We start from the raw sequence: 46,548 nt of genomic DNA on the forward strand, positions 1-46,548 counted from the left end.
TACCAGATACGGGCTGCGCCCGCAAGGGGAGATTTACCACGAAACGGAGATGTGGGTAAAGTCCTGTTTAGCTTACTTGACGATAAAAAGGCGCCTTGTTAAACTCAGGCTTGGCACTTGGAGAGGTGCCCGAGTGGCTGAAGGGACACGACTGGAAATCGTGTAGGCGGGCTTAAACCTGCCTCGCGGGTTCGAATCCCGCCCTCTCCGCCAACCACCCCGGCCTCACGGCCGGGGGCTTTCTACCTCCACCACCCTCCCCTCCCGCCTGGCCTCCTCCGCCAAGAAGGTGAGGCGGTGGGCCAGCACCGCCTCGGCAAAGGGCTCCAGAAGGCCCTCGTCCCCCCTGGCCACCGCCTCCAAAAAAGCCCGGGTCAGCCCCAGGTCCCCGCCCCCATGCCCCGTGCGGATGGAACCCTCCCGCTCCGTCTCCAGGTCCATCACCCGCTCCCCTCGCACAAAGTGGTAGACCCGCAGGTACCGCCCGTCCCCAAAAAGTTCTCCCTCCGTGCCAAAAATGCGCGTCTCCCGAAACCGCATCTGGCTTAGACCCTCCACGTGCAGGCTCGCCGTCTTCCCGTCCTCGTACTCCAGCGCCACCACCTGGTGGTCCGCCACGTCGTTTTGCCCCAGGTACACGCACTCCCCGTAGGGACCCTCCGCCAAAGCCCTATTTAGGTTCTCCCAGGTCACCGGGTAGGCCACCACGTCCAGGGGCCAGCCCCGTTCCCCCCTTTGGTAGGCCTCCAGGTAGATGCGCCGGGCGGAAAAGGGGCAGGCCCGCTCCACCACCTCCGGGCAGAGGAAGCAGCGGTCGGCCGCCCCCTTGGGCTTCCCCTCGGGGCGGAAGTGGTAGAGCCCCCCGAAGGAGGCCACCCGCCGCACCGACCCGGGCAGGACGAAAAGCAGCCAGTCCAGGTCGTGGACGCTCTTGGCCAAGAGGAAGGGACTGGACTCCGCCTCCTTCCGCCAGTTCCCCCGCACGAAGCTGTGGGCGTAGTGCCAGTGGCCCACGGGCTCCAGGTGCTGCACGGAAACGGGCTCCCCGATGGCCCCCTCCCGCAGCAGGCGCTTCAGGGCCTGGGCGTAGGGGGTGTAGCGCAGCACGTGGGCCACGGCCACCATCCTCCCGGTGCGGGCCTTGGCCTCTGCCACCTCCCACACCTCCTGCCAGGTGGGGGCGATGGGCTTTTCCAGGAGGAGGTGGTAGCCCTTTTCCATCAGGGCCACCGCCGCCTCCTTGTGCAGGCGGTCGGGCAGGGCCACCACCGCGGCCTGGGCCAGCTGGGGCTTCTCCAGCGCCTCCCGCCAGTCCCGGAAGGCGTGCTCCACGTGGAAGGCCTGCCGGAAGGCCTCAAGCCGCTCGGGGCGGGGGTCCGCCACCCCCAGGATGCGGGCGCCCAGGGCGTGGGCGTGGCGAGCGTAGGCCAAACCGCGGTTGCCCGCCCCCAGCACCAGGAGGGAAACCGGCATGCTTCCAGTTTAAGCCCCTCCTTCCTGCGAACAGGGGGCATGGGGGTCAAAAGCTTTCCCCCCTCGGTAGCGAGGGGGGAAGCTTTGCAGCCTGGAGCTGGTGGAGCGGAGGGGATTCGAACCCCTGACCTCCCGCTTGCAAGGAAGAGCAAGTAGGGCACCCTGCATGACCCCGCATGAACCGAAAACCCCTTTCCTAAGGGACTTTCTCGGGGGTGCCATAACCCTGGATAACTTCCTATTAGGGGTCAGTTTTGGGGGTCAATGGGGGTCAGCTATGGGGGTCAGAATATTCCAGGAAAGGAATACACTCCAGGGTTGAAGGTTATAGGAGGGTATGCTAAGATAAAGGTGATGCGGTGGATGCCCATCCCCTCCCGCGAGCTCTTTCCAGGGAGCTCAGGGATGGGCTTATTCCCCTCCCCTCTCGCCCAAGCCGTGCGTAGGGGGGTTTACATAGGTACAGACCGGGACTTCCAGCGTTTGGTGAACTTGAGCGGGCTCCTTGTGCCCGCATGCGATATTCCCATTCCTCCTTCATCCCCCTCCCACATCATTAGGGCCCTAGAAGGGCTCTGGGCCACCGCAAGAGTCAAATACACCCCCCACACAATCCTCTATCACCTTGCCGTGGTCCTATACCGGCTCCTCGGCTTGTTGCGTTTGGTGCGGGTAGACTCCCTCCCAACCCCAACCCCTACGCTGGGGATTTTGCCCGAAACGGAGGAAGAGCGCCCTCCTCCCAAACCGCCAGAACCTTTTCTAACAAAGAATGTAATGCCTACCGCCCCTAACGCCATCTGAAACCGGAGGGTCTTCGGCCCAAGGTTTCAGACCCGGCCACGGCCCGCCCCGGCATGGTCGGACGCGTTAGGGGCAAAAAAATGCCAGAGTTGGGTAAGAAACTCGGCTTGAGCGTAAAGGAAGCCGCAAACCTCCTCGGCGTCCATCCGAACACGATTTATCGGCTGGCTTGGCGGAAGGAAATCCGGAGCGTCAAGGTCGGTTCCCGGCTCCTCATCCCCCGCGTGGAGGTGGAGCGGCTGGTGGGAGTGAAGCTGGAGGACACCGACCCCCACCCCGGGGGGCGAGAGTAGGGGAGCACCATGCGCTGGCTACACCTGATTCTAGCCCTCGCGGGGGCCCTCTTGGAGCTCCTGGGGCCGCTATTCGCTATCCCCGTGATGAGGGGTGAGGAGGGCCGCCATGCGTGAGCCCCCTGCCCTCAACGCCATCCTCGAGGCCACCCGGGCCCGGCCCGCGGGGCGGGGGCGCTGGACGGGGCATTGCCCGGCCCACAAGGACCGGACCCCCTCCCTTTCCATCGCCCTGGGCCAGGATGGCCGCGTCCTCCTGCATTGCTTCAGCGGGTGCCCGCCGGAAGCCGTCCTGGACGCCCTGGGGCTGGAATGGAAGGACCTCTTCCCCGACGGGGAGTTTGACCCCTCCCGGGTGCGCCCCGTGCGCTGGGAAGCCCCTCCCCCTACCCCGGACGAGGGAAGGAGGAGGGCCCTGGAGCGGCTTTGGGCGGAAGCGGTGCCCCTTGACTCCCCAAGGGGGGAAGTGGGCCGCCGCTACCTGGAAGCCCGGGGCTTAGACCTCGGGAAGGTCCTCCCCGAGTTGCAAAACCTCCGGCTACACCCTGCCCTGAAGTACCGGGACGGGGAGGAGGTGCTGGGCCCCTTCCCCGCCCTCCTGGCCCGGGTGGAGCACCCCCGCTTTGGCCTGGTAGCCCTGCACCGCACCTACCTGGCCCCGGACGGGAGGGGCAAAGCCCCGGTGCCCTCGCCCAAGAAGCTCACCCGGCCCGTCTTCGAGGGGGCCACCCGGGGGGCCGCCGTCCGGCTCTACCCCCTCGGGGAAAGAAAGGAGCTTGCCCTGGCCGAGGGGATAGAAACCGCCCTGGCCGTGCGTGAAGCCACGGGGCTCCCCACCTGGGCTTGCGTGAGCGCTGTTGGTATGGAGCGGGTGGAACTCCCGAAGGAGGTGAAGCGTGTCCTGATTGCCGCCGACGGGGACACGCCCGGTCTTCGGGCCGCCCGCACCCTGGCAAAACGGCTTCTTGGGAAGGGTCGGGTGCGGGTGTCCCTGGCCGAGTCCCCAGGGGGGCGGGACTGGCTAGACATGCTCTTGAGCGGGAAGGGGGTGGGGGTCCATGTCTGAGCGGGAGAACCCCCTGGCCGGGCTCCTGGAGCCCCAAGAGGTTGACCCCGAAACCCTGGCCCACCTGGAGGGGAAACCCCACCCCCTGGAGGAGCTGGAGTCCCCTGAGCGGGTGGAAGGGCGCCCCCGCTACCGGGTGCACGGGGGGCGGCTGGAAGCCCTGAGGGTGGAGGGCCGCGGGGAAAACCGCACCTTCACCTACTACCCCCTGGGGAACTTCGCCGCCCGCATCGCGCGTGAAGTGGTCCTCGATGATGGGGTGGAACGGGAAACCCTCTTTGAAGTAGTGGGCTACCTGGAAGACGGGGCCCGGCTTCCTCTGGCCCGGGTGCGGGCTACGGAGTTTGCCACGATGGGCTGGCCCATCCGCGAATGGGGGGCCCGGGTCATCCTCCCCCCGGGCCAGGGGGTGAAAGACATCCTCCGGGCCGCCATTCAATCCATCTCGCAGGGGGGGCTCAAGCGGGGCGTGATCTACCGCCATCTGGGATGGACCACGATGGACGGGGTGCCCGTCTACCTGCACGCCGGGGGCGGCATCGGGCCCGAGGGGGCGGTGGGGGGGCTGGAGGTGGAGCCCGGGCGCATCCTGGAGCTCTTCGCCCTCCCCGAGCCCCCCGAGGGGATGGAGGAGGTGCGGGTGTGGAAAGCCCTCCTGGAGGTGTGGCCCCGGCTGGCACCCCCTGAAGTGGTCTGGCCCCTGCTCCTCTACGCCCTGGGGGCTCCCCTGGGCCACGCCCCCTTCGCCCTCTACCTGGCGGGGCCCACGGGGGCCCGAAAGACCTCCCTTGCCCTGGTGGCCCAAAACCTCTTCGCCCCCGGGCTGGACGCCCCGCCCCTGGGTTGGGAAGCCACCGCCAACGCCCTGGAAGGGGCGGCCTTTGCCGCCAAGGATAGCGTCCTTCTGGTCGACGACTATGCCCCCTCCGGGGATGAGCACAAACGCCGGGAGCTGGCCGCCAAAGCGGCCCGGCTCATCCGCAACCAGGGGAACCAAACGGGCCGGGCCCGCATGCGGGCCGATGGTACCCTGGCCCCGGACCGCCCCCCGCGGGGGAGTCTTCTCATCACCGGGGAGGACCTACCCCCCGGGCACTCCATCCGGGCCCGGTCCTTCGTGCTGGAGCTCCCCCGGGGGGCGGTGGACCTGGGAGCCCTCTCGGAAGCCCAAGCCCTGGCCCGGGAGGGCGTGCTGGCCCGGGCCCTGGCCGCCTGGGTGCGCTACCTGGCCGAAGGTCTGGAGGGCTACCGCAAGCGGCTGAGGAGCCAGGTGGAGGAGCTTCGCCCCCACTACCCCTTCCCCCACGGGAGGACCACGGACGCCGCCGCCCGGCTCCATGCCACCCTGGAGCTCCTGGAGGGGTACTGGGCCACCCTGGACCTCGAGGTGGGGCGGGAAGCCGTGCTGGCCGCCCTCAAGGGGGCCGCCGCCCGTCAGGAGGAGTACCAGAAGGACGCTGACCCCGTGGAGCGCTTCCCCTCCCTCCTCCTCTCAGCCCTCGCCGCCGGGCGGGCCCACCTGGAAGACCTCCAGGGGCAAGAGGAAGGGGAGCCCCCGAAAGACCCGCACCTTTGGGGCTGGGAGTGGCAAGCCAACCTGAGCGGCCACCCCGAAGCCGCATCGGGGCGCTGGGTACCCCGTGGGCCCGCCATCGGCTGGGTGCCCGAGAACCCGGAGGTGCGTGGGCTTTACCTGAACCCGGAAGCCACCTACGCCGTCCTCTCGCGGCTGGCCACGGAAAACGGGGAAGGGCTCCCCTCGCCCCGCACCCTATGGAAGCGGCTAGGGGAGCGGGGGGTACTCCACACCGCCCAGGAGGGAGGGGAAACCCGCTACCTGGTCCGGGTGCGGGTAGGGGGGCGGCTCACCCGGGTTGCGCACCTTAGGGGGTCCTATCTCGCAGAAACCGGGAACACCGGGAACAGGGGTCATTTTGCCGATAACGAAGGGAGAAATCTTGTTCCCGGAAACTTTGGTGTTCCCGGAAGACCGGGAACAGACCTCCAGCACGGGGACGCTGTTCCCGGAGAACCGGGAACAGCAAACTTACCGGGAACAGCACAAACGCCCTCCAGGACGGCACAAACCCCTTCTGTTCCCGGTGTTCCCGGAAATCCTGAGCTATACCCCCCTAGGACTCTGCACGGGGCTGAGGGGTGGGGGGAGGTCCCGGACGAGGAGGTGGGGGCATGACCCTGAGCACCCTTGCCCTCTTGCGGGGCCGCACCCTGGCCCGGGAAGGGGAAAAGCTCCTGGTACGCCCCGCCCCCTCCCCCGAGGAGGCCAGGGCCCTGGCCTCCCTCAAGCGCCCCCTCCTCGCCCTCCTTGAGGAGGGGGACCCCCTCCAAGGGGACGACCTCCTCGCCAACCTCCACCTTCTGGCCGCCATCCTGGCCGCCAAGGAGGGCATCCCGCCCCTGACCTGGGCCACCTTCTACTACGAGCCCCGGCCTGAGCCTGAGCGCGTACTGGCCCCTCAGGAAAGCCTCCTCCCTCATTTGCGCTGGAGGGGCCGGAACCTGCCTGAGCCCAGGAGGGTCCACTTGGCCGCCACGGATGGCCGCCTCATCCTGGACCTCAAGGCCCCCTTGGAGGCGTTCTTGCGAACGGAAGGAGAAGCCCTGGAGCTCTTCGCCTGGCCCGAATGGCGCATGCGGGAATACCTATGGGCCGCCGCTAGAGGCCGGGCACCCCAGCAAGCCGCCCTGGAATGGCGCGGCCAGACCTACCGGGGAACCTGGGAGGAGCTCGCCCAGGTAGTGGGGCCCATCCGTAAGGTGAAGCTGGTCATATGAGCCTTGTAATGCCTGTGCTTTTCCAGGAAACCTCCCCCGGGGCAACCCCCCGGGGGGGTCATGACCACAGGGAGGTGAAGAATGCCCTTCCCCGCGAAGAAGGTGAATGACCTAGGCCGCGCGGCAAGCGCCCTGCGTAGGGCGCTGAAGACCGCCGTAGGGCTCCTTGATGACCCTGACCCTCAAACCCGGCTTAGGGCGGTGCACGCCGTAGCCCAGGCCGCTACCGCCTTGGCGCGGGTCCATGAGGCCAGGGAGCTTGAGCAGAGGGTGGCCGAACTTGAGGCCGCCGTGGAAGGCCTCGCTAAGCCGCAAAGGAGGACCGCATGAAGCGCAAGCTGGAGAAACTACGCCAAAGCATCGAGGCCCGCTTCCGCGAGGAATGGGCCCGCCTGTTCGCCCTCGCGGCTGAGGAGGGCGGTGATGACGCCGCCCACGCCCTTCAGGCTTTGAGGGAGAAGCACCCCAAGGCCCTGAGGGCGGATGAGTACGCGGTAGCCCGCCGCCTGGAGCTTGGCCGGGAGTACCTGGCCCTGAGCTTCTGGGCCATGACCTACTGGCCTGGGGAAACCGCCCTCACTTCCCCCTCCCGCATCCCGCTTCCCCCCATGAGCAGGGAGGAGCTTGGCCGCTTGCGTGCGTATCTGGCCGCCGTACCCGCCCAGGCCCCTGAGGAGCAGGCCGTGGTCCTGGCCCTCCAGGGAGTGGTAGCCCTGGCCTTGGCGGCCCACCGCTACCGCGCCGGGGAAAGCCCACGCCCCCGCATCCGGGTCATCTACGAAACCCCGGACGCCCCGCCTGAGGGTGATGCACCATAGGTAGAAAGCGCCGGGGCAAAAACTCGGATTTGGCACGCTATGGTGCGTTATCCACCCCCCAGCGCGGGGCGGATTTCGTCACGCTATGTCCCGCTTCCCCCGGGGGGTCTGTCGTGCGCGAAACCAGTCTTTCGCGAATAAACCATGATTGCCCTCCGTGTTCAGTTCTGGTAAAGTAGGGTTATGCCAAGAGGAGAAAACCTTGCGCGGGTACGCCCCAGGCGGGAGGAACTGGCCGCCCGCTGGGGGCTCGAGCCCTTCCGCCCTGGAGAAGAGGGACGGAGGGTCTACATCCGGGCTCGGGAGGAAGACCTGGCGGCCCTCGAGTCCCTCCCCCCGCGGGTACGGGGGGAAGTGGTGCGGCTGGGGCTATTGGCCCTGCAGGAGGTGCACCATGCCCAAGAAGGGGAGTAAGCCCCGCTATCGGGAGGATGGGCGCTGGGAATATCGGGTTTACCTTCGCGAGGAAGACGGGGGCTATCGCCGGGTTTCGGTTTATGGCAGAACCGCCGAACAAGCCATCCGCAAGGGGCGTGAACTCCAGATTCAGCACGAGCGGGGGCTGGTGCCCAAAAAAGACCCCCGCACCTTCGGGGCGTTTGCTGAGTCGTGGCTAGCCCGCAAGGAAAAGACCCTGGCCCCCAAGACCCTAAACAACTACCGCCGGGAAGTGGGGTATCTTCTCCCGTACCTGGGCCCCAAAAAACTCCAGTCCATCCGGCCCGTGGACATCCGCCAAACCCTCGACGCCCTCGCCGCCCGGGGGATAGGGCCCCGGGGGCTAAGGAAGTCCCTTGCCCACCTTCGGGCCATCTTCCAGGATGCCCTGGCCCTGGAGCTCGTGCACCGGGACCCCACCGCCGCCATCCGGGTAGAAGCACCTACCCGGTCCAAGGTAGGCCGGGCCCTAGAACCCGAGGAGGTGGAAATCCTCCTCCGAGCGTTTGACGGGTGGCCCACCTGGGAAGTGGGCATGGCCCTCCGGCTGTGCTTGGCGCTGGGCTTGCGGGAAGGGGAAGTCCTCGGGCTCAAGTGGGGGGACATCGACTTGGAGCGTGGGGAACTCACTATCCGCCGGGCATGGACGCGTCTTGAGGGCAAGGGCATTCTTACGGAACCCAAGACCCCCGCCGCCCGGAGGACCCTCCCCATCCCCCAGGCTACCCTGGAGCGTTTGCGGGCCCGGTACGCCCAACATTTGGCGGAAGGGGTACGCCCCCAAGAACTCCGGGAGTCCTTTATCTTCACGGGCAAGGACCCCTCCCGGCCCCTGAACCCCCATACCCTCAATCACGCCCTTCGCAAAATCACCGCCCGGCTGGGCATTCCCCACCTACGGGTACACGACTTGCGCCATAGCTACGGCTCCCTCCTCCTCGCGAACGGGGCCCCCCTCGAACTGGTGTCTGAGCGCATGGGGCACGCAAACCCCAGCATCACGCTGAATGTGTACCGCCATCTTCTCGGGCACGAACGCCGGTCATGGGTACTGGACCCTGAAGACCTCTCCCGCCCCCGACCCAAGGCATAGCCCCCTCAGGAGGAGCCCCCACCCTTCCCAGGGTGGGGGTCAGACTTTGGGGGTCAGCCCGGCCCTTTGGGGGTCAGGGGAGTTTCGGGGAGGACCTTCACTTTCCTTTGGGGGTCAAGTTTGGGGGTCAAAAGCTTTCCCCCCTCGCTACCGAGGGGGGAAGCTTTGTGTCCTGGACTTGGTGGAGCGGAGGGGATTCGAACCCCTGACCTCCCGCTTGCAAGGCGGGTGCTCTCCCTCTGAGCTACCGCCCCAAGCCTAGGGGAGTATAGCCCAAAACGGGGGGCTTACGCAAAGGGCCTTCCCCCCCTATAATCGGGAAGGCGTGCCGAGCCAGCCCGCGGGCAGGGGAAGGTCCCGCGGGAAGAAGGCCGGTGCGCCAGCGGAACGCCAAGCCCAACCTTCCCCGAACGGGAGGAATATGCCTGTGAACATCAGCGTCAAGGAGCTTCTGGAGGCAGGGGTCCACTTCGGCCACGAGCGCAAGCGCTGGAACCCCAAGTTTGGCCGCTTCATCTATGCGGAGCGCAACGGCATCCACATCATCGACCTGCAGAAGACCATGGTGGAGCTGGAGCGCACCTTCCGCTTCCTCGAGGATCTGGCCATGCGCGGGGGCACGGTGCTCTTCGTGGGCACCAAGAAGCAGGCCCAGGACATTGTGCGCATGGAGGCCGACCGGGCGGGGATGCCCTACGTGAACCAGCGCTGGCTGGGCGGGATGCTCACCAACTTCAAGACCATCGCCCAGCGGGTGAACCGCTTGGAGGAGCTGGAGAACCTCTTCGCCTCCGAGGCCATCCAGGAGCGCCCCAAGAAGGAGCAGGTGCGGCTCAAGCACGAGCTTGAGCGCTTGCAGAAGTACCTCTCCGGCTTCCGCCGCCTGAAGCGCCTCCCCGACGCCGTCTTCGTGGTGGACCCCACCAAGGAGGCCATCGCCGTGCGGGAGGCCAGGAAGCTCTTCATCCCGGTGGTGGCCCTGGCGGACACCGACTCCGATCCCGAGCTGGTGGATTACATCATCCCTGGCAACGACGACGCCATCCGCTCCATCCAGCTCATCCTCTCCCGGGCCGCCGACCTCATCATCCAGGCCCGGGGCGGTGTGGTGGAGCCCTCCCCCTCCTACGCCCTGGTGGAGGAGGCAGAGCGGCAGGCCCAGGAAACCCCCGCGGACTTGGACGAGGGCGAGGTGGAAGCATGAGCCAGATGGAACTCATCAAGAAGCTGCGCGAGGCCACCGGGGCCGGGATGATGGACGTGAAGAAGGCCCTGGAAGACGCCGGCTGGAACGAGGAGAAGGCCGTCCAGCTCCTAAGGGAGCGGGGAGCCATGAAGGCGGCCAAGAAGGCGGAGCGGGAGGCCCGGGAAGGCATCATCGGCCACTACATCCACCACAACCAGCGGGTAGGGGTGCTGGTGGAGCTTAACTGCGAGACCGACTTCGTGGCCCGCAACGAGGTCTTCCAAAACCTGGCCAAGGACCTGGCCATGCACATCGCCATGATGAACCCCCGCTACGTCTCTGCCGAGGAGATCCCCGCGGAGGAGCTGGAACGGGAGCGGCAGATCTACATCCAGGCCGCCCTGAACGAAGGCAAGCCCCAGCAGATCGCCGAGAAGATCGCCGAAGGCCGCCTGAAGAAGTACCTGGAAGAGGTGGCCCTTTTGGAGCAACCCTTCGTCAAGGACGACAAGGTGAAGGTGAAGGAACTCCTCCAGCAGGCCATCGCCAAGACGGGGGAGAACATCGTGGTGCGGCGCTTCTGCCGCTTTGAGCTGGGGGCGTAAGCCATGTCCGGACCCGGGGCCCTTTCCCAAGGGGGCCCCGGTTTTGCTAAAGCCATGAAGTACAAACGGGTGCTCCTCAAACTCTCCGGTGAGTTCCTCACCTCTAACGGCTTCGGCATAGAGCCCGAGGCCACCAAGGCCCTGGCCCGCGAGATCAAGGCCGCCTACGATACCGGGGTGCAACTGGCCATCGTCATCGGCGCGGGTAACCTCTGGCGGGGGGCGCGGCAGGGGGTGGGCATGGACCGGGCCACCGCCGACTACATCGGCATGCTGGCCACCATCATGAACGCCCTGGCCCTGCAGGATGCCCTGGAAGCCCTGGGCATTCCCACCCGGGTCCAGACCGCCCTCACCATCACCCAGGTGGCCGAGCCCTATATCCGCAGGCGCGCCCTGCGCCACCTGGAGAAGGAGCGCATCGTCATCTTCGGCGGAGGCACCGGGAACCCCTTCTTCTCCACGGACACCGCCGCTGCCCTAAGGGCCTTAGAGGTGGGGGCCGAGGTGGTCCTCATGGCCAAGAACAAGGTTGACGGGGTCTACTCCGACGACCCCCGCAAGAACCCCAATGCGGTGCGCTTTGACGAGCTCACCTACCTGGAGGTCTTGAACCGGGGCCTAGGGGTCATGGACACCACCGCCATCACCCTGTGCATGGAGGCGGGGCTTCCCATCGTGGTCTTTGACATCTTCAAGCCGGGCGCCTTGGTGGGTATTATCCAGGGGGAAAAGGTGGGCACCCTGATCCACGCTTGAAGGAGGTGCGTATGACCTTGAAAGACCTCTACGCGGAAACCCGGGCACACATGCAGAAGAGCCTCGAGGCCCTGGAGCACAACCTCTCGGGCCTGCGCACCGGGCGGGCCAACCCCGCCTTGCTCCTCCACCTCAAGGTGGAGTACTACGGCACCCACGTGCCCCTCTCCCAAATCGCCACCGTCACCGCCCCCGACGCCAGAACCCTGGTAGTGCAGTCCTGGGACCAGAACGCCCTGAAGGCCATTGAAAAGGCCATCCGCGACTCAGACCTGGGCCTGAACCCCAGCAACAAGGGGGACGCCCTCTACATCAACATCCCCCCGCTGACCGAGGAGAGGCGCAAGGAGCTGGTCAAAGCCGCCCGGCACTACGCAGAAGAGGGGCGCATCGCCATCCGCAACGTGCGCCGGGAGGCCCTGGAAAAGCTCAAGAAACTCTCCAAAGACCTCCACCTCTCCGAGGACGACACCAAGCGGGCCGAGGCGGAGATCCAGAAGATCACCGACGAGTTCATCGCCAAGGCGGATAGCCTGGCGGAGAAAAAGGAGCAGGAAATCCTCGGCTAGGGGAGCAGAAAGCGGGTTTGGTCCAGCGTGAGCTTCTCTCCTGAGCCCACTCTGCCGCCCCCTTCCGGCGCCGGAGGTGCGGGGTGAAGGGGGACACCCCTGGGGATCTCCCCGCCCGCGTCGTCTCCGCCGTGGTGGGAGCGGCCCTCCTGCTCTTGGTCCTCTGGGCCGGCCTGCCCCTGGTCCTCCCCACCCTAGCCTTCGTCCTGTGGCTGGGGAGCTTGGAGCTCAAGGACATGCTGGCCCGGCGGGGCATCGGGCTCAACCTGCCCTTCCTCATGGGCGGGGGGCTCCTCCTCTTCCTCTTCTCCCTGCCCCAGCTCTACTGGCACTTCCCCCAGGTGCCCTGGCGAGAGGTGGCCCTGGGGCTTTTCCTGATGGGAAGCTTCAGCTACGAGCTCCTCAAGGGGGCGGACCTCACCCGCTTCGCCTTCACCCTCCTGGCCTTCTTGTACCTGCCCTGGAGCCTGGGGTACGTCCTCCTCCTGCGGGAAACCCCAGACGCCGGGCTTGGCCTTTGGACCCTCTCCCTGCCCATCGTGGCCAGCTTCGCCACCGACATCGGGGCCTACTTCGTGGGGCGGGCCTTTGGCCGGCGCAAGCTCGCCCCGGAGATCTCCCCGGGGAAGACGGTGGAGGGCTCGGTGGGGGGCATTGTGGTGAGCTTCCTGGCCCTGGTGGTCTACACCGGGGTGGTGCGGGAGGTCTTCCCCTTCGGCCTATTGGAGCTTTGGCTCTTCAGCCTCCTCCTCTCCCTGGCGGCGCAGCTTGGGGATCTGGCGGAGTCCATGCTGAAGCGCTACTGTGGGGTGAAGGACTCGGGACGCTTCCTGCCCGGGCACGGGGGTCTTCTGGACCGGATCGACAGCCTCCTCTTCGCCTTCCCCCTCACCTACTTCCTGGTGGTGCTCTTCACATGAAACGCGTGGTGATCCTGGGTTCCACGGGCTCCATCGGACGGCAGGCCCTCGAGGTCTGCCGCTGGCGGGGCTACCGGGTGGTGGGCCTGGCGGCGGGACGGAACCTGGAAACGCTTGCCCAGCAGATCGCCGAGTGGCGCCCCCTCTTGGTGGCCGCAGACAAAAGCCTGCATGGGGAGCTGAAGGCCCGCTTCCCCTGGCTAGCCCTGGGCCGGGCGGAGGAGGTGGCCGCCCTGGAGGCAGAGGTGGCGGTGGCGGCCATCCCCGGCCTGGCGGGGCTCCCCCCCACCCGGGCCGCGGTCCGGACGGGAAAGCGCATCGCCCTGGCCAACAAGGAGGCCATGGTGGCGGCAGGGCCCCTCCTCTGGCAGGAGGCGGAGACCTTCGGAGCAGAGATCCTCCCCGTGGATTCCGAGCACTCCGCCCTCTTCCAAGCCCTCTTGGGGGAGAGGCGGGAGGATGTGGCCGAGCTCATCCTCACCGCCAGCGGGGGGCCTTTCCTCAAGGAACCCGCGGACCTTTCCCAGGTAACCCCAGAGATGGCCCTCAACCACCCCCGCTGGCGGATGGGCCCCAAGGTGACGGTGGACTCCGCCACCCTCTTCAACAAGGGCCTCGAGGTCTTGGAGGCCAAGGAGCTTTTCCGCTTTCCCCTGGAAAGGGTCAAGGTCCTGGTCCACCCCCAGGCCTACGTGCATGGCCTGGTGCGCTTCGTGGATGGAAGCCTCAAGGCCCAGCTCGGCCCCACGGACATGCGCCTCCCCATCCAGTACGCCCTCACCTACCCCGAGCGGGGGGAAACCCCCCTGAAAGACCTCCCCCTCCCCGGGGTGCTGGAGTTTCTGGAGCCAGACTTGGAGCGCTTCCCTGCTTTGGCCGTAGCCTACGAGGCGGGCAGGCGGGGCGGGGTGGCCCAGGTGGCGGTTTCCGCCGCAGACGAGGTGGCGGTGGAGGCCTTCTTGGCGGGGCGCATCCCCTTTCCCCGCATCCCGGAAATCCTGGCCCGGACCCTAGAGCACACCCCTTCCCTTCCCCTAACATGGGAGAACCTCTTCGCCGTGGACGCTTGGGCCCGGGAAGAGGCCAAGAGGTGGGCATGAGCCTTCTTTGGTTTTTGGTCATCATCGGGGTGAGCGTTTTCGTCCACGAGCTGGGCCACTACCTGGCGGCACGGGTCCAAGGGGTGCGGGTCAAGGCCTTCAGCGTGGGCTTCGGTCCCGTGCTCTTCCGCCGCCAAGCCTGGGGCACGGAGTGGCGGCTCTCCGCCATCCCCTTGGGGGGCTACGCCGACATTGAAGGCCTCCTCCCCGAGGAGCGGGGCCGGGGGTACGATGCCCTACCCTCTTTCGGTAAGCTCCTGGTCCTCGTGGCGGGCGTGGTCATGAACGTTCTCCTGGCCTGGGGGCTTCTCGCCTACCTCTTCAGCGCTCAAGGGGTTCCGGAAGCCACGGGGAAAGCCGTTATCCTGGAAGTTCTCCCGGGAAGCGTGGCAGAAGAAACGGGGCTCAAGGCGGGGGACATCCTGGTGGCCGTGGACGGGACGCCCCTCGCCCAGGCCCAAGGGATTGAGCGGGCGAAAAGCCCGGGGGAGCACACCCTCACCGTGCTGCGCCAGGGGCAGGAGCTCACCCTGTCCCTCACCTGGCAAGAGGGCATGGAGCGCCTCGGAGTGGTCTACCAGCCGGACGTGGTCTTCCGCCGGGTGGGCTTCCTCGAGGGCCTGGGCCTGGCGGCAAGCCGCACCCTGGCCTTCGGGCCCCAGATGGTGAAGGCCCTGGTGGGGGGGCTTTTGGGGGTTCTGGCCGGAAATCCGGACAGCGGCGTCATGGGTCCCGTGGGCATCGTGGCGGAAACAGGGCGCGCCGCCCAGGAGGGGCTATTCCGGCTCTTGGAGCTGGCCGCGGCCATCAACCTCTCCCTGGCCCTCTTCAACCTCCTGCCCCTCCCCGCCCTGGACGGGGGACGCATCCTCCTCCTCTTCCTCGCCCGCCTCTTCCGCATCCGGCCCGAGCAGGAAGCCGCCGTCCACTACCTGGGCTTTCTCTTCCTCATCCTCCTGGTCATCCTGGTCACCTTCCAAGACCTACGGAGGCTCCTCGGAGGCTAGATGGAGGCCACGGTCCTCATCCCCGCCTACAACGAGGAGGCCACCATCCGCCAGGTGGTCCAGGTGGCCAAGGGGGCGGGGTTTCCCGTGGTGGTGGCGGACGACGGCTCCCGGGATAGCACGGCGGCAGAGGCGGCAAGGGCCGGGGCGGAGGTGGTGCGCCTTCCGGAAAACCGGGGCAAGGGCGGGGCCATCGCCCAGGGGCTAACCCGGGTGGAAACCCCCTTTGTCCTCCTCCTGGACGCCGACCTGCTGGGGCTGCGCCCCGAACACTTGCTTTCCCTTCTCGCCCCCGTGATAGAGGGAAAAGCAGAAATGACCGTGGGGGTCTTCCAGGGAGGGCGGCTTTCCACCGACCTGGCCATGCGCCTCACCCCCTTCCTCTCGGGGCAGCGGGCCCTGCGCACCCAGGACTTGCGGCAAGTGCCGGGCCTGGAGGGAGCCCGCTACGACCTGGAGCTCCTCCTCACCCGCCACGCCAAGCGCCAGGGGTGGCGGGTGCGCTACCTGCCCCTCCCGGGGGTGAGCCAGGTGATGAAGGAGGAGAAGCGGGGCTTTCTCCCCGGCTTCCTCCACCGCCTGCGCATGTACTGGGAGATCGCCCGCTACTACCTAAGGGCCCTGGTCTGATTCAAGGGAGGCGCAAAAGCTCCACCCAGGTCTCCCCCGCCCGGTAGGCCACCACCCCCAGGCCGGGGACCAGGAAGAGCTCCTTCAGGTCCGTACCCCCCTTCTCGGTGGTGTAGGCCACCCGGACCCGGAAGGCGTTGAAGGCTCCCGCCTTGACCCGTACCCCTTCCAGGCCCTCCACCCGAGCGGACAGGGCCACCCGTTGCCCCCGGAAGCGGGCGCTTCCCCCCCAGGCCGTTCCCAGGTCCAGCCGCTCTGGGTAAAGGAGCAGGGGCGGCTCAAAGGCAAAATACCCCTCAGGCAGGCCCACCCCCAGAAGGTAAAGCCCCTCAGGGGTCTTTTTGAGCCGGTCCTCCCGGAACACCTTGCCCTGCCTCAGGTAGCGCAGGCGGAAGCCCTCCTCCGTGGGCCTAAGCTCCTGCAGGGTACCATCGGAGTAGGCGTAGCGCGCCCCAGCCTGGGGAAAGACCTGACCCAGGGCGAGAAGGAGAAAGGGGAGGAAGGCCCAAAGGCGTAGGTCAAGGGGCAAGATGCGCCGGGACCCTCTCCCCAGGGCAAGCTTGGGACAAGCGGGTTTCACTCCACCTCCCCTAGCTCGTGCCCCCGCCGGGTGGCCGCCTCCACCGCCTCATAGAAGGCGGCCCGGAGGGCGCGGGCCTCGAGGGCGTGGAGGCCGTGGATGGTGGTGCCCCCTGGGCTCGCCACCTCGTCCTTGAGCTGCCCCGGGTGTTTACCCTTTAGAAGCTCCCCCGTGGCCGCCAGGGCCTCCGCCGCCAGGCGCAGGGCCAGAGCCCGGGACATGCCCATCTTCACCCCGGCGTCCGCCAAGGCCTCGGCCACCACCGCCAAATAGGCAGGGGCAGAGGCAGACATGGCGGTAAAGGGGTCAAAGAGGTGCTCGGGGATCTCGTACACGTCCCCCACGGTGGCGAAAAGGGCCCGGGCGAACTCCAGGTCTCCCGCCTCCTTGGCCTCCCTCAGGGCGGTGAGGGCGGTGGAGCTCTCGCCGATGCTGGCGGCCACGTTGGGCATGGCCCGCACCACCCGCCTCGAGTCCAGCCTGCGGGCCAGCACCGCCGTGGACACCCCCGCCATGATGGAGAGGTAGCCCAGTCCCGGGAAGGCCACCTCCGGGGCCAGGTGGGGGAAGTCCCTGGGCTGCACGGCGATGAGAACCCGCTCCGCCTGGGGAAGGTCCTTGGGGCTCAGGGGCCGGATGCCGAAGGCCTCCGCCAGCTCCCGGGTACGCTCGGGGATGCGCCCCACCACCCCCACCTCCTCGGGCCGGAGGAAACCCCGCTCCAACGCCCCTTTGAGGATGCTCTTCCCCATCTTGCCCAAGCCCAGAAACGCCAGCTTCATGCCTTAGAGTCTACCTTCCGCAGGCGCAGGTAATAAAACCCGTCCAAGCCCCCTTCCGGGGCCACGTAAACCCCTAGGCCCTCCCTAAGGACCGGCAAAGGACAGGCGAAGGGCTCGAGGTGGAACTCGGGGTGCCGCTCCAAGAAGGCCCGGGCCACCCCCTCCCCCTCCTCCTCGGTAAGGGTGCAGACCGCATAGACCAGAAGCCCCCCCACCTCCGTGGCCTGGGCCGCCGTCTCCAGAAGCTGGAGCTGAAGCTGGGCCATGGCCTTGGGGTCTTCGGGCGTGAGGCGGTAGCGGAGCTCCGGGTGGGCGCGAAAGGTGCCGGTACCCGTGCAAAGAGCGTCCAGAAGGACCTTACTGGCCCGCTCAGGTAGAGGCTCCCGCAGGTCTTGGGTGCGGTACTCCACCGCGAGGCCAAGCTTTTGCGCCGTCTTCCGCCCCGCCTCCTGCCGCTTGGGGTTCAGGTCGTAGGAGACAACCTCCGCCCCCTTGGCCACCAAATAGAAGGCCTTGAGCCCCGCCCCCCCGCAGAGGTCCAGCACCCTTTCCCCCGCCTTGGGCTCCAAAAGCGTTGCGGCGAAAAGGGAGGCTGGGTTTTGCGGCTGCAGCCCCAAGGCGGAAAAATCGGTCTTGGGGCCTTCCCAGATGTAGCTATCCGGAAGGGGCCCCGGCCTCAGCCCCTCCACGGAGCGGTAGGCGGTGAGGAAGAGGGGGGCAGGCTCGTTGAAGCCCTCAGCGAAGGCTACCTGGCCAAATAAGGCTCGCCAGGCTTCGCAGAGCCAGTCGGGAAGGGAAAGGCGCACGCACTCCGGGGCCTCCCGGGGCTCGAGGCGCCGGAGCACCGCGTTCACCAAACCCGCCAAGCGCGGGTGGGCGCGCTTGGCCTCCTCCACCCAGGGGCTCACCCGGGCGTGATCCGGCTTACCGAGGAGCCATTCCAGGGCTCCCAGGCGCAGGACCCAGCGCACCTCCCTAGGGAGCTTCTCCGGACGCTCTAGAAGAGGCTCCAAAAGGAAGTCCAAAAGCCTCAGGCGGCGCAGGGTGCCGTAGACCAGGTGGGTGGCGTAGGCCTTGTCCCGCTCGGGCCAGGCAAGCCGGTCCAGGACCCGGTCCAGGAGCAGCTGGGCCCTGCCGCCCCGCTCCACCTCCAGGAGCACCCGGACGGCAAGGGCCCTGGGCGTTTCCGGCCTCAAGACTCCAGGGGATGGGCCTTGATGCTGAACTTCAGGGCGGTCCGCTCCTCGTTCTCCAGGTCCAGCTTCACGAAGGCGGGCTTGACCACCAGGTCCAGGTTGTCGGGGGCGATGTACCCCCGGGCGATGGCGATGGCCTTCACCGCCTGGTTCACCGCCTGGGGACCGATGGCCTGCACCTCCACCTCCCCCTTGGTGCGCAAGAGCGCCGCGATGGCGCCGGCCACGGAGTTGGGGCGGGACTTGGAAGAGACGCGCAACGTTTCCACTTTGACCTCCTGAAAACTCTTAGGCCACCCCGTCTTAGGCTAAGATGGGCGGCTTCAGGCCCATGCTAGAGCAAAAGGTTTTCCCTTGCAACTAGGCGGCCAAAACCCGTTCTTCCAGCCCCTTCAGGAGGCTTTCCACGTTCTCCTGCATGAGCTTTTGCACCAGCTTCTGCAAAAGGCCGCCGAAGATAGGGATGGTGAGCTCGTAGGTGAGGGTGAGGATCACCCGGGTGCCTTCCCCTTCCGGTAGGAAGACCCAGGTGCCCTCGTAGCGGTCAAAGTCCCCTTCAGGGGAGAAGAAGCGGTTCCTTAGGCCCTGGTCGTCCCACTCTTCCTCCTCCAGCCAGCGCACCTTCTTGCCCATGGCCACCGCCACCCACTCGCTTCGGGTGCGGTTGCCCTCCTGGGAGAGGACCTTGAGGCTTTCCACCTCCTTGAGGTAGGGCTTGAGCCCTTCCAGGTCCTTGGCCAGGACGTAGACCTTCTCCGGTGAAGCAGGGATGAAGCGCTCGGCGCGCACCTCAGGCATGGGCTCTTTTTACCCGCTTTCCTCCTCCTTGACAAGGCGGTAGGCCTCGAGGGCCACGGGAAGGGGAAAGCCCCGCCCCTGGAGAAAGCGCACCGCCTTGGCCTTGTCGTCACGGCGCGGGTAGCGCCGCAAGACCCGCAGGGCGGCCTCCAAAACCCCCTCCTCCGCCTCCCTCAGGACCTCCGCCACCACCGCCTCCGGCACCCCCTGGGCCCGAAGCAGATGGCTGAGCTTGAGGGGACCGTACCGCTTCCTTCCCGCCACAAAGGTCTCGGCAAAGGCCCGGTCGTCCAGGTAGCCCAGCGCCTCCAGGCGGTCCAAGACCTCCTCCACCTCCCCTTCGGAGAAGCGGGCGAGGAGTTTTTCCCGAAGGCGCACCCGGGACAAGGCCCTTCGGGCCAGAAGCCGCACGGCGTAAGCCAGGGCCTGGGACTTCTCCACCCCTTTAGGGTACGCTATGGCCCATGCGGGTCTTCGCCATCGCCGACCCTCACCTCTCCCGCGTCCACCCCAAGCCCATGACCATTTTCGGGCCCACCTGGAAGGGGCACCCCGAGGCCTTCTTTCACGGCTGGCGCCAGGTGGTGGGGCCGGAGGATCTGGTGGTGGTCCCCGGGGACATCTCCTGGGCCATGCGCCTCCCTGAGGCCCTGCCCGACCTTTTAGACCTGGCGGCCCTACCGGGGAAGAAGGTGCTACTCAAGGGCAACCACGACTACTGGTGGCCCTCCATCAGCCGCCTTAGGGCCGTGCTCCCCTCGGGCATGTACGCCCTGCAGAACGATGCCGTGGTGGTGGAAGGGGTGGCGGTGGCCGGAACCCGGGGGTGGCAGTACCCGCCTCCCACCCTCGAGGACGAGCGGATTTTCGCCCGGGAGGTGGAGCGGTTCAAGCTCTCCTTACAGGACCTTAAGGGAAGGGCTTACCGCCACCTGGTGGTGGCCTTCCATTTTCCCCCCTTCGGCCCCAGCGGGGAGGCCACGCCCCTCCTGGAGCTGGCCGCCGAAGCGGGCCCCGAGGCCATCGTTTACGGGCACCTGCACGGGGCAGATCCGGAGCGGCTCCCCAAGGAGTACCAGGGCATCCCCCTCCACCTGGTGGCCGCGGACGCCCTGGGCTTCCGCCCCAAGCTCCTTCTGGAAAGCCCCGCCCCCTTATGATGGGGGGGTGATCACCGCCTTTGTCCTGATCCGCGCCCGCGGGGACCGCATCGCCGCCTTGGGCGAGGCCATCGCCGAGCTACCCCAGGTGGCCGAGGTGTACTCCGTCACCGGGCCCTTCGACCTGGTGGCCCTTTTGCGCCTTAAGGACCTCGAGGAGCTGGACGAAGCCGTCACCCAGGGGATCCTGGCCCTGGAGGGGGTGGAGCGCACGGAAACCCTCCTCGCCTTTCGCGCTTACCCCAAGAAGCTCCTGGACCAGGGCTTCGCCCTGGGTGGGGAGTAGGCCTGAAGGCCTTGGTCCCCCCGCCCCTGGGCTGGCTCCTGGCCCTCCAAGGAGGGCTACTCCTCCTTGGGACCTCGGGCATGCTCCTCTTGGGCCTTCCCTTCGGCCAGGCGAGCCCCAGGGAACTCCTTTATGCCCTGGGTCTCATCCTGGCCTTGGCCGCTTTGGAGGAAGCCTTCCGGCATCTCTTCCCCGCCTCCTTTCGGGAGGCGGAAAGCCTCCATCGGGCCTTAGGAGAAGCCCTGCGCCGGGCGGGGGTAGGACCCGCAACCCTCCTTTTCCTCGCCCTCCTTTCGGGGGTGGCGGAGGAGGTTTTCTTCCGCGGGCTTCTGCAAAGCCTCCTCGTGGCCTGGCTGGGGCCCTCGGGGCTCTTCCTCCAGGCCCTGGTCTTCGCCCTCCTTCACCCCGCCCCCAGGCGGGCCTTCGCCTACCCGGTTTACACCGGTATCGCCGGGCTCCTTTTCGGGCTCACCTACTTTCTCAGCGGAAGCCTCCTCCCAGGCGTCCTGGCCCACTTCATCCACAACGCCCGGGGGTTCTACGAGATCTCAAGAACCTAGACAAGGCTAGCGCAAAACCCCTTCCCTGGCTAGAGCCGGGGCCACATTCTCCGCCCAGAACCTGCTACAATAAAGGCAAAGCTATCACAACCCGTCCCTGCCCGGTATGAAGGAGGGCGTCCATGAACGAACTGGAACGCATCCGGCGCAGCCAAGACCTCGAGGCCTACCGGGCCTTAAGCTGGGAGGGCTCCTTCGCCGAATACCTCAGCCTCCTCAAGCGGGACCCTAGGCCCCTTAGGACCAGCTTCCAGCGGGTCCACGACATGATCCTCTCCCACGGGATAGAGGAGCGCACCCTCTTCCGGGAGAAGCTGCTGCACTACCGCTTCTTCGAGGACCCCCTGGAGGGGGGCAAGGACGCCATCTTCGGCCTGGACAAGCCCCTCATGCGCCTGGTGGCCACCTTAAAAGCTGCCGCCCACCGCCTGGGGCCGGAGCGGCGCATCCTCCTCCTCCACGGCCCCGTGGGCTCGGCCAAGAGCACCATCGCCCGGCTCCTCAAGAAGGGCCTCGAGGCCTACAGCCGCACGGAGGAAGGGAAGCTTTTCACCTTCTACTGGAAAACCCCGGAGGGCCCCCTCTCCTGCCCCATGCACGAAGAACCCCTCCTCCTCCTGCCCAAGGAGCTGCGTGAGGAGTTCCTGGCGGAGCTCAAGGCCCTCCACCCGGAATACCCCTACCCCCTCGAGGTGGAAGGGGACCTCTGCCCGGTGTGCCGCTTCCAGATGCGGGAGGCCCTGGCCCGCCATGGGGGGGACCTGGCGGCCGTCTTGGAGAACGAGGTGGTGGTGAAGCGCCTGGTCCTCTCGGAAAAGGACCGGATCGGCATCGGCACCTTCCAGCCCAAGGACGAGAAGAACCAGGACTCCACCGAGCTCACCGGGGACATCAACTACCGCAAGGTGGCCATCTACGGCTCCGATTCCGACCCCCGGGCCTTCAACTTCGATGGGGAGCTCAACGTGGCCAACCGCGGCCTGGTGGAGTTCATCGAGATCCTCAAGCTGGACGTGGCCTTCCTCTACGACCTCCTCACCGCCAGCCAGGAGCACAAGATCAAGTCCAAGAAGTTCGCCCAGACGGACATCGACGAGATCATCCTGGGGCATAGCGTCTCCGGAAACACACCAATCCTGTACCGCTACCGGGGCATCCCCGGCTGGACGACCGTCCAAGGCCTTTGGGAAAGGTTCGGCCACGACCCCCGGGGACTCGAAGTGCTCGCGCACGACTTCTCCTCGGGTCAGACGCGCTGGACCCCGGTACGCTCGATCTTCCGGCACCGGTTTACAGGTGAGATGCTCACCACTTCCCAAAAGTGGGGCGTGGTGGAAACGACCCCCAACCACTCCCTCTACGACCGCAACGGGCGGACGTTTTACCCGGAGGAGCGGCGCGAGATCGCAGCGGTGCGCCGAATCGACGCGGACCTCGTCCTGCAGGACGAAAAGGCGCTTTTGGACGTCGTGGAAGGTGTTGATGGCTTCATCCGCGAAGACATTCACGCCCTGGTAGGCAGCGGACCCCTGACACGCCCTGCCCGTCCCGGGTGGGCAAGGCTTGCCCTTCCACGGCACGCAACAGAAATCCGAGCGGTTTACCATCCAGTTCGGGACGAGAACGCCCTCAAAGACCTCCTCACCGTTCTCATCTGGTACGCCACCGAGGGCCACTTGAACGGCAAAAACGGCGGCGTCGTGATTAGCCATGCGGACCGGAACGAGTTGGAACGGGTCCGCAGGGCTTACGCTCGCATCACCACCGCACATGGCTACATCGATGCCGGCGCCAAAACCGATTCGGCATGGCGACTCTACCTTGGTTCGCAGGCTATCGCCGTGCTTGCGCGCCACCACTGCGGCGAACACGCCGCCTCGAAAAAGCTCCCAGACTTCCTCTTCCGGCTGCCAAGGCCGCTTCTCGAACACGCCTTTGACGAACTGATGCGCACCGACGGTTCCCGTAAGCTCTCCGCAGAGCTCGACCGGACCGCATCGGCCGATTACCGTTCCCGCTTCTTTGAGTTCAAGACCATCTCGCCCATGCTGGCCGCCCAGGTCGGCACCTTGGCGACATTACTTGGTTACGACTATAGTGTCTACCGACAGGAGCGACCCGGTCGGCTTCCGGCCTACCGGATCCGGTTCGTTTCAGGGGATGGAAAGCGAGGGGGCCGCCACCGCCGCTTCCAGGCCCGAGTGCACTCCCGAAAGGCATTTGCGGAGTGGGTCTACGACATCGAATGCGAGGGCCTCCACAACTTTGTCTGCGGCGTCGGAAACGTTGTCTGCCACAACACCAACGAGCCCGAGTACCGCAAGCTCCAAGCCAACGAGTACATGGAGGCCCTTCGCGACCGCACCATCAAGATCGACGTCCCCTACATCCTGCGGGTCTCCGACGAGGTGAAGATCTATAAGCGGGACTTCAGCAAGGTGCGGGCCAAGCACATCGCCCCCCACACCCTGGAGATGGCCGCCACCTGGGCCGTCCTCACCCGGCTGGAGCCTCCCAAACGGGCGGGGCTCACCCTCATGCAGAAGCTCAAGCTCTACGACGGCAAGCTCCTTCCCGGCTGGACGGAGGAGGCGGTGCGGGAGCTCATGGCCGAGGCCAAGCGGGAGGGCCTGGAGGGAATCAGCCCCCGCTACATCCAGGACAAGATCTCCAACGTCCTGGTCACTTCGGAGGAGCCCTGCATCAACCCCTTCATGGTGATGAACGAGCTGGAGGAGGGCCTGAAGCACCACTCCCTCATCTCCGACGAGAAGACCCGGGAGCGCTACAAGGCCCTTCTGCAGGAGGTGAAGGCCGAGTACGCGGAGATCGTGAAGAACGAGGTGCAAAGGGCCATCGCCGCGGACGAGGAGGCCCTAAACCGCCTCTTCCACAACTACATCGATCACGTGAAGGCCTACGTCCTGGGGGAGAAGGTGAAAAACCCCTACACCGGTGCCCCCGAGCCCCCCAACGAGCGCCTCATGCGCTCCATCGAGGAGCGCATCGAGATCCCCGAGTCCCGCAAGGACGACTTCCGCCGGGAGATCATGAACTACATCGGCGCCTTAGCCTTGGAGGGAAGGCCGTTCACCTACAAAGACAACGAAAGGCTCCGCCGGGCCCTGGAGTTGAAGCTGTTCGATGACCAGAAGGACACCATCCGGCTTTCCGCCTTGGTCTCGGGGGTGGTGGACCCGGAGACCCAGGCCAAGATCGACGTGGTCAAGGCCCGCCTCATCCGCGACCACGGCTACTGCGAGCACTGCGCCAGCGGGGTTTTGGAGTTCGCCGCCTCCATCTTCGCCCGGGGTGAGCGATGAGGCCCATCGAGCGCGACCTCCTGCGCTTTAAGGAGATCGTGCGCGGGGAGGTGAAGAAAAAGGCCCAGGAGTTTTTAACCCGGGAGGAGCTCTTCGGCCAGGTGGAAGGCCGCCTGGTCTCCATCCCCTTGCCCCAGCTGGAACTCCCCAAGATCGTCTACGGGGAGCCTCTGGGGGAAGGCCTGGGCCTTGGGGGCCCGGGGACGGAGGGCCTGGGCCCCGCGGGCCACGTGCCCTTGGCCGAGCTGGAGCTGGAGGAGTTCTTGGACCTCATGGGGGAGGCCCTGAGGCTTCCCCGGCTCCGGCCCAAGGGAGAAGGGGAGGTGACGGAGGAGGCCTTCCGCTACACCACCATCGCCCGGAAAGGCCCCAGGGGCCTGCGCCACGTGCGCCGCACCCTCAAGGAAAGCCTGAAGCGGGCCCTCATCACCGGGGAGTACCGTCCAGAAGAGCCCCTTTTGGTCCCTGAGCGGGAGGACCTCCGCTACAAGGCCCCGAGGAGCAAGCCCCGCCCCCACGCCCAGGCGGTGGTCCTCTTCGCCCTGGACGTCTCCGGGAGCATGCGGGAGGAGGAGCTCAGGCTGGTGAAGACCCTCTCCTTCTGGATCACCCTCTGGATTAAGCGCCACTTCCCCCGGCTGGAAAGGCGCTACCTCCTCCACGACGCCGAGGCCTGGGAGGTGAGCGAGGAGGAGTTCTTCCGGGCCCGGGAAGGCGGGGGGACGAGGCTTTCCAGCGCCCTCCTCCTGGCGGAGGAGATCCTAAAGGGCTACCCCGAGGCCTTCTACAACCGCTACCTCTACCACTTCTCCGATGGGGAGAACTGGCAGGGGGACACCCCCTTGGCCCTCGAGGCCCTAAGGCGCCTCCTCCCCACCCTGGCCCTCTACGGCTACGCCCAGGTGCAGGGGCCTTACGGCCAGGGGCGGTTTCTGGAGGACCTGAAGGAGGCCCTGGTAAAGGAAGAGGGGCTGGCCGCCACGGAGGTGCGGGACAGGGAGGACCTGCCCTTGGCCCTAAGGCGGCTTCTGGGAGGCTAAGGGATGCGCAAGGAGCTGAGGCAGTGGGCCGAGATCCTGCGGGAAAGGGCCTTGGCGGCAGGGCTTTCCTTCCCCCCCGTGCTCTTTGAGGAGGTGGGCCCCGAGGAGATGGCCATGCTGGCCGCCTACGGGGGCTTTCCCCGCCGCTACCCCCATTGGCGCTGGGGGAGCGAGTACCTGCGCCACCGGGAAACCTACCGCTATGGTCTTGGGCGCATCTACGAGCTGGTGGTGAACACCCACCCCGTCCGGGCCTACCTCCTCAAGGGCAACACCCTCCTCGCCCAGAAGCTGGTCATGGCCCACGTCTTTGCCCACGCCGACTCCTTCCAGAACAACCTGGCCTTTAAGCCCATCCCCAAGGACATGCACGAGGAAATGGCGCACCATGCGGCCTTTGTGGAAAAGGCCATGGAGCGGCACGGGGCGAGGAGCGTGGAGGAGTTTTTGGACCTGGCTCTCTCCCTAGAAAACCTCATCGATCCCCACGCCCCTTACATCCGGCGGCCGGAGAAGGAGGGACCGGAGGAGGCCGAACCCCCCAAGCGCCTGCGGGTGCGCCCCTACCTGGACCCCTACGTGAACCCCCCGCCCGAGCCCCCCAAGGAAGCCGAGGAGGGGGGGCGCCCCGAACCCCTCCCCCCTAGGCCCACCCGGGACATCCTGGGCTTCCTGGCCCGGTATGCCCCTTTAGCCCCCTGGCAGAAGGGCATCCTGGAGATCATCCGAGAGGAAAGCCTGTACTATGTGCCGCAAGCGGCCACCAAGATCCTCAACGAGGGCTGGGCCACCTACTGGCACACCCGCCTCCTCCTCCCCCTTCTCTCCCCAGAGGAAGCCCTGGAGTTCGCCGAGCTCCAGGCCGGTCTCCTCGCCCCGCACGGCTTCAACCCTTACCGCCTGGGCTACCTGCTCCTCAAGGAGGTGGAGGAGCGCTGGGATAAGGGGCGGTTCGGCCCGGAGTACGAGGCCCTGCCCATAGGGGAGCGGCTCACCTACGAGAGGCCCACCGGCCTGGGGCTCAAGCAGCTTTTCCAGGTGCGCACCGTCCACACGGACCTGAGCTTCCTGGATACCTTCCTGACCCCCGAGTTCGCCCTCCGGCAAAGGCTCCTCAACCCCGAGGACCTGCCCCGCTTCGCCGAGGCCAAGAAGGCCCTCCTCTTCCGTCTCACCAACGGGGGCTACCCCATCGTGGAGCTGGTGGACGCTAACTACGGGAACCGGGGCGAACTCCTCCTGGAACACGCCTACGAGGGCGTGGAGTTGGACCTGAAAAAGACCCAGGCGGTGCTGGAAAACCTGCACCGCCTTTGGGGCCGACCCGTTCACCTCAAGACATCGGCGGGGGGAAAGGAAACCCTTCTTTCCGCAGGAAGTTAGCGCAACGCCCTGAGGTAGCCCTCGAGGAGCGCCTGGGACAGCTCCCCCAGATGCCGTGCCACCAGACGACCCTCGCTGTCGAAGAAAAAGGTGGTGGGCAGCCCCTGCACCCCCAGGGCTTGCGAGAGCCGGGTTTCCGGATCCAACAGCACCCACTCGGGGGTTAGCCGTTGCTCCTCCAAAAAAGCCTTCACCACCGCAGGGCCCTCCCCCTGGCTCACGAAGGCAAAGCGGACCTGCTTATACTCTTGGCTCAGGCGCACCATCATGGGCAGCTCCCGGCGGCAGGGGGGGCACCAGGTGGCCCAGGTGTTGAGTACCAGAGGCTTGCCCCGGAAGTCCTGAAGGTTCACGGCGGTCCCCCCCAAGGAGGCAAGCCCCAGCTCGGGCAACCGGACCTCCTGCCCGCCGGTACCCCGGGTGAAGAGCACCCCCGCCACCAAGCCCGTCGCCAAAGCCACCACTAGGGCGTAGCGCCAGAGTTGCTTGGGCACTGCCATCAGCGTATACCCTCCTCCTGCCAAGATACCCCAGACCGGATCGAAGCCTCCCTGCCAGACGTAGAAGACGGAAAGGGGGTCGCGCGCGAAGGCAGGCAGGTTCTCCAGGACAAACCCCAGCCGGGCTCCCACCAGGCCCAGGAAAACGGCGTTGTAGGCCCAGGAGGAAAACCTCCGGTCCACCCGACGGGCCAAGACCTCCGCCACCCCCACCAGGACCAAAAGGACCAAGGCCACCTGGACTCTCGTCCAGGGGATAGCCAAGGGCCCTACCTGCACCGCGTCCATCAGCGGACCAACGAATACCCTGCCCGCTCAATGGCCAGCACCCCGCCCTCCACGTTGTAGAGGTTGGTGTAGCCCTTTTTCTTCAGGTACTCCGCCGCCTGGCGGCTTCGGTTGCCGCTCCGGCAGTAGAGGTACACCGGCTTGTCCTTGGGCACCTGATCCGCCCAAGAAGTAATGGCCTCCACCGGGAGGTTGATGGCCCCGGGCACGTGCCCAGCAGCAAACTCCTGCGGGGTGCGCACGTCCACCACCACCGCCCCGGACTCCAGGGCCCGGTAGAGCTCCTCTGGGCCCACGTTCTGGTAGCTGCCCTTGGGCCCGCAGGCGGCGAGGAGGACGAGGGGCAGGAGGGCGAGAAGGGCGCGCCGGGTCATGGCTAGGCCTGGACGCCCACGGCCTTGCGGATGGCCTGGAGGAACTGGGAGAGGGGCTGAGCCCCCAAGATTCGCTCCTTGCCGTGGTTCACAATGGTGTCGGGCACCCCGTGGATGTGGTAGCGGTTGGAAAGCTCGGGGAACTCGTTGGCCTCGATCATCTCGCCCCAGACCTTGGGAGAGGCGTAGGCCATGCGGTGAGAGGTGCGGACCGCCTGCGGGCAGTAAGGGCAGGTGGGGGTCACGAAGACCTGGAGCACCACCTCCTCGGGAAGGTTGTTGAGCTCCTGGACCACGTTTTCCGGAAGCCCGTGCCCGTCCCGACCCAGCATCTCGATGTCCTCCAGGAGGCTCGCGAACTCGTAGCCCGCCGGGATACCCCGGTACCGCAGGTTGATGGCCTGAGAGCCCTTTTCCCGCAGGATGAGGGTGGGTGCGGCCTCCACCTTGTACGCCTTGGCCTTCTCCTGTCCCTCCGGGGTGGCCAGGTCGTAAACCACCAGGTGAAGCTTGTCGGAAAGGGCAGAAACCTCCTCCAGAAGCTGCTTGGTTTCCTTGCAGTACAGGCAGGGTTCCTTACCCGGAGCCACCAGCGTGGAGGTGTCGGTGAAGAGCACCAGCTCCACGTCCCGCACCAAGCTAGAAAGCCTCTCGCGCACGATTTCTTGCTCCTTCGGTCCCAGTAACGCCATGTTTTCCTCCTGGATACCCCCGTAGGGGTACATCCTATAACAACTATAGCAGAAGCTTGCTACAGAGCATAGAGCTTAATCTCACGATATCGCCGCCCGTTGACAGGTTTACCCCCATGGGGTATTTTGGGGACCGAGGGGACAAACGTCCCATTTAGGAGGTGAAGCTATGGTCTTCCGGCAAATTTACGAAGAGGGTCTGGCTCAGATGAGCTACCTCCTGGGCTGCGCCGCCACCGGGGAGGCCCTGGTGGTGGACCCCAAGCGGGACGTGGACACCTACCTGGAGCTGGCCGAGTCCTTGGGCCTCAGGATCACCGCTATCGCCGAAACCCACATCCATGCGGACTACCTTTCCGGCGCCCGGGAGCTGGCCCGGGCCACCGGGGCCACGTTGTACCTCTCCGACGAGGGGGACGAGAACTGGAAGTACAGGGGCCTGGAAGGCTTCACCCACGTCCTCCTCAAGGACGGGGACGAGTTTAGGGTGGGGAACATCCGGGTGAAGGCGGTCCACACCCCCGGCCACACCCCCGAACACCTCTCCTTCCTGGTGGCCGACGGGGCCGTGACCGAAGAGCCCCTCCTCTTCCTCACGGGCGACTTCGTCTTCGTGGGGGATATCGGCCGCCCCGACCTCCTGGAGGAAGCTGCCGGCATCAAGGGCACGGCGGTGCCGGGGGCCAGGCGCATGTTCCAAAGCCTCAAGGAGAAGTTCCTCACCCTTCCTGACCACGTGCAGGTCTGGCCGGGGCACGGGGCGGGAAGCGCCTGCGGTAAGGCTCTGGGAGCCCTCCCCGCCACCACCGTAGGCTACGAGCGCCGCCACGCCTGGTGGGCGGAATACTTGGAAAGGGACGACGAAGAAGGGTTCGTGCGGGCCCTCCTCCAGGGCCAGCCCGAGGCCCCCACCTACTTCAAGGAGATGAAGCGGCTGAACCGGGACGGGATGCCCATCCTGGGAGGCATCCCCCACCCGGGCCGTCTCACCAAGGCCCAGTTTGACCGGTACCTGCGGGAGGGGGCCATCCTGGTGGACACCCGGGACAAGTTCGCCTTCGCCGGTGGGCACATCCGGGGGGCCATCAACATCCCCGCGGGCAAGAACTTCTCCACCTGGGCCGGGTGGCTTCTGCCCTATGACCGCCCCCTCATCCTCCTGGCCCACCCCTCCGAGGTGGAGGCCCTGACCCGGGCCTTGATCCGCATCGGCCTGGATGAGGTGGTGGGGTACATCCCAGGCCTGCAGGGATATGCCGACGGGGAGCTGGAAACCGTACCCCAGATCACGGCCCGGGAGGCGTACGCCCTTTGGCAGAGGGGCGAGGCGGTGATCCTGGACGTGCGGGGCCGGGACGAGTACTTGGCCGGGCACATCCCCGGGGCCCTGAACATCCATGCCGGCCGCGTCCTCGCCCACCTGGATAAGCTCCCCAAGGAGAGGCCCCTCATCGTCCACTGCGTGGGCGGGGACCGCTCCAGCACCGCCATCAGCGCCCTCTTGGCCCACGGCTTCAGAAACGCCCTGAACCTCACCGGGGGAATTAGGGCCTGGCAGGAGGCCGGCTTCCCGGTGGAGAAGGGCGAGGAGCTGGTAAACGCCTGAGCGTAGTGCGGGGGGAACTGGGGCAAAACCCCAGTTCCCCAAACACCCCAAGGAGGGAAACATGTACGAAGCCGAGGTCAAGGACCTGAGCCCAGAGGAAGCCAAGAAGCTCTACGACCAGGGCGTGGCGTTCATCGATGTGCGCGAGGTGGAGGAGTACGCCCAGGCCCGGATCCCCGGGGCAGGCCTAGTGCCCCTTTCCGAGTTCGTGGCCCGCTACGGGGAAATCCCCAAGGACCGCCCGGTGGTCCTCTACTGCCGCACGGGGAACCGCTCCTGGCAGGCGGCCGCCTGGCTCACCGCCCAGGGCTACGCCAACGTGTACAACCTCGAGGGGGGCATCGTCCGCTGGTACCGCTCCGGCCTCCCCGTGGACACCAGCCCAGTGGAAGTGGGCTACACCGCCACCCCGTACCAGGAGGTGGGCCCCCACGAGGCGGAAAAGCTTCTGCAGGAAGCCTTGGTGGTGGACGTGCGTGAGCCCTGGGAGTACGCGGAAGGGCATGTGCCGGGAGCGGTGAACATCCCCCTCTCCTCCTTGCCCCATAGGCTCTCCGAACTACCCAAAGACCGACCCCTTCTTTTGGTCTGCAACTCCGGCAACCGCTCGGGAGTGGCCGCAGACTTCCTGGTGAACCAGGGCTTCCCCGGGGAGAAGGTGTACAACCTGGAGGGGGGCACTTACGCCTGGATGGCGGCGGGGTTCCCGGTGGAGCGATGAGTCTGGCCCTGCTCGGAGCCCTACTCATCGGGCTTTCCCTGGGGCTTTTGGGCTCGGGGGGGTCCATCCTCACCGTACCCGTGCTGGTGTACCTGCTGGGGGAAGCCCCCAAGCAGGCCATCGCGGAAAGCCTCCTCATCGTGGGGGGCATCGCCCTCTTTGGGGCCCTCCCCTACGCCCTACGGGGCCTGGTGGACTGGCGGAACGTCCTCTTCTTCGGCCTGCCGGGCATGGCGGGCACCTACCTGGGGGCCTGGCTTTCCCGCTTCGTCTCCGGGGAGGTGCAGCTTTTGGCCTTTGCCTCGGTGATGCTCCTAGCGGCCTACTTCATGGCCCGGCCCGCCCCCCTCCGCCCTGAAGGCCAGGGGAAGCGCAAGGCCTGGAAGATCGTGTTGGACGGGGTTGCCGTGGGTGCCCTCACGGGCTTCGTGGGGGTGGGTGGGGGGTTTTTGATCGTACCCGCCCTGGTCCTCCTCGGGGGGCTTCCCATGCACCTGGCCATCGGGACCAGCCTCCTCATCATCGCCCTCAAGTCCTTCGCCGGCTTCTACAAGTACCTGCACCTCCTGCCAGAGCTGGGCTTGGCCGTGAACTACACGGTGGCCCTCCTCTTCGTGGGGGTGGGGACCCTGGGGAGCTTCCTGGGGGGGAGGCTTGCGGTACGCCTGCCCCAGGAGGGGTTGAAGCGGAGCTTCGCCCTTTTCCTGGTGGCCATGGGGGTCTTCATCGTGGCCCAGAACCTCGCCCAGGGGCATTAGACTGGAAAGGTGCCCTTCCGCACCTTCTTGGCCGTCCAGGCGGAGGTAAGGCCGGAGTTTTACCGCACGGAGGAGGCTTTCCGGGAGCGGGTCTTCGCCCTCCTTAGGCCCCTCGAGGGCACCCCCTCTCCCCGCCTCGCCGCCTTCCCCGAGCTCTTCGGGCTTCCCCTCCTCCTCCACCTGGAAGGGGACTTCCACCCCCGAGAGCTTCTGCGAAGCCCCCTCGCCCCCTGGCGGCGGGCCCGGCGGGCCTACGGGGTCTTCCGGGAGGTCATGGCGGAAGCCGCCAGGGCCTTCGGCACCTACCTCCTGGCGGGCACCCTCCTCTCCCCCCCTTACGAGGAGGAGCTGGCCCGGGGGCGGTTCGCCCGCACCCCCTTTTTCCAGAACCTGGCCCTCTTCTTCAACCCCCAAGGCCGCCTCCTGGCCCAGGTGCCCAAGATGGAGCTCACCCCGCCCGAAAGCTGGCTGCGGCGGGGCATCTTCGGCCCCCACCTGGTGGCGACCCAGGCGGGGAAGATGGGCATCCTCATCTGCCTGGACGGGTTCTTTGAGCGCCACCTGGCCCGGCTGGACGCCTTGGGGGCTGAGGTCCTCCTGCAGCCCTCCGCCAACCCCGCCGCCTGGGACCGCCCCTGGCCCTGGGACCGGAGGCTCAAGGAGGGGGAGGTCTGGCTGGCCTCCGCCCAAGAAAGGCTCAAAGGGCGGGAACACCTCCGGCTACTCCTCAACCCCATGCTGAACGGGCGCATCCTGGGCCTCGCCTTCGAGGGGCAAAGCGGGATCTACGGGCCCGGGGAAGCCCTCCTCCTGGCGCAGACCCCTGTGGGGGACGAGGCCCTGCTCCTCACCCTGCCCTAAAAGGACCCCCGCCTAAGGGTTGCCCCAGCCATGGAAGCCGAGGCGGCTTGCGCCACGATGGGGCTAAAGGCGCTCGGGGAAGAGGCGGATGGGGTAGGGCCGGATGAGGGCCTTGGCTAGCTTCTCCCAGGCCAGGTCCTTCACCTGGCCCTCGAGGCCCTCCCGCACCTCCTCCAGGGAGTAGCGGCCCGCGGGCTTCACCCCCTCCAGCAGGATGAGGTGGAAGCCGAACTCCGTGCCCACGGGGGGCGACACCTCCCCCGGCTTCAGGGAGAGGAGGGCCTTTTCAAAGGCGGGGATGTAGGTGCCCTGGGGCTCGCACCCCAGGTCTCCCCCCGCCTCCCTGGAGCCCGGGTCCTGGGAAAGGGCCTTGGCCACCTCGGCAAAGGCCTCCCCCTTCTCCAGGCGGGCCAGGGCCTCCTTGGCCGCCTCCAGGGTGGGCAGAAGGATGTGCCGGGCGCAGTAGAGGGTGGGGTGGCGGTACTCGGGGGAAAGAAGCCAAAGGGCCTTCAGGGCCGCGGGGGAGACGCTGAGCCTGGCGCGGTAGTGGGCCTCGAGGGCCTCCAGGGCCATGGCCTCGGCAAGCAGGGTGCGGTAGGTGGCCAGGTCCTCCACCCCCGCCTCCTTCAAGGCGGCCAGCAGGGCCTCCTCCGAGGGGAAGGCTTCCTTGAGCTGCCACACCTTGGCCTCCACCGCCTCCTCCTTGGGCCAGAAGCCTTGGGCCCGGGCCACCCGGAGGAGGGCCTTTTCCTCCGCCAGGGCCTGGAGGTAAGGGGCACGGTAAGGCTCCAGAAACTCCCGGGTGTCCTCCGTGTCGGGGAGGCCCAGCTGGCGCAGGGCGCTCCTGGCGAAAAGGCCGAAGCGGAGATCGAACTGGCTCTTGGTGAGGGCCTCGGGGCCCACCTGGGCCACCACCGGGTCCTCCTGGGCCAGGGCCAGGCTCAAGGCCAAGGCTAGGGCGAAAAAGATGGCGCGCATGCCCCATGCTAGCATGGGGGACGTGAACGACCTCATCCTCCGGGCGGCCCGGGGCGAACCCACCCCCCGCCCTCCCGTCTGGTTCATGCGCCAGGCGGGCCGCTACCAGAAGGAGTACCAGGAGATAAGGAAGCGCTACACCCTCCCCGAGATCGTGCAGAACCCCGAGGTCTGCGCCCAGGTGACCCTCCTCCCCGTGCGCCAGCTGGGGGTGGACGCGGCCATCCTCTTCGCCGACATCACCACCCCCCTGTACGGCATGGGGGTGGACCTCTCCCTGGTGGAGGGCAAGGGCCCCGTCACCCACCACCCCATCCGGGACGCCAAGGGGGTGGAGGCCCTAAGGCCCCTGGTGCCGGAGGAGGCGGTGCCCTTCGTGCTGGAGGCCATCCGCCTCCTGAAGCGGGAGCTTGCGGTGCCCCTCATCGGCTTCGCCGGGGCCCCCTTCACCCTGGCCAGCTACCTCATCGAAGGAGGGCCGAGCCGCCACTTCCTGGAGGTGAAGGCCTTCATGTACCGGGAGGAGGCCCTCTGGCACCAGCTTTTGGAGAAGCTCACCCTGGCCATGGCCCGCTACCTGCGGGCCCAGGCGGAGGCGGGGGCCGACCTCCTCCAGGTCTTTGACTCCTGGGTGGGGGCCCTAAGCCCAGCCGACTACCGCCGCTACGTGAAGCCCCATATGGCCAGGCTCTTCCAGGAGCTCAAGCCCCTTGGGGTACCCGTCATCCACTTCGGCGTGGGCACCATGGGCCTCCTCAAGGACATGGCGGAGGCCGGGGGGGATGTGATCGGCCTGGACCACCACACCCCCCTCCCTTGGGCCCGGGAGGCGCTGGGGGCTACCCCGGTCCAGGGCAACCTGGACCCCGCCCTCCTCTTCGCCCCCAAGGAGGTGATCCGGCGGGAGGTGCGGCGGATCCTGGAGGAAAACGCTGGTAAGCCGGGGCACATCTTCAACCTAGGCCACGGCATCCTGCCCAAGACCCCGGTGGAGAACGTGCGGTACGTGGTAGAACTGCTGAAGGAGGAAGCGGCATGAACTTGCTTCTCATGGCCTACGGCACCCCCTACACCCCGGAGGAGATCGAGCCCTACTACACGGACATCCGCCGGGGAAAAAGGCCCCCGGAAGAGCTCCTCCACGAGCTCACCGAGCGCTACGCCGCCATCGGCAAAAGCCCCTTGAACGAGATCACCCTGGCCCAGGCCATCAGGCTCCAGGCGCTCTTGAACCTCGAGGCCCCCGCCTACCCCAAGCGCCTCCTGGGCCCCTTCGGCCCCCGCACCCCCCAGGGCCCAGCCAGGGTCTACGTGGGCACCAAGCACTGGCACCCCTCCATTGGGGAGGCCATTGCGGCCATGCACGAGGATGGGGTGAGGCGGGCGGTGGCCATTGTGGCCGCCCCCCATTACTCCTTAAGGAGCGTGGCCGAGTACAAGGAAAAGGTGGAAGCCGCCCTAAAGGCCCTACCCGAGCCCATCGAGATGGTCTGGGTGGAAAGCTACGAGGCCCATCCCGGCCTCATCGCCGCCTACGCCCGCAGGCTGGAGGAGGCCATCTGGCGGTTGCGGGACCCCAAGCGGGCGGCCTACGTCTTCACCGCCCACTCCATCCCTGTCTCGGCGGTGGAACGAGGCGACCCCTACCCACGCCAAGTGGAGAGGACGGCGGAGCTCATCGCTAAGAGGCTCTCCCTCCCCCGCTTTAGCGTGGCCTACCAGTCGGCGGGAAGGACCCCTGAGCCCTGGCTGGGCCCCGACATCAACGAGCACCTCCGGGCCTTGAAGGAGGAAGGCCACGAGGAGGTGGTGGTCCAGGCGGTGGGCTTCCCCGCCGACCACCTGGAGGTGTTTTTCGATCTGGACCTCGAGGCCCAGGCCACCGCCCAGGAGGTGGGACTAAGGCTCATCCGAGCCCGGAGCCTCAACGCCGACTTGGACTACATCCACGTCCTGAAGGACCTTGTGGAGGCGGCGTGGCTCAGGTAGTTGTGGTGGGCGGGGGCTGGGCGGGGCTCTCCGCCGCCCTTGCCCTGAAGGACGCTGGGGTGGATTTCCTCCTCCTGGAAGGGAGCCCCAGGCTCGGGGGGAAGGTGCGCACCCACCGCCAGGAGGGCTTTTTGGTGGAGGGAGGCCCCGACGCCAGCGTGCGCTACAAGAAGGAGGTGCTGGAGCTAGGGGAGCGCTTCGGCCTCGAGCCCATCGGCACCCTTCCCGCCAAACCCGCCGCCTACATCCTGCGCCGGGGCAAGGCCCACCCCCTTCCGGAAGGGCTTTTGCAGATCGTGCCCGGCGACCTTAAGGGCCTTGCCCGCACCCCTCTCCTCTCCCTTTCCGGCAAGCTCCGCGCCCTCTACGACCTCCTCCTGCCCCGCGGCGGCAAGGAGGACGAAAGCCTAAGGGAGTTCGCGGAAAGGCGGCTTGGCCTCGAGGTCTTCAACGCCCTGGTGGCCCCCTTGGCGGGGGGCATCTACGGGGGGGAGCCCGAGGAGCTTTCTATGCGGGCGGCTTTTCCCCAGCTCCTGGAGCTGGAGCGGAAACACCGGAGCCTCCTCCTGGGGGCCATGCGGGCCAGAAGGGCCCGGGGGAGCCGCGAGGGGGGAAGCCTTTTCTTCTCCTTCCAAGAGGGCCTTTCCGCCCTCACCCGCAAGCTGGCCGAGGAGGTGAGGGAAAAGGCGCTTCTCGCCACCCCGGTCCTGGGCCTGGAGGCCCTGAAGGGCGGTTACCGCCTCCACACCCCAAGAGGCGTCCTGGAGGCCGAGGCGGTGGTTCTGGCCACCCCCGCCCCCCAGGCGGCGGCCCTCCTCAGGCCCTTCCTTCCCGAGGCCACGGCCCTCCTCAAGGGCATCCCCCACACCCCCGCGGCCACGGTGAGCCTGGCCTTCGCCGAGGAGCTACCCGTGGCGGGGCATGGGCTCCTCATCGCCAAAGGGGAAGGGTACCGCGCCCGGGGCTTCACCTGGACCCACCAGAAGTGGCCAGGCAGGGCCCCAGAGGGCTGGTCCCTGGTGCGGGCGTACTTCTCCGGGGAGCCCGCCCGGCTTTCCGAGGCCGAGCTGGCCCGGGTGGCCCTGGAGGAGCTTCGCCGCTTCCTGGGGAAGGAAGTCCGGCCCGAGCGCACCTGGGTCTTCCGCTTCCCCGAGGGCATGCCCGCCTACCGGGTGGGGCATGTGGAGCGCATCGAGCGGCTGGAGATGGCCCTCCTCAAGGCCCCTGGGCTCTTCCTGGCGGGGAACTACCTCCAAGGGGTGGGCCTCCCCGAGGTGGTGCGCTCGGGGCAGAGGGCGGCGGAGAAGGCCCAGGGCTACCTGGCCCTCGCCCCCACCCCCTAGGCAAAGGGGTGGAGTACCCCTTAGGATGAACCAAACATGCCCCTGCCCTATCCCCTGATTGCCCTGGGTTCTATCCTTCTAGGCCTTTTGGCAGGGGGACTGGGTTACAGCGACCCCTACATCCTCCCCTGGTTCATGATCTTCACCGCCGCCACCGCCAGCATGTACGGGTTCCCTTGGGGGTTGTTGGCGGCTTTCCTTTCCACCGGGCTTCTCCTCCTCTTTCCCGGCTTTAGCCTCATGGCGTTAGCCCTCCTCCTCCTTTCCGCCTGGCTGGCCCACGGGATCGGGGAAAGCCTCCGGCGGGCTCACCGCCGGGCCAAGGCGCTGGCCCGAAGCCAAAGGCTCCTGGCCGAGGCCCTCGAGGCCCTTCCGCAGGCCCCAGACCGGGAAACCCTCCTCCGAACCCTTCCCGAACGCCTAGCGGCCTTAGGGGAAGGGGGGCACGTGGGGGTCTGGGTGCCCACCACCCAAGGCTTCCGCCTCCTGGAAAGCACCCCTCCCCTTTCCCTTAAGGAGGTGCCCGCCAGCGGGGTGATGGGCCGGGCCTTCCGGGAAGGGCGCCCCGTGTATGTGCCCGACGTGGGCCAGGAGCCCGGCTACATCCCGGCCCCGGGCCTGAAGACCCTGGCAGAGCTGGCCCTGCCCCTCGAGGAAAGGGGCGAGGTGGTGGCCGTGCTCAACCTGGAGAGGAACCGGCCCTTCCCCCCCGAGGAGGTGGAGGGGCTTTTCCGCTTCGCCCAGGCGGTGAGCCTGCAGCTCTCCCGCCTGGCCGACCTGGAGGAGCGCAGGCTCATCGCTGAACTCTCGGAACGCCTGCAAAGCGCTGCTACCCTGGAGGAGGCGGGGGCCAAGGCCTTGGCCCTTCTCCTCGGCTCCTTGGGGCTACCCTCGGGCACCCTTTGGGAGGCGCGGGGTGGGCGGATGGAAGCCTTGGCCTACCAGGGGGTGGAGGAGCCCTCCCTCCTCCAGGTGCTGAAGGAGGGCCTGCCCTACGGCGTGGGCCTGGCCTGGCAGGTGTACGAGACCCAAAGCCCGGTATTCACGGCCCGCTACGCCGAGGAACGCCGGGTGGTGCCCGCCCTTAAGGCCATGGGCTGGCGCACCTTCGCCGCTTTGCCCGTGCTCTCCCCAGGCGCGCCCCGGAGCCGAAGGGTGCTGGTCCTGGGGCAGAAAGAGGAGCGGCTTTGGCGCAAGGCGGAGGTGGAGCTTCTCCTCCTTTTTAGCCGCACCCTGGGCCTTGGCTTGGAGCGGCTTACGGAAAAGCACCGCCACCAGGCGGTGAACGGGCTCTTCCTTAACCTCCTGCAAAGGCCCCCTGACGACCTCTACCAGCCCCTTTTGGAAGAAGCCATCCGCCAGGTGCCCGGGGCGGAAGCGGGAAGCCTCTTGGTGCTGGAGGAAGACGCCTACCGCTTCAAGGCCGCGGTGGGCTATGATCTGGAAGGGCTACAAGCCATTCGCTTCACCCCCGAGGCCATGCTCCTTTGGTACGGTCACCCGCTGGAAAGGGCGCTCCTTGGAGAGCCCCGTACCATGAGCGTGGAAGAACGCCCTATCGTAGAGATCAGCCATCAGACAGCTCCGGAAGAGGTCATTGACCAAGCAGGCCGGGCCCGGGAGATCCAGGCCAACCTGTGCCTGCCCATCCCTTACAAAGGTGAGGTCCTGGCCTACCTCAACCTGGACAACCTGCACGACCCAGGGGCCTTCGGGGAAGACTCCCTGGAGGCCGCCCGCTTCTTCGCCGCCCCCCTCGCCACCTTGCTCCACGAGGCGCGCACCCGCCACCTCCTGGAGGAAGCCGCCCTCACCGACCCCCTAACGGGGCTGGCCAACCGCCGGGCCTTTGACCGCTTTTTCCAAGAGGAGCTAAAGCGGGCCGAGCGCTACGGCTACCCGCTTTCCCTGGCGGTCTTGGACCTAAAGGGCTTTAAGCAGGTGAACGACCGCCTGGGCCACGCGGTGGGCGACCTAGCCTTGATCCAGGTGGCCAAAGCCCTTGGAAGGGAACGGCGCAATGGGGACCGCCTTTTCCGCTGGGGCGGGGACGAGTTCGCCGCCCTTTTTCCCCACACCCCCAAACAGGGGGCCATTGCCGCCGCCTTCCGCTACGCCCAGGCCATCCAGGATCTCTGCTTTGAAGGGCTCTGCCTGGGGGTGAACATCGGGGTGGCCACCTACCCAGAAGATGGAACTGACCCAGACGCCCTCCTCTCCGCCGCCGATACCCGCATGTACGAGGCCAAGGCGCGGGGACAGGTGGTGGCCGCTTGAACCCTTGCCAGAAAGGGGTATACTGGAGCGGGCCTAGCCATGAAGGGCAACTGGGGTCTAGCCCTCTCGCAAGCCCTTTTCCCCCTGCTCCGCCGGGGGCTCGAGGGGCTTGGGGATGCGCTGGAACAGGTGGCCCTGGCTCTTTCCACGCACCGCGCCTACCTCTTCCGCCTCGAGGTGCACCACGGCGTCTGGTACGCCAACCAGCTGGCCGAGTGGGCGGGCCCCGGCACCAGCCCCCAGATCCAGAACCCGGCCCTGCAGAACCTGCCCCTCCGGGAAGCGGGCTACGGGCGCTGGCTGGAGCGCTTCCTGAAGGACCAGGCGGTGGCAGGCCCCGTGGCCTCTTTCCCTGAGGAGGAAAGGCCCCTCCTGGAGGCCCAGGAGATCCAGAGCCTTTTGGTGGTGCCCATCGGAGTGGAGGGCCAGCTTTGGGGCTTCCTGGGGGTGGACGACTGCCAGCGGGAAAGGCGCTTCAGCGGGGAGGAGGAAGCCTTTCTCCGGGCCGTGGCCGAGGCCTTAGCCCGCACCCTGGAGCTTTGGGAACGAAACCGATGGCTCCAGGGCCTGTTGGAAGCCTCCCCTCTTTATGTGGCCCGGCTGGACGAGGAAGGCCACCTCCGCTATGCCAACCCCGCCCTGCGGGCCGCTTTCCCCCAGGGGCTCAGCCTCCCCGTGGCCGAAGCCCTAGCCCAACCCGGCCGGCCCCGCCTCCACATCCTCCGGGGAAAGGAGGTGGTGGAGTGGCACCTCCTGGCCGTGCCTGGACCCGGACAGGAAGTGCTGGAGGTCCTGGCCCTGGGGCTGGACGTGACGGAAAGGGAGGAAGCCCAGGCGCGGGAAAGCCGCTGGAGCACCTTCCGCAAAAACCTCCTGAGGGTCTACGAAACCCTCATGGCCGAGGGGCTTTCCGACTCCATCTTTGGGCTCATCCTCGAGGCCGCCCTGGACACCCTTCCCTCCGCCCAGGCGGGCAGCGTCACCGTGCTGATGGAAGACGGTTGCTACCACTTTGTGGCGGCCAAAGGGTACGACCTCGAGGCCCTGCGCCAGGTGTGCCTACACCCCGAAGAGCCCCTTTCTCTCACCGGGCACAGCGAAGCCCAGGTATTTACCCGGAAGGACCTGGAGCGCTTCAACGCCCGGCTGGACGAGAAGAGGCGGCGGGTCATGGAGGAAGCGGGGAGGGTGAAGGAGATCCAGGCCATCCTCTCGGTGCCCGTGTACCTGGCCGGGGAGCGGAAGGCCTTTTTATACTTGGACAACTTTGAGCGGGAGGACGCCTTTACCCCCTTGGACCTGGAGCTGGCCCAGGCCTTCGCCAGCCAACTGGGCCTACTCCTCCGTAGGCTGGAGCTGGAGGGGAGGCTCCAGCACCTGGCCTACCACGACCCCCTCACCGGCCTTCCCAACCGCCTCTTCTTCCTGGAAAAGCTTGCCCAAGCCCTCCGGGAAGAGGGGCGTAACCTGGCGGTCTTGTACCTGGACCTGGACGGGCTCAAGCTGGTGAACGACCTGGAAGGGCACGCCGCCGGGGACGAGGTGATCCGGGTCATGGCCGCTCGCTTCCGGGCCGCCCTCCGCCCCCGGGACCTGGTGGCCCGGCAGGGGGGAGACGAGTTTCTGGTGCTCCTCACCGGCCTCAGGGAGGCCAAGGAGGCGGTCGCCGTGGCCGAAAGGCTTTTGGAGGTGGCCCGCCTGCCCTGCCCCGTGGGGGAACGGGGCTACCACCTCTCCACCTCGGTGGGCATCGCCTTAGGGGAGCCGGGGCTTTCCCCCGGCGAGCTCCTGCAACGGGCCGACCTGGCCCTGTACCGGGCCAAGGGGGAAGGCAAGGACCGCCTGGCCTTCTTTGAGCCCCACCTCCAGGAGGCCCTACGCCGGGAAATCCATCTCCTGGAAGCCTTGCGGGAGGACTTGGAAGGGGGCGAAGGCCTCTGGCTGGTCTACCAGCCCATCGTGGACCTGGCCACGGGCAGAAGCGTGGCCCTGGAGGCCCTGCTCCGCTGGCGCCTGGCTCCCCCTTCCGAGCTCGTCCCCCTGGCGGAAAGGCACCGGCTCATGGGCCAGCTGGGGCAGTGGGTCCTCCGCCACGCCTGCGAGGAGCAGCGCCGCCACGGCCTCAGGGTGCACGTGAACGTCAGCCCCCAGGAGCTTCTGGACCCCACCTACGCCTTCCGGGTAGCGGAGGTCCTGGAGGAAACCGGCTGCCCCCCAGACCGCCTGGTCCTGGAGGTGACCGAAAGCTCCCTGATCCCCGACGAGCGGGGGCGCGACGCCACCCGGGCCCTCGAGGCCCTCCGGAACCTGGGGGTGGGCATCTACCTGGACGACTTCGGCTCGGGTTACTCCAGCCTGGAGCGGCTAGCCGAGCTTCCCGTGCAGGGGGTCAAGCTGGGCCAGGCCTTCACCCGTCGCCTCGGGGCCCCGCCCAACCCCCAGGGCCCCGCCGCCCGGCTGGTGGCCGCCGTCTTGGCCCTGGCCCAGGCCTTGGGGCTGGAGGCCATTGCGGAAGGGATAGAGGACCAGGCCACCCTGGCCTACCTGCGGAACCTGGGCTTCCCCTTGGGCCAGGGCTACCTCTGGGGCAAACCAGAACCCCTACGTCTCTGAAGCCGCATAGAGAAGCCGCATAGAATGGAAAAGAGAGTGGGCCCGAGCGCATCCTGGAAAATCGCCTTGGCTTACGCCGCCTTTTCCCTGGCCTGGATCCTGGCCAGCGATCGGCTCTTCCTCCTCCTCTTCCCCGTCGCCGAAGAGCTCACCCGCTGGCAGACGGGCAAAGGCTTGGTCTTCGTTCTCCTTTCCTCCACCTTGATCTACCTCTTGGCACAGCGCTGGGAAGCCAGCCAAAGGCGGGCCTCTCAGGCTCTAGCCGCCTCGGAGCGGCGCTTCCGGGCCCTGGTGGAAAACAGCCGTGAGCTGATCTTCGTGCTGGACAATGCAGGACGCATCGTCTACGCCTCCCCCAACGTGGGCCAGGTGCTGGGGTACAACCCTTTGGGCTACACCCAAGCCCCCATCTTCGCCCTGGACTTCCTCCATCCTGAGGATCGCCTCTACGCCGAGGCGGTGCTGGAGGATCTGCGGCGCCATCCGGAAGCGGTGCGGGAGTACAGCTTCCGCCTGCTGGACGCATGGGGCCAGGTGCGACAGGTCCGGGTTTGGGGGCGGAACCTCCTCGGCGACCCGGCGGTGGAAGGCATCGTCTTGAACGTCAGGGACGAAAGCGAGCTGGAAGAGGAGCGGGCCCGGCTCCAAGGACTTTTAGAAGCCCTTCCCGGTAGGGTCTTCCAAGCCCGGGTGCCCGAAGGCGCCGACCCCGCCTGGCTCCCCTTGCTTTACGCTTCCCCCCAAGGGGAGCGCCTCCTGGGGTACGCTCCCCAGGAGCTGGCCCAGGACCCAGAGGCCTTCTACGCCAAGGTGCACCCGGAGGACCGAGGAAAGGCCCAGGAGGTCTGCCGGGAAGCCGTGGCCCATCCCGGAAGGGTGTGCAGCGTCACCTACCGCTTCTGGCATGGGCAAAAAGAGCGCTGGGTCTGGCTGCGGGACACCCTGGTGTACGACCCCCACAGCCGCCTCCTCACCGGCTACGGGATGGACGTCACGGAAACCTTGGAGGCGGAAGAACGCTTCCGGCTTCTTTTCCAAGCCCATCCCCTGCCCATGTGGGTCTACGACCGGGAGACCTACCGCTTCCTGGAGGTCAACCAGGCGGCCATGGAGCAATACGGGTACACCCGGGAGGAGTTCCTCTCCATGACCCTCCTGGAGATCCGCCCGGAAAGGGAGCGCTTGCGCCTCCTGGAGGACTTGGCGAAGGAAAGGCCCCCCCTACAGCGCTCTGGACCCTGGACCCACCGCCTCAAGGACGGGAGGGAAATCCAGGTGGAGATCTTCTCCCACACCCTGGACTACGGGGGCCGGCCCGCCGTCTTGGTGGTGGCCCTGGACGTGACGGAGAAGCTAAAAGCCGAGGCCACCCGCAAGCTCTTGCAGGAAGCCCTCGAGGCCGCCCATGAGGCCGTGGTCCTCACCGACCGCATGGGCCGCATCGAGTGGGTGAACCCCGCCTTCACCCGGCTCACCGGCTACACGCCAGAGGAGGCCATCGGCAAGAACCCCCGCATCCTGAAGTCGGGAATGCACGACCCAACCTTCTACAAAAGCCTCTGGGACACCATCCTCTCCGGCCAGGTCTGGGAAGGGGAGCTGGTCAACCGCCGCAAGGACGGCACCCTCTACACCGAGCGGATGACCATCACCCCGGTGCGGGAAAACGGCGGAATACGCCACTTCATCGCCATCAAGCGGGACGTGACCGAGGAAAAGGCCCGGGAAAGGGCCCTGCGCGAGTCCGAAGCCCTCTTCCGCACCCTGGCGGAAACTGCCCCCGCCCTCATCCTGATGTGGCAAGAGGAGCGCCTTACCTTCGCCAACCAAGAGGCCCTGCGCCTCACCGGCTACACACTGGAGGAGCTCCAAAGCCACCCCATCTGGGAGTTCGTCCACCCCGCCGACCGGGAGATGGTGCGGCAAAGGGGCCTGGCCCGCATGCGGGGAGAAAACCCCCCAAGCCGCTACCCCTTCCGCATCGTCACCAAGGGAGGGGAGGTGCGCTGGCTGGACTACGCCGCTGCCCGCGTGGAGGTGGGGGGCCAGCCCGCCATCTTGGGGGTGGGCCTGGACATCACCAAGGCCAAGGAGCGGGAGCTTTCCCTGGAAGCCTTCGCCCGGGTAAGCCTGGCCCTGCGCCAAAGCGAAAACGTCAAAGAGATGCTGGAACACGCCCTGGAGGCCGCCCTAGCCGTCCTGGAGGCCCCAGTGGGAAGCATCCTCCTCTACGACACGGACACGGGCCGCTTGGAAGAGGCGGCCAGCCGGGGCTGGGCCAAAGACCTCCCGGTACCCCCCACTCTGGGCGAGCCCAGCCTGGTGAGCCTCGCTCTGCAGGGCCAGGTGGTGGCGAGCCAGGACCTGAAGCGCGACCCGCGGGTGCGCCCGGGTGTCAAGCCCCTCATTCCCGAAGGCTGGAGCGGGGCGGTGATCCCCCTGCTGGCGGGCAAAGAGCCCGTGGGCGCCCTCACCCTGGCCTGGCCTCACCCCCATACCCCTACCCCGGCGGAGGTGGAGCGAGCGGTACTGGTGGCGGAAACCATGGGCAACGCAGTGCGTCGGGCAAGCCTGCGGTACAAGCTGGCCAAGCGCCTCGCCCACCTGGAGAGCCTCCGCCTCTTGGACCAAACCATTCTCGCCTCCTTGGACCTAGGGCCCAGCTTGGAGGTGCTGCTGGACCAGGTGATGCGCCTGCCGCTGGATGCTGCGGCCCTTTTCCTGTACGCTCCCCAGGAAAGAGTCCTGCTCCTAAGGGGGCATAGGGGGTTCCTCTCCCCCGCCGCCCTCCTTCCCAAACGCATCCCGTTAGGCCAGGGGTATGTGGGTGTAGCGGCGCTGGAAGGGCGCACGATCGCCGCCGATAACCTAGCCCAAAACCCTGGGACTCACCCCGATTTCACGCTGCAAGAGGGGTTGGCGGCGGAAAGGGCCTATCCCCTATTCGCCAAGGGGAAGCTCCTCGGGGTCTTGGCCGTGTTCACCCGCAGGCCCTGGAACCTCCCCCCCGAGGACGAGGAGTTCCTGGAGGCCCTGGCGGCCCAGGGAGCCATCGCCTTGGACAACGCCTTGACCTTCCAAGAACTCCTCAAAAGCCAGCGGGAGCTGGAGGCCGCCTACGACCTCACCCTCTGGGGCTGGGCCAAGGCGGTGGAGCTCCGCGACCAGGAAACCGCCGGCCACACCGAGCGGGTCACGGAGCTCACCCTGCGCCTCGCCCGCGCCCTGGGGGTGCCCGAGGAGGACCTGGACGACATCCGGCGCGGGGCCATCCTCCACGACGTGGGCAAGATCGGCATCCCCGACGCCATCCTCCTCAAGCCCGGCCCCCTCACCGAGGAGGAGTGGGCCATCATGAAGAAGCACCCCGTCTACGCCTACGAGTGGCTTTCCGGCATCCCCTTCCTCAAAAAGGCCCTGGAGATCCCCTACGCCCACCACGAGCGCTGGGACGGCTCGGGCTACCCCAGGGGGCTGAAGGGGCAGGAGATCCCCCTTGCCGCCCGCATCTTCGCCGTGGTGGACGTGTACGATGCCCTGACCTCCAACCGCCCTTACCGGAAGGCTTGGTCCAGGGAAAAGGCCCTGGCCTACATAGAGGAGCAAGGAGGCCAGCAGTTTGACCCCGAGGTGGTGGCGGCCTTCCTGGGGTTGATGGCCGGGGAAGAGCATCGCCTGTCCTAAGGGCCGATGCGCGAAACTTACCCGGGAGAAGGCGAAGAGGCATGAGCCCGGCCTTTTTGGGGGCCCCGTCGTAGCCCAAGCCAAGACGGGGCACTTAGGCCCAGCCCAGGAGCCGCCGGGCCTCCGGGGAGAGGCAGGCCGGAGTCCAGGGGGGGTCAAAGGTAAGCTCCACCGCCACCTCTTCTATGCCCGGGATGCGGCTTAAGGCCTGGCGCACCGCCTCCCCCATACTGTCGTGCAGGGGGCAGCCCGGGGTGGTGAGGGTCATGCGCACATAGGCCCTGGGGGGGTCCACCTTGAGCTCGCAGATGAGCCCCAGGTTAACCACGTCCAGGCCCAGCTCCGGGTCGTAGACCGTGCGCAAGAGGTTCCATGCCTGCTCCTCCAAAGGGTTCATCGCCGCATCACCTCCCAAAGGGCATACACATGGGGCAAAGCCCCTGCGAGGTAAACCCACCCCGCCCAGGGAAAGAAGGGAAGAAGAAGCGCCCCTGTGGCCAGCAAAGCCCCCGACCCATACCCCGCTCCCTCCGGGAGCATCTCCTTGAGCAGGGGGACCTTTTCCTTCCCCGCCCTCGGGGCGTACCGGTGGGTCCAGACCAGAAAGGGCAGGATCTTGTAGAGCATCCCCGTCACCACCAGCCCCACAAAGCCCAAGGCGAACCAAAGGGCCGCCCAGACCGGGTTAAAGGGCAGGACCACGAGGGAAAGGCCCAAGAAGAAGAGGCCAAGGAGGTAGTGCCGCACCCCGATATCCAGGGCTTTTTTCATGCGGTTTTTGAGGATGCGCCCGGTGTCGTAGAGGGCGAGGGCGTAGGCCACAAGAAGGAGGACGTAGCCCAGCCTTTCCCCCATGGCCAGACCCAGAAGCCCCAGGTTGGCCGCCCAGAGGAAAAGCCCCAGGACCCGCTCGTCCACCCCGTGGGTGAGGGTGAACATGGAAAGGAGCTTGTACCCTACCCCCAGGATGGCAAGAAGGAAAACCCCGCCCAAGCCGGCCAGGAGGTGCCAGGCGAGCCTTTCCGGGTCGTAAAAGCCGTAGCGCTGGGAAAGAGCTTGCAAAAGGCCCAAGAGAGGGGTGAGAACCAGGTACAAGACCACCCAGGCCAAGGCGGTGGCCACCCGGTTCCAGCCAGACTTGACCGATATGCGGCCTTGGGGTAAAGAGGGGGCATGACCCTACGCGAGGCCTTGTCCCA

The 46,548-nt window shown here is 67.0% G+C and carries 44 protein-coding genes, 2 tRNA genes and 1 pseudogene; 33 read left to right on the forward strand and 14 right to left on the reverse strand.

Going from position 1 to position 46,548, the window contains the following annotated elements; all coding sequences use genetic code 11:
- The first annotated feature begins 119 nt into the window (after positions 1–119).
- Positions 120–213, forward strand: a tRNA-Ser gene (locus L1088_RS10240).
- A gap of 12 nt (positions 214–225) precedes the next feature.
- Here the strand turns inward: L1088_RS10240 and L1088_RS10245 are convergent.
- Positions 226–1,473 (reverse strand): Gfo/Idh/MocA family protein, encoded by a 1,248-nt coding sequence (locus L1088_RS10245; protein ID WP_234554932.1) that lies wholly within the window; start codon positions 1,471–1,473, stop codon positions 226–228.
- Positions 1,474–2,366: 893 nt separating this feature from the next.
- Here L1088_RS10245 and L1088_RS10250 point away from each other — a divergent pair.
- The 8 genes from L1088_RS10250 to L1088_RS10285 all read left to right on the forward strand — a co-directional run bounded on the left by L1088_RS10250 (position 2,367) and on the right by L1088_RS10285 (position 8,781).
- Positions 2,367–2,570, forward strand: a complete 204-nt coding sequence (locus L1088_RS10250) for a helix-turn-helix domain-containing protein (protein WP_234554934.1) — start codon at positions 2,367–2,369, stop codon at positions 2,568–2,570.
- Between the two features lie 109 nt (positions 2,571–2,679).
- Positions 2,680–3,636 (forward strand): DUF7146 domain-containing protein, encoded by a 957-nt coding sequence (locus L1088_RS10255; protein WP_234554937.1) that lies wholly within the window; start codon positions 2,680–2,682, stop codon positions 3,634–3,636.
- Positions 3,629–5,830, forward strand: a complete 2,202-nt coding sequence (locus L1088_RS10260; protein WP_234554980.1) for a hypothetical protein — start codon at positions 3,629–3,631, stop codon at positions 5,828–5,830. The genes L1088_RS10255 and L1088_RS10260 overlap by 8 nt, the downstream gene beginning before the upstream one ends.
- On the forward strand, positions 5,827–6,432 hold the full coding sequence (locus tag L1088_RS10265; protein ID WP_234554981.1) for a hypothetical protein: 606 nt from the start codon (positions 5,827–5,829) through the stop codon (positions 6,430–6,432). Before L1088_RS10260 ends, L1088_RS10265 begins: the two co-directional genes overlap by 4 nt.
- Positions 6,433–6,513: 81 nt before the next feature.
- Positions 6,514–6,762 carry a hypothetical protein gene (locus L1088_RS10270; RefSeq protein ID WP_234554939.1) on the forward strand — a complete coding sequence of 83 codons (249 nt, stop codon included), beginning with the start codon at positions 6,514–6,516 and terminating at the stop codon, positions 6,760–6,762.
- Positions 6,759–7,250, forward strand: coding sequence for a hypothetical protein (locus tag L1088_RS10275; RefSeq protein ID WP_234554941.1), 492 nt, complete (start codon positions 6,759–6,761; stop codon positions 7,248–7,250). The genes L1088_RS10270 and L1088_RS10275 overlap by 4 nt, the downstream gene beginning before the upstream one ends.
- Before the next feature lie 183 nt (positions 7,251–7,433).
- A complete protein-coding gene (locus L1088_RS10280) occupies positions 7,434–7,664 on the forward strand; it encodes a hypothetical protein (RefSeq protein WP_234554943.1) in 231 nt (76 codons plus the stop codon).
- On the forward strand, positions 7,645–8,781 hold the full coding sequence (locus tag L1088_RS10285; protein ID WP_234554945.1) for a tyrosine-type recombinase/integrase: 1,137 nt from the start codon (positions 7,645–7,647) through the stop codon (positions 8,779–8,781). The genes L1088_RS10280 and L1088_RS10285 overlap by 20 nt, the downstream gene beginning before the upstream one ends.
- Before the next feature lie 179 nt (positions 8,782–8,960).
- On the opposite strand, the gene L1088_RS10290 is transcribed toward L1088_RS10285, so the two are convergent.
- Positions 8,961–9,035, reverse strand: a tRNA-Ala gene (locus L1088_RS10290).
- A gap of 167 nt (positions 9,036–9,202) precedes the next feature.
- Between L1088_RS10290 and rpsB the strand changes: the two genes are divergently transcribed.
- The 8 genes from rpsB to L1088_RS10330 all read left to right on the forward strand — a co-directional run bounded on the left by rpsB (position 9,203) and on the right by L1088_RS10330 (position 15,557).
- Entirely contained in the window at positions 9,203–9,985 is a 783-nt protein-coding gene (rpsB, locus tag L1088_RS10295) for a 30S ribosomal protein S2 (protein ID WP_038046008.1), read from the forward strand.
- The gene (gene tsf, locus L1088_RS10300) at positions 9,982–10,572 is read left to right on the forward strand and encodes a translation elongation factor Ts (protein ID WP_135256460.1); all 591 of its coding nucleotides are present in this window, start codon (positions 9,982–9,984) and stop codon (positions 10,570–10,572) included. Before rpsB ends, tsf begins: the two co-directional genes overlap by 4 nt.
- A gap of 54 nt (positions 10,573–10,626) precedes the next feature.
- A complete protein-coding gene (gene pyrH, locus L1088_RS10305; RefSeq protein ID WP_038046005.1) occupies positions 10,627–11,331 on the forward strand; it encodes a UMP kinase in 705 nt (234 codons plus the stop codon).
- A gap of 11 nt (positions 11,332–11,342) precedes the next feature.
- Positions 11,343–11,900: a ribosome recycling factor gene (frr, locus tag L1088_RS10310; protein WP_038046004.1), complete on the forward strand. Its 558-nt coding sequence runs from the start codon at positions 11,343–11,345 to the stop codon at positions 11,898–11,900.
- Between the two features lie 83 nt (positions 11,901–11,983).
- Positions 11,984–12,820 (forward strand): phosphatidate cytidylyltransferase, encoded by an 837-nt coding sequence (locus tag L1088_RS10315; protein WP_038046003.1) that lies wholly within the window; start codon positions 11,984–11,986, stop codon positions 12,818–12,820.
- Positions 12,817–13,920, forward strand: a complete 1,104-nt coding sequence (gene dxr / locus L1088_RS10320; protein ID WP_234554947.1) for a 1-deoxy-D-xylulose-5-phosphate reductoisomerase — start codon at positions 12,817–12,819, stop codon at positions 13,918–13,920. Before L1088_RS10315 ends, dxr begins: the two co-directional genes overlap by 4 nt.
- Complete coding sequence (locus L1088_RS10325) at positions 13,917–14,927, forward strand: M50 family metallopeptidase (protein WP_234554949.1); 1,011 nt, start codon at positions 13,917–13,919, stop codon at positions 14,925–14,927. Before dxr ends, L1088_RS10325 begins: the two co-directional genes overlap by 4 nt.
- A complete protein-coding gene (locus tag L1088_RS10330; RefSeq protein ID WP_234554951.1) occupies positions 14,928–15,557 on the forward strand; it encodes a glycosyltransferase family 2 protein in 630 nt (209 codons plus the stop codon).
- A 1-nt stretch (position 15,558) separates the two neighbouring features.
- Here L1088_RS10330 and L1088_RS10335 read toward each other — a convergent pair whose 3' ends face one another.
- The 6 genes from L1088_RS10335 to L1088_RS10360 all read right to left on the reverse strand — a co-directional run bounded on the left by L1088_RS10335 (position 15,559) and on the right by L1088_RS10360 (position 19,354).
- Complete coding sequence (locus tag L1088_RS10335; protein WP_038049378.1) at positions 15,559–16,086, reverse strand: hypothetical protein; 528 nt, start codon at positions 16,084–16,086, stop codon at positions 15,559–15,561.
- Between the two features lie 47 nt (positions 16,087–16,133).
- On the reverse strand, positions 16,134–16,919 hold the full coding sequence (gene proC, locus L1088_RS10340; protein ID WP_234554953.1) for a pyrroline-5-carboxylate reductase: 786 nt from the start codon (positions 16,917–16,919) through the stop codon (positions 16,134–16,136).
- On the reverse strand, positions 16,916–18,115 hold the full coding sequence (locus L1088_RS10345; RefSeq protein ID WP_234554955.1) for an RsmB/NOP family class I SAM-dependent RNA methyltransferase: 1,200 nt from the start codon (positions 18,113–18,115) through the stop codon (positions 16,916–16,918). The genes proC and L1088_RS10345 overlap by 4 nt, the downstream gene beginning before the upstream one ends.
- Positions 18,112–18,384, reverse strand: a complete 273-nt coding sequence (locus L1088_RS10350; protein ID WP_014515944.1) for a stage V sporulation protein S — start codon at positions 18,382–18,384, stop codon at positions 18,112–18,114. Before L1088_RS10350 ends, L1088_RS10345 begins: the two co-directional genes overlap by 4 nt.
- Before the next feature lie 91 nt (positions 18,385–18,475).
- A complete protein-coding gene (locus L1088_RS10355) occupies positions 18,476–18,913 on the reverse strand; it encodes a type II toxin-antitoxin system RatA family toxin (protein ID WP_038045997.1) in 438 nt (145 codons plus the stop codon).
- 9 nt (positions 18,914–18,922) lie between these two features.
- Positions 18,923–19,354: a regulatory protein RecX gene (locus tag L1088_RS10360; protein ID WP_234554957.1), complete on the reverse strand. Its 432-nt coding sequence runs from the start codon at positions 19,352–19,354 to the stop codon at positions 18,923–18,925.
- 23 nt (positions 19,355–19,377) lie between these two features.
- On the opposite strand from L1088_RS10360, the gene L1088_RS10365 reads away from it, so the two are divergent.
- From L1088_RS10365 to L1088_RS10390, 6 genes are all read left to right on the forward strand, one after another.
- Positions 19,378–20,073 carry a metallophosphoesterase gene (locus L1088_RS10365; protein WP_038045994.1) on the forward strand — a complete coding sequence of 232 codons (696 nt, stop codon included), beginning with the start codon at positions 19,378–19,380 and terminating at the stop codon, positions 20,071–20,073.
- A gap of 7 nt (positions 20,074–20,080) precedes the next feature.
- On the forward strand, positions 20,081–20,359 hold the full coding sequence (locus L1088_RS10370; RefSeq protein WP_234554959.1) for an Lrp/AsnC family transcriptional regulator: 279 nt from the start codon (positions 20,081–20,083) through the stop codon (positions 20,357–20,359).
- Positions 20,360–20,370: 11 nt separating this feature from the next.
- Entirely contained in the window at positions 20,371–20,919 is a 549-nt protein-coding gene (locus tag L1088_RS10375) for a CPBP family intramembrane glutamic endopeptidase (RefSeq protein WP_234554960.1), read from the forward strand.
- Positions 20,920–21,041: 122 nt separating this feature from the next.
- On the forward strand, positions 21,042–24,242 hold the full coding sequence (locus tag L1088_RS10380; RefSeq protein WP_234554961.1) for a serine/threonine protein kinase: 3,201 nt from the start codon (positions 21,042–21,044) through the stop codon (positions 24,240–24,242).
- Positions 24,239–25,282, forward strand: coding sequence for a DUF444 family protein (locus L1088_RS10385; RefSeq protein ID WP_234554962.1), 1,044 nt, complete (start codon positions 24,239–24,241; stop codon positions 25,280–25,282). The genes L1088_RS10380 and L1088_RS10385 overlap by 4 nt, the downstream gene beginning before the upstream one ends.
- A gap of 3 nt (positions 25,283–25,285) precedes the next feature.
- A complete protein-coding gene (locus L1088_RS10390; RefSeq protein ID WP_234554963.1) occupies positions 25,286–26,665 on the forward strand; it encodes a SpoVR family protein in 1,380 nt (459 codons plus the stop codon).
- Here the strand turns inward: L1088_RS10390 and L1088_RS10395 are convergent.
- The 3 genes from L1088_RS10395 to pdo are packed head-to-tail and all read right to left on the reverse strand — an operon-like array spanning position 26,662 to position 28,519.
- A complete protein-coding gene (locus tag L1088_RS10395; RefSeq protein WP_234554964.1) occupies positions 26,662–27,453 on the reverse strand; it encodes a TlpA family protein disulfide reductase in 792 nt (263 codons plus the stop codon). The genes L1088_RS10390 and L1088_RS10395 overlap by 4 nt on opposite strands.
- Complete coding sequence (locus L1088_RS10400; protein WP_234554965.1) at positions 27,453–27,827, reverse strand: rhodanese-like domain-containing protein; 375 nt, start codon at positions 27,825–27,827, stop codon at positions 27,453–27,455. Before L1088_RS10400 ends, L1088_RS10395 begins: the two co-directional genes overlap by 1 nt.
- Before the next feature lie 2 nt (positions 27,828–27,829).
- Complete coding sequence (gene pdo / locus L1088_RS10405; protein ID WP_234554966.1) at positions 27,830–28,519, reverse strand: protein disulfide oxidoreductase; 690 nt, start codon at positions 28,517–28,519, stop codon at positions 27,830–27,832.
- Between the two features lie 169 nt (positions 28,520–28,688).
- Here pdo and L1088_RS10410 point away from each other — a divergent pair, with 169 nt between their 5' ends.
- From L1088_RS10410 to L1088_RS10425, 4 genes are all read left to right on the forward strand, one after another.
- Positions 28,689–30,125, forward strand: a complete 1,437-nt coding sequence (locus L1088_RS10410; RefSeq protein ID WP_234554967.1) for an MBL fold metallo-hydrolase — start codon at positions 28,689–28,691, stop codon at positions 30,123–30,125.
- 61 nt (positions 30,126–30,186) lie between these two features.
- Positions 30,187–30,846 (forward strand): rhodanese-like domain-containing protein, encoded by a 660-nt coding sequence (locus L1088_RS10415; protein ID WP_135343404.1) that lies wholly within the window; start codon positions 30,187–30,189, stop codon positions 30,844–30,846.
- A complete protein-coding gene (locus L1088_RS10420) occupies positions 30,843–31,604 on the forward strand; it encodes a sulfite exporter TauE/SafE family protein (protein WP_038041994.1) in 762 nt (253 codons plus the stop codon). Before L1088_RS10415 ends, L1088_RS10420 begins: the two co-directional genes overlap by 4 nt.
- Positions 31,605–31,613: 9 nt before the next feature.
- Positions 31,614–32,465: a nitrilase-related carbon-nitrogen hydrolase gene (locus L1088_RS10425; protein WP_234554968.1), complete on the forward strand. Its 852-nt coding sequence runs from the start codon at positions 31,614–31,616 to the stop codon at positions 32,463–32,465.
- A gap of 63 nt (positions 32,466–32,528) precedes the next feature.
- Here the strand turns inward: L1088_RS10425 and L1088_RS10430 are convergent, their stop codons facing one another.
- Entirely contained in the window at positions 32,529–33,443 is a 915-nt protein-coding gene (locus L1088_RS10430; protein WP_234554970.1) for a peptidylprolyl isomerase, read from the reverse strand.
- On the opposite strand from L1088_RS10430, the gene hemE reads away from it, so the two are divergent.
- From hemE to L1088_RS10460, 6 genes are read left to right on the forward strand one after another with little or no spacing between them, the layout of a single operon-like run.
- On the forward strand, positions 33,442–34,482 hold the full coding sequence (gene hemE, locus L1088_RS10435) for a uroporphyrinogen decarboxylase (RefSeq protein ID WP_438948066.1): 1,041 nt from the start codon (positions 33,442–33,444) through the stop codon (positions 34,480–34,482). The genes L1088_RS10430 and hemE overlap by 2 nt on opposite strands.
- On the forward strand, positions 34,479–35,432 hold the full coding sequence (hemH, locus tag L1088_RS10440) for a ferrochelatase (protein WP_234554972.1): 954 nt from the start codon (positions 34,479–34,481) through the stop codon (positions 35,430–35,432). The genes hemE and hemH overlap by 4 nt, the downstream gene beginning before the upstream one ends.
- Positions 35,420–36,775 (forward strand): protoporphyrinogen oxidase, encoded by a 1,356-nt coding sequence (hemG, locus tag L1088_RS10445; RefSeq protein ID WP_234554974.1) that lies wholly within the window; start codon positions 35,420–35,422, stop codon positions 36,773–36,775. The genes hemH and hemG overlap by 13 nt, the downstream gene beginning before the upstream one ends.
- 36 nt (positions 36,776–36,811) lie before the next feature.
- Complete coding sequence (locus L1088_RS10450) at positions 36,812–39,052, forward strand: diguanylate cyclase domain-containing protein (protein ID WP_234554975.1); 2,241 nt, start codon at positions 36,812–36,814, stop codon at positions 39,050–39,052.
- A gap of 39 nt (positions 39,053–39,091) precedes the next feature.
- A complete protein-coding gene (locus L1088_RS10455; protein WP_234554976.1) occupies positions 39,092–41,665 on the forward strand; it encodes a bifunctional diguanylate cyclase/phosphodiesterase in 2,574 nt (857 codons plus the stop codon).
- A gap of 24 nt (positions 41,666–41,689) precedes the next feature.
- On the forward strand, positions 41,690–45,349 hold the full coding sequence (locus L1088_RS10460; protein ID WP_234554977.1) for a PAS domain S-box protein: 3,660 nt from the start codon (positions 41,690–41,692) through the stop codon (positions 45,347–45,349).
- Between the two features lie 94 nt (positions 45,350–45,443).
- Here L1088_RS10460 and L1088_RS10465 read toward each other — a convergent pair whose 3' ends face one another.
- Positions 45,444–45,746, reverse strand: a complete 303-nt coding sequence (locus tag L1088_RS10465; RefSeq protein ID WP_234554978.1) for a metal-sulfur cluster assembly factor — start codon at positions 45,744–45,746, stop codon at positions 45,444–45,446.
- A pseudogene (locus L1088_RS10470) lies at positions 45,743–46,480 on the reverse strand (hypothetical protein); the annotation flags it as partial. The pseudogene L1088_RS10470 and the gene L1088_RS10465, both read right to left, overlap by 4 nt.
- Positions 46,481–46,548: the final 68 nt, after the last annotated feature.

This window comes from Thermus caliditerrae (assembly GCF_021462525.1).
Lineage (GTDB): Bacteria > Deinococcota > Deinococci > Deinococcales > Thermaceae > Thermus > Thermus caliditerrae.

Excerpts from the sequence above, each read along its gene's own strand:
- L1088_RS10410 (WP_234554967.1), top strand. The coding sequence starts at position 28,689 with ATGGTCTTCCGGCAAATTTACGAAGAGGGTCTGGCTCAGATGAGCTAC.
- hemE (WP_438948066.1), top strand. The coding sequence starts at position 33,442 with ATGCCCCATGCTAGCATGGGGGACGTGAACGACCTCATCCTCCGGGCG.
- L1088_RS10450 (WP_234554975.1), top strand. The coding sequence starts at position 36,812 with ATGCCCCTGCCCTATCCCCTGATTGCCCTGGGTTCTATCCTTCTAGGC.
- L1088_RS10255 (WP_234554937.1), top strand. The coding sequence starts at position 2,680 with ATGCGTGAGCCCCCTGCCCTCAACGCCATCCTCGAGGCCACCCGGGCC.
- L1088_RS10415 (WP_135343404.1), top strand. The coding sequence starts at position 30,187 with ATGTACGAAGCCGAGGTCAAGGACCTGAGCCCAGAGGAAGCCAAGAAG.
- tsf (WP_135256460.1), top strand. The coding sequence starts at position 9,982 with ATGAGCCAGATGGAACTCATCAAGAAGCTGCGCGAGGCCACCGGGGCC.
- L1088_RS10330 (WP_234554951.1), top strand. The coding sequence starts at position 14,928 with ATGGAGGCCACGGTCCTCATCCCCGCCTACAACGAGGAGGCCACCATC.
- L1088_RS10265 (WP_234554981.1), top strand. The coding sequence starts at position 5,827 with ATGACCCTGAGCACCCTTGCCCTCTTGCGGGGCCGCACCCTGGCCCGG.
- L1088_RS10400 (WP_234554965.1), bottom strand. The coding sequence starts at position 27,827 with ATGACCCGGCGCGCCCTTCTCGCCCTCCTGCCCCTCGTCCTCCTCGCC.
- frr (WP_038046004.1), top strand. The coding sequence starts at position 11,343 with ATGACCTTGAAAGACCTCTACGCGGAAACCCGGGCACACATGCAGAAG.
- L1088_RS10285 (WP_234554945.1), top strand. The coding sequence starts at position 7,645 with ATGCCCAAGAAGGGGAGTAAGCCCCGCTATCGGGAGGATGGGCGCTGG.
- L1088_RS10430 (WP_234554970.1), bottom strand. The coding sequence starts at position 33,443 with ATGCGCGCCATCTTTTTCGCCCTAGCCTTGGCCTTGAGCCTGGCCCTG.
- dxr (WP_234554947.1), top strand. The coding sequence starts at position 12,817 with ATGAAACGCGTGGTGATCCTGGGTTCCACGGGCTCCATCGGACGGCAG.
- L1088_RS10280 (WP_234554943.1), top strand. The coding sequence starts at position 7,434 with ATGCCAAGAGGAGAAAACCTTGCGCGGGTACGCCCCAGGCGGGAGGAA.
- L1088_RS10355 (WP_038045997.1), bottom strand. The coding sequence starts at position 18,913 with ATGCCTGAGGTGCGCGCCGAGCGCTTCATCCCTGCTTCACCGGAGAAG.
- L1088_RS10245 (WP_234554932.1), bottom strand. The coding sequence starts at position 1,473 with ATGCCGGTTTCCCTCCTGGTGCTGGGGGCGGGCAACCGCGGTTTGGCC.
- L1088_RS10385 (WP_234554962.1), top strand. The coding sequence starts at position 24,239 with ATGAGGCCCATCGAGCGCGACCTCCTGCGCTTTAAGGAGATCGTGCGC.
- hemH (WP_234554972.1), top strand. The coding sequence starts at position 34,479 with ATGAACTTGCTTCTCATGGCCTACGGCACCCCCTACACCCCGGAGGAG.
- pyrH (WP_038046005.1), top strand. The coding sequence starts at position 10,627 with ATGAAGTACAAACGGGTGCTCCTCAAACTCTCCGGTGAGTTCCTCACC.
- L1088_RS10460 (WP_234554977.1), top strand. The coding sequence starts at position 41,690 with ATGGAAAAGAGAGTGGGCCCGAGCGCATCCTGGAAAATCGCCTTGGCT.
- L1088_RS10465 (WP_234554978.1), bottom strand. The coding sequence starts at position 45,746 with ATGAACCCTTTGGAGGAGCAGGCATGGAACCTCTTGCGCACGGTCTAC.
- L1088_RS10275 (WP_234554941.1), top strand. The coding sequence starts at position 6,759 with ATGAAGCGCAAGCTGGAGAAACTACGCCAAAGCATCGAGGCCCGCTTC.
- L1088_RS10455 (WP_234554976.1), top strand. The coding sequence starts at position 39,092 with ATGAAGGGCAACTGGGGTCTAGCCCTCTCGCAAGCCCTTTTCCCCCTG.
- L1088_RS10390 (WP_234554963.1), top strand. The coding sequence starts at position 25,286 with ATGCGCAAGGAGCTGAGGCAGTGGGCCGAGATCCTGCGGGAAAGGGCC.
- L1088_RS10325 (WP_234554949.1), top strand. The coding sequence starts at position 13,917 with ATGAGCCTTCTTTGGTTTTTGGTCATCATCGGGGTGAGCGTTTTCGTC.
- proC (WP_234554953.1), bottom strand. The coding sequence starts at position 16,919 with ATGAAGCTGGCGTTTCTGGGCTTGGGCAAGATGGGGAAGAGCATCCTC.
- L1088_RS10365 (WP_038045994.1), top strand. The coding sequence starts at position 19,378 with ATGCGGGTCTTCGCCATCGCCGACCCTCACCTCTCCCGCGTCCACCCC.
- L1088_RS10270 (WP_234554939.1), top strand. The coding sequence starts at position 6,514 with ATGCCCTTCCCCGCGAAGAAGGTGAATGACCTAGGCCGCGCGGCAAGC.
- L1088_RS10380 (WP_234554961.1), top strand. The coding sequence starts at position 21,042 with ATGAACGAACTGGAACGCATCCGGCGCAGCCAAGACCTCGAGGCCTAC.
- L1088_RS10395 (WP_234554964.1), bottom strand. The coding sequence starts at position 27,453 with ATGGACGCGGTGCAGGTAGGGCCCTTGGCTATCCCCTGGACGAGAGTC.
- L1088_RS10420 (WP_038041994.1), top strand. The coding sequence starts at position 30,843 with ATGAGTCTGGCCCTGCTCGGAGCCCTACTCATCGGGCTTTCCCTGGGG.
- L1088_RS10260 (WP_234554980.1), top strand. The coding sequence starts at position 3,629 with ATGTCTGAGCGGGAGAACCCCCTGGCCGGGCTCCTGGAGCCCCAAGAG.
- rpsB (WP_038046008.1), top strand. The coding sequence starts at position 9,203 with ATGCCTGTGAACATCAGCGTCAAGGAGCTTCTGGAGGCAGGGGTCCAC.
- pdo (WP_234554966.1), bottom strand. The coding sequence starts at position 28,519 with ATGGCGTTACTGGGACCGAAGGAGCAAGAAATCGTGCGCGAGAGGCTT.